51 protein-coding genes, 1 pseudogene and 1 riboswitch (1 of these 53 cut by a window edge) are annotated in these 57300 nt (G+C 56.8%); of the genes and pseudogenes, 26 read left to right on the plus strand and 26 right to left on the minus strand.

All coding sequences use genetic code 11. The features are described 5' to 3' along the window. Positions 1-156 precede the first annotated feature (156 nt). Positions 157-546, plus strand: a complete 390-nt coding sequence (locus ACW4DH_RS06900) for an AAA family ATPase (RefSeq protein WP_459635637.1) — start codon at positions 157-159, stop codon at positions 544-546. 71 nt (positions 547-617) lie between these two features. Here the strand turns inward: ACW4DH_RS06900 and ACW4DH_RS06905 are convergent, their stop codons facing one another. Both ACW4DH_RS06905 and ACW4DH_RS06910 read right to left on the minus strand, forming a co-directional pair. Further along, positions 618-872: a hypothetical protein gene (locus ACW4DH_RS06905; RefSeq protein WP_459635638.1), complete on the minus strand. Its 255-nt coding sequence runs from the start codon at positions 870-872 to the stop codon at positions 618-620. Positions 873-1135: 263 nt separating this feature from the next. After that, positions 1136-1369, minus strand: coding sequence for a hypothetical protein (locus ACW4DH_RS06910; RefSeq protein ID WP_459635639.1), 234 nt, complete (start codon positions 1367-1369; stop codon positions 1136-1138). A gap of 257 nt (positions 1370-1626) precedes the next feature. Between ACW4DH_RS06910 and ACW4DH_RS06915 the strand changes: the two genes are divergently transcribed. Further along, positions 1627-2031 (plus strand): tetratricopeptide repeat protein, encoded by a 405-nt coding sequence (locus ACW4DH_RS06915; RefSeq protein WP_459635640.1) that lies wholly within the window; start codon positions 1627-1629, stop codon positions 2029-2031. 227 nt (positions 2032-2258) lie between these two features. Here ACW4DH_RS06915 and ACW4DH_RS06920 read toward each other — a convergent pair whose 3' ends face one another. Continuing rightward, complete coding sequence (locus tag ACW4DH_RS06920) at positions 2259-2513, minus strand: hypothetical protein (protein WP_459635641.1); 255 nt, start codon at positions 2511-2513, stop codon at positions 2259-2261. A gap of 998 nt (positions 2514-3511) precedes the next feature. Between ACW4DH_RS06920 and ACW4DH_RS06925 the strand changes: the two genes are divergently transcribed. Beyond that, complete coding sequence (locus ACW4DH_RS06925) at positions 3512-3874, plus strand: hypothetical protein (RefSeq protein WP_459635642.1); 363 nt, start codon at positions 3512-3514, stop codon at positions 3872-3874. A gap of 783 nt (positions 3875-4657) precedes the next feature. Continuing rightward, positions 4658-4825 (plus strand): hypothetical protein, encoded by a 168-nt coding sequence (locus ACW4DH_RS06930; protein WP_459635643.1) that lies wholly within the window; start codon positions 4658-4660, stop codon positions 4823-4825. A 913-nt stretch (positions 4826-5738) separates the two neighbouring features. On the opposite strand, the gene ACW4DH_RS06935 is transcribed toward ACW4DH_RS06930, so the two are convergent. Beyond that, positions 5739-6473 carry a ParA family protein gene (locus ACW4DH_RS06935; protein WP_459635644.1) on the minus strand — a complete coding sequence of 245 codons (735 nt, stop codon included), beginning with the start codon at positions 6471-6473 and terminating at the stop codon, positions 5739-5741. 357 nt (positions 6474-6830) lie between these two features. Here ACW4DH_RS06935 and ACW4DH_RS06940 point away from each other — a divergent pair, with 357 nt between their 5' ends. Both ACW4DH_RS06940 and ACW4DH_RS06945 read left to right on the plus strand, forming a co-directional pair. Further along, on the plus strand, positions 6831-7178 hold the full coding sequence (locus ACW4DH_RS06940; RefSeq protein WP_459635645.1) for a hypothetical protein: 348 nt from the start codon (positions 6831-6833) through the stop codon (positions 7176-7178). 267 nt (positions 7179-7445) lie between these two features. Next, positions 7446-10034, plus strand: coding sequence for an ExeM/NucH family extracellular endonuclease (locus ACW4DH_RS06945; protein ID WP_459635646.1), 2589 nt, complete (start codon positions 7446-7448; stop codon positions 10032-10034). Positions 10035-10131: 97 nt separating this feature from the next. Here the strand turns inward: ACW4DH_RS06945 and ACW4DH_RS06950 are convergent, their stop codons facing one another. Further along, positions 10132-12390, minus strand: a complete 2259-nt coding sequence (locus ACW4DH_RS06950) for a bifunctional metallophosphatase/5'-nucleotidase (protein WP_459635647.1) — start codon at positions 12388-12390, stop codon at positions 10132-10134. Between the two features lie 410 nt (positions 12391-12800). On the opposite strand from ACW4DH_RS06950, the gene ACW4DH_RS06955 reads away from it, so the two are divergent. Then, positions 12801-14408: an inorganic phosphate transporter gene (locus ACW4DH_RS06955; protein WP_459635648.1), complete on the plus strand. Its 1608-nt coding sequence runs from the start codon at positions 12801-12803 to the stop codon at positions 14406-14408. Between the two features lie 109 nt (positions 14409-14517). On the opposite strand, the gene ACW4DH_RS06960 is transcribed toward ACW4DH_RS06955, so the two are convergent. The 6 genes from ACW4DH_RS06960 to ACW4DH_RS06985 form a co-directional block, all read right to left on the minus strand. After that, on the minus strand, positions 14518-16272 hold the full coding sequence (locus ACW4DH_RS06960; protein ID WP_459635649.1) for a bifunctional diguanylate cyclase/phosphodiesterase: 1755 nt from the start codon (positions 16270-16272) through the stop codon (positions 14518-14520). 46 nt (positions 16273-16318) lie between these two features. Next, complete coding sequence (locus ACW4DH_RS06965; protein WP_459635650.1) at positions 16319-17971, minus strand: methyl-accepting chemotaxis protein; 1653 nt, start codon at positions 17969-17971, stop codon at positions 16319-16321. Positions 17972-18095: 124 nt separating this feature from the next. After that, positions 18096-18884, minus strand: a complete 789-nt coding sequence (locus ACW4DH_RS06970) for an ABC transporter ATP-binding protein (RefSeq protein WP_459635651.1) — start codon at positions 18882-18884, stop codon at positions 18096-18098. Then, positions 18884-19852 carry a FecCD family ABC transporter permease gene (locus ACW4DH_RS06975; protein WP_459635652.1) on the minus strand — a complete coding sequence of 323 codons (969 nt, stop codon included), beginning with the start codon at positions 19850-19852 and terminating at the stop codon, positions 18884-18886. The genes ACW4DH_RS06970 and ACW4DH_RS06975 overlap by 1 nt, the downstream gene beginning before the upstream one ends. A gap of 27 nt (positions 19853-19879) precedes the next feature. After that, on the minus strand, positions 19880-20800 hold the full coding sequence (locus ACW4DH_RS06980; RefSeq protein WP_459635653.1) for a cobalamin-binding protein: 921 nt from the start codon (positions 20798-20800) through the stop codon (positions 19880-19882). After that, positions 20797-22647 carry a TonB-dependent receptor domain-containing protein gene (locus ACW4DH_RS06985; protein WP_459635654.1) on the minus strand — a complete coding sequence of 617 codons (1851 nt, stop codon included), beginning with the start codon at positions 22645-22647 and terminating at the stop codon, positions 20797-20799. Before ACW4DH_RS06985 ends, ACW4DH_RS06980 begins: the two co-directional genes overlap by 4 nt. Before the next feature lie 132 nt (positions 22648-22779). Beyond that, positions 22780-22996: riboswitch (cobalamin riboswitch) on the minus strand. A 329-nt stretch (positions 22997-23325) separates the two neighbouring features. On the opposite strand from ACW4DH_RS06985, the gene kdgD reads away from it, so the two are divergent. The 9 genes from kdgD to ACW4DH_RS07030 all read left to right on the plus strand — a co-directional run bounded on the left by kdgD (position 23326) and on the right by ACW4DH_RS07030 (position 34340). Further along, positions 23326-24243: a 5-dehydro-4-deoxyglucarate dehydratase gene (kdgD, locus tag ACW4DH_RS06990; protein ID WP_459635655.1), complete on the plus strand. Its 918-nt coding sequence runs from the start codon at positions 23326-23328 to the stop codon at positions 24241-24243. A 114-nt stretch (positions 24244-24357) separates the two neighbouring features. Then, positions 24358-25698, plus strand: coding sequence for an enolase C-terminal domain-like protein (locus tag ACW4DH_RS06995; RefSeq protein WP_459635656.1), 1341 nt, complete (start codon positions 24358-24360; stop codon positions 25696-25698). A 33-nt stretch (positions 25699-25731) separates the two neighbouring features. Next, entirely contained in the window at positions 25732-26676 is a 945-nt protein-coding gene (locus ACW4DH_RS07000) for a Bug family tripartite tricarboxylate transporter substrate binding protein (protein ID WP_459635657.1), read from the plus strand. Between the two features lie 86 nt (positions 26677-26762). After that, positions 26763-27269 carry a tripartite tricarboxylate transporter TctB family protein gene (locus ACW4DH_RS07005; RefSeq protein ID WP_459635658.1) on the plus strand — a complete coding sequence of 169 codons (507 nt, stop codon included), beginning with the start codon at positions 26763-26765 and terminating at the stop codon, positions 27267-27269. A 35-nt stretch (positions 27270-27304) separates the two neighbouring features. Next, on the plus strand, positions 27305-28807 hold the full coding sequence (locus tag ACW4DH_RS07010) for a tripartite tricarboxylate transporter permease (protein WP_459635659.1): 1503 nt from the start codon (positions 27305-27307) through the stop codon (positions 28805-28807). A 740-nt stretch (positions 28808-29547) separates the two neighbouring features. Beyond that, entirely contained in the window at positions 29548-30525 is a 978-nt protein-coding gene (locus tag ACW4DH_RS07015; protein ID WP_459635660.1) for a Bug family tripartite tricarboxylate transporter substrate binding protein, read from the plus strand. Positions 30526-30593: 68 nt separating this feature from the next. Further along, positions 30594-31064: a tripartite tricarboxylate transporter TctB family protein gene (locus tag ACW4DH_RS07020; RefSeq protein WP_459635661.1), complete on the plus strand. Its 471-nt coding sequence runs from the start codon at positions 30594-30596 to the stop codon at positions 31062-31064. After that, positions 31064-32581, plus strand: a complete 1518-nt coding sequence (locus ACW4DH_RS07025; RefSeq protein WP_459635662.1) for a tripartite tricarboxylate transporter permease — start codon at positions 31064-31066, stop codon at positions 32579-32581. Before ACW4DH_RS07020 ends, ACW4DH_RS07025 begins: the two co-directional genes overlap by 1 nt. Before the next feature lie 85 nt (positions 32582-32666). Next, positions 32667-34340, plus strand: coding sequence for a thiamine pyrophosphate-binding protein (locus ACW4DH_RS07030; RefSeq protein WP_459635663.1), 1674 nt, complete (start codon positions 32667-32669; stop codon positions 34338-34340). A gap of 180 nt (positions 34341-34520) precedes the next feature. On the opposite strand, the gene ACW4DH_RS07035 is transcribed toward ACW4DH_RS07030, so the two are convergent. Further along, positions 34521-34838 (minus strand): NIPSNAP family protein, encoded by a 318-nt coding sequence (locus tag ACW4DH_RS07035; RefSeq protein WP_459635664.1) that lies wholly within the window; start codon positions 34836-34838, stop codon positions 34521-34523. 196 nt (positions 34839-35034) lie between these two features. Then, complete coding sequence (locus ACW4DH_RS07040; protein WP_459635665.1) at positions 35035-35991, minus strand: 2-hydroxyacid dehydrogenase; 957 nt, start codon at positions 35989-35991, stop codon at positions 35035-35037. 801 nt (positions 35992-36792) lie between these two features. Between ACW4DH_RS07040 and ACW4DH_RS07045 the strand changes: the two genes are divergently transcribed. The 7 genes from ACW4DH_RS07045 (at position 36793) to ACW4DH_RS07075 (ending at position 43403) form a co-directional block, all read left to right on the plus strand. Then, positions 36793-37791, plus strand: a complete 999-nt coding sequence (locus ACW4DH_RS07045) for a TRAP transporter substrate-binding protein (protein ID WP_459635666.1) — start codon at positions 36793-36795, stop codon at positions 37789-37791. A 66-nt stretch (positions 37792-37857) separates the two neighbouring features. Continuing rightward, positions 37858-38400: a TRAP transporter small permease gene (locus ACW4DH_RS07050; protein ID WP_459635667.1), complete on the plus strand. Its 543-nt coding sequence runs from the start codon at positions 37858-37860 to the stop codon at positions 38398-38400. Positions 38401-38404: 4 nt separating this feature from the next. Next, entirely contained in the window at positions 38405-39685 is a 1281-nt protein-coding gene (locus ACW4DH_RS07055; RefSeq protein ID WP_459635668.1) for a TRAP transporter large permease, read from the plus strand. 6 nt (positions 39686-39691) lie between these two features. After that, complete coding sequence (locus ACW4DH_RS07060) at positions 39692-40828, plus strand: mandelate racemase/muconate lactonizing enzyme family protein (protein WP_459635669.1); 1137 nt, start codon at positions 39692-39694, stop codon at positions 40826-40828. A gap of 2 nt (positions 40829-40830) precedes the next feature. Continuing rightward, positions 40831-41697 (plus strand): amidohydrolase family protein, encoded by an 867-nt coding sequence (locus ACW4DH_RS07065; protein WP_459635670.1) that lies wholly within the window; start codon positions 40831-40833, stop codon positions 41695-41697. A 34-nt stretch (positions 41698-41731) separates the two neighbouring features. Then, the gene (locus ACW4DH_RS07070) at positions 41732-42529 is read left to right on the plus strand and encodes an NAD-dependent epimerase/dehydratase family protein (RefSeq protein ID WP_459635671.1); all 798 of its coding nucleotides are present in this window, start codon (positions 41732-41734) and stop codon (positions 42527-42529) included. 118 nt (positions 42530-42647) lie between these two features. After that, the gene (locus ACW4DH_RS07075) at positions 42648-43403 is read left to right on the plus strand and encodes a FadR/GntR family transcriptional regulator (RefSeq protein WP_459635672.1); all 756 of its coding nucleotides are present in this window, start codon (positions 42648-42650) and stop codon (positions 43401-43403) included. A gap of 1445 nt (positions 43404-44848) precedes the next feature. Here the strand turns inward: ACW4DH_RS07075 and ACW4DH_RS07080 are convergent. The 4 genes from ACW4DH_RS07080 to ACW4DH_RS07095 form a co-directional block, all read right to left on the minus strand. Beyond that, complete coding sequence (locus ACW4DH_RS07080; protein ID WP_459635673.1) at positions 44849-45100, minus strand: hypothetical protein; 252 nt, start codon at positions 45098-45100, stop codon at positions 44849-44851. Positions 45101-45845: 745 nt separating this feature from the next. Beyond that, entirely contained in the window at positions 45846-46853 is a 1008-nt protein-coding gene (locus ACW4DH_RS07085) for a tyrosine-type recombinase/integrase (RefSeq protein WP_459635674.1), read from the minus strand. Next, the gene (locus ACW4DH_RS07090; RefSeq protein WP_459635675.1) at positions 46850-47080 is read right to left on the minus strand and encodes a DUF4224 domain-containing protein; all 231 of its coding nucleotides are present in this window, start codon (positions 47078-47080) and stop codon (positions 46850-46852) included. The genes ACW4DH_RS07085 and ACW4DH_RS07090 overlap by 4 nt, the downstream gene beginning before the upstream one ends. A 99-nt stretch (positions 47081-47179) precedes the next feature. Next, a complete protein-coding gene (locus tag ACW4DH_RS07095) occupies positions 47180-47428 on the minus strand; it encodes a Lar family restriction alleviation protein (protein WP_459635676.1) in 249 nt (82 codons plus the stop codon). 154 nt (positions 47429-47582) lie between these two features. On the opposite strand from ACW4DH_RS07095, the gene ACW4DH_RS07100 reads away from it, so the two are divergent. Then, entirely contained in the window at positions 47583-48260 is a 678-nt protein-coding gene (locus ACW4DH_RS07100) for a hypothetical protein (protein WP_459635677.1), read from the plus strand. A 138-nt stretch (positions 48261-48398) separates the two neighbouring features. Here the strand turns inward: ACW4DH_RS07100 and ACW4DH_RS07105 are convergent, their stop codons facing one another. The 3 genes and pseudogenes from ACW4DH_RS07105 to ACW4DH_RS07115 form a co-directional block, all read right to left on the minus strand. After that, a complete protein-coding gene (locus ACW4DH_RS07105; RefSeq protein ID WP_459635678.1) occupies positions 48399-48572 on the minus strand; it encodes a hypothetical protein in 174 nt (57 codons plus the stop codon). A gap of 199 nt (positions 48573-48771) precedes the next feature. After that, a complete protein-coding gene (locus tag ACW4DH_RS07110; RefSeq protein ID WP_459635679.1) occupies positions 48772-49716 on the minus strand; it encodes a recombination-associated protein RdgC in 945 nt (314 codons plus the stop codon). Positions 49717-49726: 10 nt separating this feature from the next. Then, a pseudogene (locus ACW4DH_RS07115) lies at positions 49727-50473 on the minus strand (DNA adenine methylase); the annotation flags it as partial. Positions 50474-50710: 237 nt separating this feature from the next. On the opposite strand from ACW4DH_RS07115, the gene ACW4DH_RS07120 reads away from it, so the two are divergent. Further along, complete coding sequence (locus ACW4DH_RS07120) at positions 50711-52174, plus strand: hypothetical protein (protein WP_459635680.1); 1464 nt, start codon at positions 50711-50713, stop codon at positions 52172-52174. Positions 52175-52515: 341 nt separating this feature from the next. After that, a complete protein-coding gene (locus tag ACW4DH_RS07125; RefSeq protein WP_459635681.1) occupies positions 52516-52830 on the plus strand; it encodes a DMT family transporter in 315 nt (104 codons plus the stop codon). Between the two features lie 263 nt (positions 52831-53093). On the opposite strand, the gene ACW4DH_RS07130 is transcribed toward ACW4DH_RS07125, so the two are convergent. The 6 genes from ACW4DH_RS07130 to ACW4DH_RS07155 form a co-directional block, all read right to left on the minus strand. Beyond that, positions 53094-54092 carry a hypothetical protein gene (locus ACW4DH_RS07130; RefSeq protein WP_459635682.1) on the minus strand — a complete coding sequence of 333 codons (999 nt, stop codon included), beginning with the start codon at positions 54090-54092 and terminating at the stop codon, positions 53094-53096. Beyond that, positions 54089-55159 carry a YqaJ viral recombinase family nuclease gene (locus tag ACW4DH_RS07135; protein ID WP_459635683.1) on the minus strand — a complete coding sequence of 357 codons (1071 nt, stop codon included), beginning with the start codon at positions 55157-55159 and terminating at the stop codon, positions 54089-54091. Before ACW4DH_RS07135 ends, ACW4DH_RS07130 begins: the two co-directional genes overlap by 4 nt. Positions 55160-55230: 71 nt before the next feature. Then, positions 55231-55410, minus strand: coding sequence for a hypothetical protein (locus ACW4DH_RS07140; protein WP_459635684.1), 180 nt, complete (start codon positions 55408-55410; stop codon positions 55231-55233). Continuing rightward, a complete protein-coding gene (locus ACW4DH_RS07145) occupies positions 55407-55631 on the minus strand; it encodes a hypothetical protein (RefSeq protein ID WP_459635685.1) in 225 nt (74 codons plus the stop codon). Before ACW4DH_RS07145 ends, ACW4DH_RS07140 begins: the two co-directional genes overlap by 4 nt. Then, positions 55628-55810: a hypothetical protein gene (locus ACW4DH_RS07150; RefSeq protein ID WP_459635686.1), complete on the minus strand. Its 183-nt coding sequence runs from the start codon at positions 55808-55810 to the stop codon at positions 55628-55630. The genes ACW4DH_RS07145 and ACW4DH_RS07150 overlap by 4 nt, the downstream gene beginning before the upstream one ends. Before the next feature lie 1424 nt (positions 55811-57234). Next, positions 57235-57300, minus strand: partial view of a LexA family protein gene (locus ACW4DH_RS07155; RefSeq protein ID WP_459635687.1) — the 3' portion only. 594 nt of this gene lie beyond the right edge of the window; only the last 66 of its 660 coding nucleotides appear in the window; its start codon lies beyond the right edge, outside the window; it ends in the stop codon at positions 57235-57237.

Consider the following 57300-nt stretch of genomic DNA (forward strand, 5'->3'; position numbering starts at 1 on the left):
GGTGCGCATGACTGCACCGATGAGGTTAGTCAGAGCGCGGGAGCTATTGGCCCTTTCTTGCGGCCGCTATTGCTGGTTATTTTGGATGGTTCCATCGCCTATTGCTGTTCGGGGGTAGGGTAGGTGGTAAAGCTTCTCTTGTTTCCAGGTAACGATATGTTCAATCTTTATCTTGTGCGCGGACTCCCCGGCGCAGGCAAAACGACGTTTGCTCGAAGCTTCGTCGATTCGCGGCGGGTCTTTGCTGCAGACGACTATTTTTACGATCGAGAAGGCCATTACCATTTCGAAATGGATAAGTTATGGCCGGCTCATAAGAACTGCCAAATCGCTGTCGAACGAGAAATGCAATCCGGTGAGGACATTGCAGTGGCCAATACCTTTACACGCTACCGTGAAATGAAGCCTTATTATCGGCTCGCTGAGCGATATGCTTATCGTGTATTCTCGGTCATCGTTGAAAATCGGCATGGTAGTGCCTCGCTTCATAACGTGCCGGAGGAAGATCTAGAAAAAATGCGACATCGCTTTAATATCACCTTATAGCCGAGACTATAAACTAACGTTATCCATGGATAGCTGTGTGTGAGGCTGGGTAGCGCATAGCCGGAAGAAAATCAATGCTCGTTCAAGGACAAGTAGAATAGCCGGGCATTGCTGGCTAGGGCGGGAGTCAACCCCTCGTTACGGTAACGATCAACGATGTTTCCAATGTCGTCTCCTTCGCCTTCGAGCTGGTAAATCGCTTCACCAAGTGTCGCGAGTGGCGCATCCTCGGGAGGCGGTTGGACATGCTCTTCAGCTTCGATGACCGCGTTGATGTCATGATGTTCCTGGGCGCGTTGAATAAGATCCCGGGTAATTTCTACCATTGCCCTGTTCTCCGTCACAAGTATACAAAGAAGTATAGCGGTAATTTGGGTTGTTAAGCAGAGTTTATGTGCAGTTGATGTCATCGTTTGGACAGCGGTTACGGTCTGCCCGGAAATGTCTGCGTTCGACCACGCTACGTAAATACACATGCAAGCCCAGACCGTTATTTCGCTAATTTTGTCCTGTCTGAGCTGCGCTCGCCGACTTTTCAGACAAGATCTAGGAAGACGATCAGCTTCCCTGGCCGGTCCGCTATAATGTGTTACTTGGTTGAGACGCACCACTGCTGATAGGTCCCCTTGAAGTCCGGGGAGCCCGACGTCCTTGACCATTTAGGAACATCGAGTAGTTCTTGCATGCGCCATTTTTTCACTTCAGCGCAATATTTTTCCTGCTCGGGAGTAAGCGCCGCATCAACTTCTTCCGAAGTGTTGAAAAGAACCATTCCCACGCCGAGGGCTGCGATGGCCGTCGTGGTTGTGATAAATAATTTCATTTTTGTTCCTCTGCGTAACCTGCAGCATTGCTGCTACTGAGGTTAGCAAAAGTGCAACATTATGTCTTCTTTTGTTAGATAAATCATATCCGACAGGGTGAGTCATGCCGTAAGCCATACTTTTCGCTTAGCTGTGCAGTGGTAGTTTCGGCTCGGATAGGAGATGTTTGATCCAGTGCTGGTAATGTAAGAGGTTATCGTGTTCATGCCATGGTCATGAATGAGTTGCACTGCACAAGGCAGAGGGAGATAACATTATGAAAGCTCAATTATTGACTGTAGTGTTACTGTTGTTTCCCGTGCCGCTATGGGCAGGGGACTTTGAAAATGGGTTCATTGCCGCAACCTTTGGCGACTGGGCAACCGCGCATCGCCTTTGGCAGCCCTTGGCCGAGGAGGGCGATGCTAGAGCGCAATATCATTTAGGTATTTTATATGATGACGGCAAAGGGGTGCGCAGGGATCATCAGAAAGCGCTGGGATGGTATTATAAAGCTGCACAGCAATGCCATGCAGGCGCGCAACGAAACCTAGAGTTGCTAATGGCTGAAAGCCCAAGCGTATTCGAGAAACAGGCTTCAGATCATGGAGGGGATGGAATCGTTTATGATAATGCGAAGGCCACCCAGCAAAGGCTCAATGATTATGCTTGTGCCAAATAATAAAGAAACTGCTCGGGCCCTGTCTTTGCCCAGCATCCGTATGCTACATACTGAAAATCCTACTATTAAATTCTATCACAAATACGATTAAAATGAGCCGGCTTCTGACACGCCTCGTGAGGAGTGCAGACGTCCTCCAGAAAGAGCGTAGGGAAGTGAATAATATCTAAAAAAGCCCCTGATTGTCGGGGCTTGGTCAGCTACAAAAGGTATGGTCAGCTAGTTGTTCAATCCTTTGCACTGGCTTGGTTGCTGCGAAGCTCGGGATATTTGTCCAGTAGTTTGGAAACAGAGAATTGTAAATCGTTAACGCTATATTCCATCTGCGTTTGCGCCTGCTTAAGTCTGACTACCGCCTCCTGAAGTTTTTGATTAGCATCATTCATACGCTCTACAGGCGTGCGGGGGTCTTGTTGCTTGCCACGCAATGACGCCATCAGGTTTGCATAGGAATGCTTGGAAGGAAGAAATCCTTGTGCCATGTTGCACCTCGTCGTCCCAGATGATGTTGGATAAGCGTAGCATTTACGGAACGGCGCGATGTAACGAAAAGTATACAGTGTGTGGCATTACAATAACCGCAACTAATTTATCTTGTAACTCCTAGAATCTTGGTCATGAAGGTGTTTGTTTTACCATGTCCATTACTAGGTGTGAAAGACCGGAGGAGAGATTACGGCCTGTCTGAAAAATGTCTGCGCTTGACCACACTAAGTTAAAAATCTGCTCAAGGTACTCATTTACACCGCGTAAACTCGCGTGCGAGCCCAGTCCGTTCTTTCGCCGATTTTTGTCTTGTCTGGGCTTCGCTCGCCGATTTTTCAGACAAGACCTAAGCCCTCTTCAAGGAGGTTCTCGAGTTGCATGCGCGACCGACGCCACGGTGATGGCTCTTGTCTCGCCATGTCATAAAGGTATCTCAACAGAGCGTAAGCCGACCTTGTCGGCAAACATCATCCCCAACCTGTACCTCGACCTTGGCGACGATCTACGCCCCGATGGGGATCCGGACGTGGCCGCGGCGGATGGTGCATTGTATATATTGACCGTGCGCTTGATATTGACGAACAGAAAGTCATCGATCAGTTTACCGTCACGCGACACTGCCTGCCTGGGCACGGACCCCGGCAGAGGAAACCGCTCGGCGAAGGAGCGCTGCAGTAGCATGGCGCTTCGACGGTGTCACAGCCTGCCCCTGGGTCTGTTAGACGAGAGCATTTTTTACTGTATGGATGTACATAAATGGTTTCTCCTGTACGCTATATTGATATGGTGAACACGTAGATCACTACGTCTTGCCCATATTTCAAACGGGCCTCAATCAACCGTGCGTGTGCCACAAGGCTTCTGGCCCGTAGTGAACATTGCTGCCACTATTCTCGCCATGCCCAACTTTCCACAGCCTGCGCATTCGCTACCGAACAACGCCGGCGTAGACCCGGACGCAACAGACCATTACTCACCGTGCTGAGACTTTGACATGACCGAAGCTAGACACATCATTGAAAATATCGACGCTATCCTCGATGTCGCTAAGCAGATCAAGGCAGGGAAGGGACGCTACGACGGCAAGCAGCTCAGAGAGCAGGAAGCACGTAGCGAAGTGAAGGCCCTCCAGAAGGAAGCCCATGCCGTGACCACGGCGATGGTCAACGACGAGGACATGACTGAGTACCGTGACCTCGCGGAAATTCAGAGAGACCTGCTTAAGGCACACAACAAGGTCGATAAAGCCATCGAGAAAAGCCACGATGACGTGTCGGCGATGGATACGGCGTGCCAATCCTTACTGGCACTGGTAAACGTCGAGGCGAACGCGGAGACCTTGCGCAAGACAGAATGAAAGCGTCTGCCCATGGGACGGCGGGGTGTAATGTCATTGGCGATAAGGCGGGTGACGAGCCGGGCAGGTTTGCCTTTATGTGGCAACACAAGAAAAGTGCAGAACACATGAGAAGCCGCGTTGAAATGGCAAAAGGGCACCATTGTTGAGCGCCCTCTGGCATAACCTGATACAGGTTATTGAAGTTTACCCATCAACTCAATCAGGGGGCTGCCGTGCCGGTCGATGAGCGGGATTCTGTCCGCTAATCAAGTGGCTATCCACCACGACGTAAGAACTCCAGCCTTCTCCCTTGGAGTAAATTCCACCGCTATTCTTCAGCATGTCTCCGACGAGCGTAACTCCAAGAAAGACAAAACTGCGGGCTCGTAAGCTTCGCCAGGCTGGTTAACTCAAATATTGCTGTCCTGCTTACTCACTCAAGCGGGACAGCAGTATTGACAAAGTCGTAACGTCAGTGGCTTGAGATTGGCGCTAGAGGCTTATCATCGAGACAAGAAATAGGTCTCGCATGAGGAAGCAACAGTGTTTTGGCATACCTGCTCGCTCTTCCATTGTGTGTCTTTGCCCAACATGGATGGTGCCTGCTCATCGGTGCCCGACGAAGGTAGCGCTGTTTAAGAGAATCAAGGAGCCAGGCTACCGTCGTCAATGTTTACATTAATTAACATTAGGCTTGTAAAACCGTTTCATAGTGCTATTTTGGTTAGCTCTTCAAAGATGCCATCGGCAAGACAGCTAGCAAGAGGTTAGCCGCTGACTTACCTCTACGAAGGGCAAATCATGAGCTTCAAGAAGAACGAGACGTCGTGCGAAGAAAACTGGATTGACCTGAAGACTCACCCGACTCGCCATGACATCCGCAAGAGGGATATCGCTGTGGGCTTTATTCTGGGTTGCGTCATCGGCGGAATGGTTATCTCCGCGGGCTGGATGCTGTTCCTGCTGTAGCCTCATCTAGGCTGGCTGCATGGTATGGCGACTGCAGGGAACAGCGAAGCGCCGAATTCGTTGGAGCAACACTGGCACACCGAGGGCTGAGATTGTGAACAGCGGAGGATAAGACAAAAAAATAGCCCCGAACTTCTCAGATGGGGCAATTACGCAGGGAACAAGTGATGATCTTACTTGCCGCCATGCTGTATCACTAATATTTTTTAGTATTAAAATGTTGCGCTTTTGATGTTTAGAATTACCCACTCTAAACACTTCCATTTCTAGCGGGCGTCTTGCGTTTATGTTGCATCTCTTTGAGATAGACCAAATGCATGTTATTCCAGAGTTGTAAGAAAGCCCCTATTTCCTTGCGGCGCTCCATGTTGATACCTAGGCGGCTGCGAGCTACATCGGCTGTACGTTCCCTGCTTTTCATAGCATGAATTCCGTTTCGTTAAAACAATATTGCCATGTGTCTACACTAACGCACATATTGTTACCCGCAAGATTATTTAGCTACTCACCGGAGTGGGTATTTTCTAAGCGATTCTGGCTCTTTCTCGACACCCCCTAGAGCAATGTTTTTTACGCTGCCTAGGCAGTCGACAATTGACGCATTTGTCCAGCCGATAAACGGCTTGCCCATTTGTTCTGCGAAATGCTCATGCGTTACCGGGCCGCAGGCTGACGTGTGGAGACCATATTGAGATGTCCCTACTCAGCGGACCTGGCCGATGCGCTGGGTGACGGGGAGCGCTTGAAAGCATTTGGCTCGGGCAATTGCCTTGCCTGAGCAAGATCTAGGCGATTAGGTCTTGGTTTGTCTGCAGAGCGCGTGCAGGGCTAACAAGAGAGAGGACGCGTTTGCTGTTCAGCCGAGCCATCACTCCTGCTTGTTGCCGTTATCGGCTCAACACGACCCATGGCGCTATCTTATCCGTTGATCGATCTCTTGCCACAGCGCGGCATATGCACGTGCGGCAGCTGTGCGTCTAGCAAACTGCGACAGAGGCGCTTTTTCAAGGCCCATGCGCTCCACGACACCGGCATAGGGGATAATCGAGGAAAGCCGAGCCGGCCACTGCTTGGGTAAATCTGCCATCACGTCACGATGAAGATTCCTGCGTCGGTCAGCGAGAGTGAAGAATGGCCAGATCGGGCAGGTATGATCCTCCTCGTCAAGATGCTTGCGCAGTTGGTTGAGTGTTCGCAGCGAGAGCGTAGTGGGAACTATAGGCACCAGCAGAACATCTACACTGGAGAAAACCTGGTCTGAGAGCGTTGAGATGCTCGGGGGGCAATCCAGCAGCACCAGGTCATAGTCATCGCTGACGGGTTTGAGAATCTTGCGCAGGCGGCTGGACTTCTTGCCTTCCAACAGCTGATCCATTTCACGGGAGCCGAAGGATGACGGTAACAGGTCAAGCCCTTCGATATCGGTGGCACGGATTACCTTATCGAACGCCGCTTTCCCCTTAAGTAGCTTGTCGACACCGCCCCGCACCTTGGGTTTGGCCCGCAGATAAAAGGTCGTAGCCGCTTGCGGGTCGAGATCCCACAGCAATACGCGATAGCCGTTGATCGCCGCTTCCGCTGCTAGATTGACAGCAGAGGCAGTCTTCCCCACTCCGCCCTTGATGCTATAGAGGGCCAGCATTCGCATAGATAATTCTCCGTTGAGCTGTATGCCTGCCTAGAGCATATTGACCGGCTTTCATGACTGTCGGATGGCAAGGCGGCTTGGTTCTGCTATCGGCAGCTTTGGGAGCCAGCAAACCTCTCGAGTTATCGCTCGAGAATGATATGAATGTTCCATTCGGTGGGGATTAGCCATTTCGGCGTGTTTCAATTCAACTCCTAATTGCCAAACGCGGCTTCTGCCACGTAGTCGTCATCTTCATCGGGCATCATGAGTTCGGAGAGGCTTGATGGCTCTCATCGATAGGGCAGTCAGCTCACCGAGCTTGTTCGCTCTGCCTGAAGCGGTTGTTATAAGTAACATTGCCGGAGGCACATTAGCATGAAAACATTAACCAAGCGTGAATTGCTGAGTCTGCTGTCTGATCTGCCTGATGATGCTGAAATCACTATCAGCGTAGATGAGCGCGAGCTTCAAAGGGCAATGCAGGCAACCGGTGTGTATCACTTGGGCCTGTCCTGTAAACATAAAATGGAGGATGACAGCATCACTTTCATGGCGCTAGGCGGCTGGGAGCCGGAGGGCCTGCGCGGTGCAATATGCGAAGCCTGCCGGCTGGTTCAGGCCTCGACCCAGCTTTCCTGCAAGGGCTGCGGTAGCGTCCGAATCACCGTGTTTCCTCGGCGCATGAGCTATACCCGCGAGGCGAGGGGCGTCACTCGCTTTTAATCTGACAATGACGCATCCTCGTCAGGGTTAGAATCAGACTCATCAAGTGATGCGGTTGGTTGAAGCGGGATAGATTGCGGCCATCATCGTTGAGCTACGTCGTCATGTACGGGTCATTATATTTGCTCACGTTAACGGCTTACGTGTGCGTTTACCTGAAGTTACTAATCCTTCATTGGCCTGACATACGCATCGTGGATGCTGAGTTTCGGTCATGTCTACTGTCATGGGTACTGCACATCTAATTCGCCACGATGGAGAGCAAGGATGAATATACGAGATAATAAAGGGTCTGTTATTAACGAAGCTTCCAGTTTCCTTAATGGCTGGGGAGAACATCTGCACTTCAAGCCCAGTGCCCTCAGCGATGCCGTGGCCCGCGTACTGCATGGAGATCACGCTTGGAAGATCTCGGGGTTGCTGGGCGAAATCGCCGACCGTCTGGAAGAGTTCTTCGATCCCGCTCCTGGTGAGCCCGAACCCGAGCCGCCGATGGAGCCGGAAGGCGGTTTGATCATTTCGGAGTATGTAGAAGGCTCAAGCTACAATAAGGCGCTCGAATTAACCAACACCGGTAACGAGGCATTGGCGCTCGACGGCTATCAGCTGGCGTTATACAGCAACGGCAATACTTCCTCCTCGTCGACGCTCGACCTCAGCGAGTACGGCACACTGGCTGCCGGCGCCGTGCTGGTCATTGCCAACAGCCAGGCCAGTGAGGCGTTGTTGGCGCGCGCCGATGGCGTCTCAGGTATCACTAACTTCAACGGCAACGACGCGCTGGTGCTCACTGGCCCCGATGACGAGACGCTTGATGTGTTGGGAGAGGTGGGCAATGACGAGGAATACGCCGAGAATGTCACGCTGCGTCGTGAGGGCGGTGTGACCCAGGGCAGTGACAGTTACGATACCGACCAGTGGCAGGCGCTGGAACAGGATACGTTCGAGGGCTTGGGATATCCCGGTGAACAGACAGGCAGCGATGATGAGGGGAGCGACGGTAGCGGCGCTGGGGATGAGGATGGAGAAGATGAGCCTCCCGCCGAACTGACCGCCATTCACGCTATCCAAGGCAGCGGCGACAGCAGCCCGTTGGCGGGTGAGGCGGTCAAGGTCAACGCTATCGTGACGATGGTGGCGCCAGGTATGGACGGTTTCTTCCTGCAGCAGGCCGATGATGCGATCGATGACGATCCGCTGACTTCGGAGGGCATCTTCGTCTACACCGGCAGCGACAGCGAGGAGCAACTCGCCGCGCTTTCCGCTGGTGACCGGGTCGAGGTGAGCGGCGAAGTCAGCGAATACAACGGCAGAACCGAGCTCGACATCACCTCTGGGATCGAAGTGCTCGAAAGCGGCCTGACCCTACCAAGCAGTCAGCGCGTGTCGTTACCTTATGAGGACAACCAACTGGAGCCCTTCGAGGGCATGCGTGTCGTGGTTGATGCCGAGGACAATGAGGGATTGACCGTGACCGAGCTTTATCAACTCGGGCAATACGGCCAGGTCACGCTCTCCTCGGGCGGGCGCATCGAGCAGTACACTGAAAACAACGCGCCCAGCGAGGAGGGCTACGCCGCCCAGCAGGAAGAGATATCCGCGCGCACCATTATTCTCGACGACGCCAGCGCCGAGACAAACCCGTACCCGCTCATCTTCGGCCGCGACGGTGAGCCATTGTCCGCGGAAAATCCTCTGCGCGGCGGTGATAGTGTCGAGGAAGTGACCGGCGTTCTCGATTTCAGCTTTGATGAATACCGCGTGCAGTCTACCGCGGGAGTCGATTTCGAGGCGACCAATCCCCGCGAGGCCGAACCCGACAGCACGCAACTCAGCGAGAATGGCACACCATCGCTCGAGGTCGCCTCGTTCAATGTGCTCAATTACTTCACTACGCTTGATCAGGACGGCAACACCTTCCTTACCCCCGGCGGTGTTGAGCAGGGGCCACGTGGCGCCGAGTCCCAGGAAGAATTCATCCGCCAGCAGGACAAGATCGTCAGCGCCATCAACGGTACCGATGCCGAGGTGGTTGGTCTGATGGAACTGCAGAACAACGGCTACGACAGTGACAGCGCCATCGCCAACCTGGTCGACGCGCTCAATGCCGAAGCCGGCGATGACGTGACTTGGGCCTATGCCACGCCACGTGTCGATCCGCAGGACGAGGAGAGCGCCATTGCCGTCCCCGGCGATGATGCGATCACCGTGGGCATCATTTACAACAGCGAGGCGGTTGACCCGGTCGGTGCCGCGGCGACTACGACAGAGGACGCATTCGCCTATGCCAACCGCGCGCCGATCATGCAGACCTTTCGTGACCTGGATACCGGCGGCGTCTTCTCGGTGGTTGTCAATCACTTCAAGTCCAAGGGCAGCGTGATCGAGGGCGAGGAAGCCATTGGGGATGGGCAGGGCAACAATAACCCGACCCGCGTCGAAGCTGCCGAGCAGTTGAACGACTGGATCGCCAGCGACCCCACCGGCAGCGGCGACAGTGATGTGCTGGTAATCGGCGACCTCAACAGCTATGCCATGGAAGACCCCGTGACCACGCTGCAGGACGAGGGTTTCACATTGCTCGACGATGATTACTCGTATGTCTACGACGGGCAGTGGGGATCGCTCGATCATGCCCTGGCCAGCGAGTCATTGACCGAGCAGGTGACGGGGACCACCACCTGGCATATCAATGCCGACGAAGCCACGGCATTGGATTATAATATCTGGGGTGATGATGCCGAGGCTCAGGAAGAACTTTACGCCCCGACGCCGTATCGTAGCTCCGATCATGACCCGGTGATCGTCGGACTGAATACGACCAGTGATGCCAGCGAAGCGGCTATCGCCATGTAGTCTGGAAATCCCTGTATGTTGTAACGCAATGCCCGCCGGTTTCGGCGGGCATTGTCGTTTAGGACCATCCATGGATGGTCGTTTCGGGGCCACGCCATCAGGCTGCTGCCAGCAGACCGCTCTCCACTGTCGAAGTCTCGATCCCGGTGAGTACCGTATCCTCGCGGTAGGCCAGGTTCTGGATACGCTCGTCCTCGGCGATGGGCGTCTCTGCCATGTCGAAGGGGGCTTCTATGTAGAACTCGCCGAGATACTCGGCGAAGGCGTCCTGCTCGGTGCCGGCCTGGGCGAAGGTAAAGTCGCCTTCCTCGAGCCCGGCATCGACGAGGTCCGTCCGGTCGACGCGCGCGGTATTATCGGCAACTACATCGCCGAGGGGATAGCCGTCGCCACCGTCGGCCAGAAAGCCCAGCGTCACTACGCGCACTTCACCGTCCGCATTGCCGACCCGCTCGCCATCTTGTACCAGCACGTCGCTGATGTCGCCGTTCTCACCGAGGATTGCGGCACTTTGAATGCGCTCGCCGGCAGGTTGCTCCCAGTCGAAGCTGTAGCTGATCCCCGCGACCTGAGCGAACTGGCCCGGCGTCTGGCCTTCCTCCGAGGCTGCGACGGCATGTTCGAGTACATCGATGAGTTCCGAGCGGGTCAGTGTCAGAAGCGCCAGATCATTATTGAAGCGCAGGGCGGAACCCGCGTCGAGCTGCGAGACTTCGCCATCGGCGGGAGGCTCCAGGCTCGTATCGCTACCTACGGTCACCACCTGGCCGATGGGCTCACGAATCCCGCCGCCGTTCTTGAACGAGACCAGCACGCTATCGTCGACTTGCTGGGCATACCACAGGTTGGCATCGGCGGTCAGGTCGCCCAGGTTGGTTTCCTCGGTGCGGACCTGCTCGCGCCGGCCCTCCAGATAGACATCGGTTAACCCCAGCACGTTATTGTCCTGAGACTGGACGATATCGTCCACGGCAGTGACCAAAGCCCCGGCGATAGCCCCCTTGGTGCCGTCGGCAAACGCCGCCTCGCGATCGCCCCACAGCGCTTCGACCTGCTCATCCGTCGAGGCATAAATGCCCGAGCTTTCCGGATCGATCGAGTCGGCGATCAAACGACCCTGCGAATCGAAATCGACCGTCAACTGACCGACGTAGCGCCAGCCGCCATCGGTGTTGACGATGGCCACGTCGTCACCGGCGGCATCCTGAGTGAGGATGGGGTAGCCGGCGTAGGGTGCCTGCTGACCGGGCTGAAGCAGGCCGCGCTCGATGTCCTCCTCGTCGGCAAGAAAAGTGTCCGAACCGCCGGCGATGATGATGTCGGCGCCGTCGAGCCGCGTAGCGAGCTCTTCTTCCAACTGAATCTGTTGCAGGTGCGAGGAGACGATGATCTTGTTGATACCCTCGCTTTCCATCGCGTCGATCTGCGGCTGGATGAGAGCCGCCAGGGCCTGCATGTCGTTTTCGCCGTTGCCTTCGACCGTGACGTCGCCGGGGCTGGAGATGCTCTCCAGTACCTGGGTGGTAACGCCGATCACTCCGATGCTTTCGCCGCCTTCCTCGATGACCGTCGACGGCGCGATCTTGGGTACGTTGACTTCACCGTCATCACTGTAATCTTCCACCAGTGCCCGCGGGATGGCCTCGAAGGACTCAGGGGGCAGTTGCGTCTGCTCGGTGGCCAGAGGCGCGAGAGCGCTGTCACCGGAGAAATTCAGGTTGCTGGAAATATAGGGGAACTGCGTCCCCGTCCAGGCAATATCGGCAAGGCTTCCGCCCTCGACGTCAGGAGCAATCAGGCTTTCGAGGAAGCTGGTGCCTTGGTCGAACTCATGGTTGCCGAAGGTGACGGCCTGAGCATCGAGCAGATTGGCCAAGGTGATGTCGACGCGCCCGGTACCGGCTTCCAGGCCGGACAGACTGCCGGCCTCGAGACCATAGAGCTGCTCGTTGGCACGCTGCAAGGCGGGTTGCAGTTCATCGCTGCCAGCGGCCGATTGATAAGGGCCGGAAAGCAGCAGATCACCGGAAGAAATGAAGAGGGAGTTTTCCGACTGCTCTTCGAGATAGTCGGCGATTGCAACGAAATTGGGCGCATTGAGCAGGTCGGTGCCGCCCCCCTCCATATCGGAGGCATGCAGCAACTGTAAGGTGTAATTATCGGGTTCTGCCGGCGTGTCGGGCTCATCGTCCGGGGTGAAGGCTTCTTCCAGACGCTCCAAGGCCTTCACGATGCCTTTGAAATACTCCTGGCCGGCTTCCAGTAGTGCGGGGAAGAAATCGGCATCTGCAAACAGATCCGAATAATGCGCGAAGTGGTCTTTTTCCGAGGCAAAAGGCACACGATCTATGGGCATAAACGGTGATATACCGAAGAAATGATGATCCGGCACTTTTGTCATCGCTTTGGATAAGCCGTACATAGGGGACTCCTTGCATGATGTGTAGCGAGTGCGAGGGTGGGGAGTAACTATTTATTGTTTGACTATCGCTTAGTCTGAAAAATGCCTGCGCTCGCCGATTTTTCAGACAGAGCTTAGAGTAGCGTTTCTATCATGACGGTTCTGAGGCAGTGCGGTAATTGCGAAGCAAGGTTTGTTAAATAAATGGACGACCTGTAATAACGTGTTGTGTCATTGTTTATCGATGCCCAGGCCAAGAGTGGAGGCTGATAGGTAAAACACGATTGTCGTAGGCTGGCTTCATAAAAAGGAAACATAGCGTCTCCAATAATGAGCTGCGTAATGCTGGCGACTCTGGAGAAATTATGAGCGATTCCAACGGTGCATCCCCTTCAGCTGATGAATCATCTCGTGTTAGAAGCATCCGGCTGGATATATTCTTCGGTTTGTTGATGTTGGCAAGTCTGGTGGGATTTATGATATGGGGGCTAGATTACACCCATGATAACAAAATAATTATTTTTATCCTGGCGACGTTGTTTGGCCTGTTCATGGCCTTCAATATCGGTGGCAATGATGTTGCCAATTCCTTCGGAACCAGTATCGGCGCCGGCACGTTAAGTATTAAACAGGCATTGCTTGTCGCAGCTATTTTCGAGGTAAGCGGCGCCATGATTGCCGGGGGAGAAGTGATCGAGACCGTCCGTGAGGGCATTGTCGATCTAGGCTCGATCAGTGTCGAGCCCATGCGTTTCGCTTATATCATGATGTCGGCGTTGCTGGCCGCTGCGTTATGGCTATTGTTTGCTACCCGACGGGGTTATCCCGTATCCACGACGCATTCGATCATCGGCGGGATAGTGGGCAGCTCGATCACGCTGGGGATGTTGATGGTGGGCATGGATCAGGCATTGACGCTGGTGCACTGGTCTCAGGTAGGCACCATCGCACTGTCCTGGATCCTTTCGCCGGTCTTGGGCGGCACGGGTTCCTATATATTGTATTCCATCATCAAGAAAAACGTGCTGACTTATAACGATGAGGCAATTGACCACCTGAAGCAGATAAAGGCCAGCAAGAAAAGATTAAAGAATGAACATAAAATAATGTTCCAGAATCTCAGCGAGCAGGAAAAGGTCAACTACACGTCGGCGCTAGTCAGAGATGCCGAAACGCGATCGGAAGATGATTACGACTCCGAAGAGCTCGAGACCGAATTCTATCGACGGCTGCGTGACATCGAGCGGCAGCGTGAGTCGGTCAAGGCTAGCCAGGCGCTCGAAAGATTCGTGCCCGCCATTGCGGCGTTGGGCTCCCTCATAATATCCGCCATGTTGATTTTCAAGGGGCTTACCAATCTTAACCTTGGGCTGACCCTGGTTAATAACATTCTCATCATGATGATGGTTGCAGCCCTGGTCTGGATGGGGGTATTCATTCTCACCAAGATACTGAAAGGAACCTCTCTCGACCGCTCAACATTTTTGCTGTTCAGTTGGATGCAGGTGTTCACGGCAGCCGGCTTCGCTTTCAGTCACGGTGCCAATGATATTGCCAACGCCATTGCTCCCTTTGCCGCCATTCTGGACGTTCTGCGTACCGGGGTCGCCGCCGAGCAGGCGCCCGTACCGGCTGCCGCCATGTTGGCTTTTGGCGTGGCGCTCGTGGCGGGGCTCTGGTTCATCGGCAAGGAAGTTATTGCCACGGTGGGGCATAACCTAACCAGAATGCACCCCGCCTCGGGGTTTTCCGCTGAGCTTTCGGCGGCAGGCGTGGTTCTGCTGGCGACGGTGTCGGGCATCCCCGTCTCGAGTACGCACATATTGATCGGTGCCGTACTGGGCATCGGTCTGGTCAATCGCAACGCCAACTGGGCAATGATGAAACCCATCGGCCTGGCCTGGGTGGTTACCTTGCCAGCCGCCGCTACCTTAAGTGCTGCGATTTTCCTGCTGCTGGATGCTGTGATGTAACCTGCGAGAACGCTTCGTTCAGGCTGAGTTGCGGGCTTACACACCCTGTATTCCCTGGCCAATCATTCCGGTACAAGCTTGGCGGAGCGGGAAAGGTCGTTAGCGTAACTTATGAAGGGCTGGTGGCCGTGGGACGAAAAGCCGGATGGCGCCGGTCGATAAACAGGCTATTGCCGGGACGTTGCTTGGCTTGATGTTTGAGCTCACTGAGACTGTTGGCGATGTCCAGCGCATTGTGGTGCGATTCCGCCGTCACCGGCTGTAAAGCAATGGACAAACTGACGATGGGAAAGGAGGATTCCTCTCCTCGACGGTTCTTCATCCTCAGCCCCCCTTGGCGGCGATGTTCGGGTGAATAAAACTCCGGTGCGAGGCGCTCGAAGTCTTCGAGAATGGCCGTGCAGGTGGCACGTGCACGGTCGATCTGCAGAATCATCATGAAATCGTCGCCGCCGACATGGCCTACAAAATCGCTCGCCTCGTTGGCATGCTTCAGCAACAGCTGCGATAGGGCAGTGATGACCTGGTCCCCGTGAACGTACCCATAGGCGTCGTTATAAGCTTTAAAATTATCCAGATCGCAGTAGATCGCGGCGAAGGGCTGGCCCTGTCCGAGCCGTCGAGTCAGCATTTCATTGATCGATACGTTGCCCGGCAGGCCGGTCAAGGGATTGGCATGGCGGGCGCAGCGGACTTGGATCGCTGTTATCTCGCGCAGCAAGTCGACGATTGTACCCATGCCAACGTAAAGCTGATGCTCGTCGACAATCACGAAATCCTGTTGCTCGAAGCGCGATGCTCCGGTGATCTGCTGGCTAAGGATTTCCAGGGGCGTACTCTCGCTCGTCACGATCATGCGCGTATCGAGAATGTCGTCGATGGTGCGCCGAGCATAGAGTGAGTGGCTGAAGGGGTTGGTGAACAAGTGAAGAAAGTCGAGCTGGCGAATGACGCCTACCGGTCGGCCCTCATCGATCACCGTTATGCAGCGTAGATCCGGCTGTTTCCGGAAGCGCTCGACGACTTCGAGAACCGGTGTGCTGCGCTCGATAGGCTCGACATGTCGGCACAGCATGGCTGCGGTGTCTCCCGAAATACTCTCGGATCGATCGTTGGCCGGCAGCAAATGTTCGATGGCCCTGGGGGGACTCTCGCTGGGACGACTGAAATAGTAGCCTTGCAGGTATGGCCAGTTCAGGCCCCAGAGGCAGTGGTATTCTCCCGGAGTCTCGATACCTTCGGCGATCACTCGGCAATCCAGGCTACGCGAGACCTCTAGCAGGGACTGCAGGAATTGGCGTTTCAGCGGATCGTGATCGATGTCGTTAACGAAGTGGCGGTCGATCTTGACGAAATCGGGGCGCAGTTCGGCCCAGTGACGAAGGCTCGAATAGCCGGCGCCCAGATCATCCAGGGCGACCCTGAAACCCATGCTGCGATAGTGAGCAACCGCCTGGCGCATCAGATCATAGTCATGTATCGGGGTATGCTCGGTCAGCTCGATGACCACGCGCGCCGGCGCCATACCTACGCTGTCGAGAAAGCTCATGGTCAGCCCCTCCCGGAAATCACTCTCGGTCAGTGAGGTCGGCATGACATTGAGAAACAGTTGTCCCGTTAGCCCTAGGTGCATGAAGCGCTGGATCGACAGGCGCCGGCACAGCAGATCGAGTTCTACCAGGTGCCCGGTACGTGCGGCCGTATCGAACAGGGTGAGAGGCGAGTGTAGCGGTGAACCGGAGGGCCCACGTATCAAAGCCTCATAACCGAAGATGGTTTGACTGCCGGCATCCACTATGGGTTGAAAGAGCGGCGTCAGTTTTTCTTCGCGCAGGATGGATTCCAGTAACATGGCGTCTTGCATGCGGGGCGGCTCCTGGCGGGGACGGTAGTGGCAAGGTAAGCGCCCATCAGGAAGCAACTGCGCCTGACGGATATGAAGTCAGCATGTGTGGCTGCCATACAGGGGCTTCGTCTTCATGCTCGGCTCTTGTTTCGTGACTCGCCAGGCTCGGGGCCGGCACATCCGCGGTGGAGAAGCGAGCAGCAAAAGCACGCATCCGTGCAGCTTCGTCTTCGAGGTCCCTGGCCGAACCTGTCGCTTGCTCGACCAGCCGAGTGTTGTGCTGGGTCGCCGCTTCCATCTGGTTCATGGCCTGATTGAGCTGATCGATACCTTGGTGCTGTTCCGTGGAGGCCTGGGCGATCTGCTGGATCAGGCTATTGACCTGTTGTATGGCATCGACGATTGAGCGCATGTCGTCGTTGGCACGGGTCGATAGGGCATTGCCTTGGTCCACGCTGGCCCGGGAGGCGTCGATAAGTTTGCGGATTTCCTGGGCAGCGTCGCTGCTGCGTGTGGCGAGTGAGCGGACTTCGTTGGCGACCACCGCGAACCCTTTGCCATGCTCGCCGGCGCGCGCTGCCTCCACCGAGGCATTGAGCGCCAGAATGTTGGTTTGAAAAGCAATCGTGTCGATCAGGCCGGTGATTTCCCCGATCTGCGCCGAGCGGGTATGGATCTCGCTCATGGTGCCGACGAATGCCGCTACGACACCTTCGCCTTCCCTGGCTCTGCAGGTGGCATCCTCCGCCAGCTGACTGGCCTGATGGGTGTGATCGGCACTGTGCGCTACGTTAGCGGTCAGTTCGTCCAGGCCGGCGGCTGTCTGTTCGAGCGAGGCGGCCTGCTGCTGCGTTCGCGAGGCCAATTCCTGGTTGCCTTCGCGCATCCGGTGGGCACTCTCGAGGACGAGGCCGCTGCTGTCACGCATATGCGTGACAGTGCCGGCCAGCGATGCCTGCATTCGGCCCAGCTCGCTGTAAAGCTGGCCAATTTCATTGTTGCCATGTGTCTCGATAGGCTGCGACAGATCCCCTTCGGCAATACGGCGAAAATGCTCGATGATGCGCTTGAGCGGGCGCAGAACATTGGCATTGACGCCCCAGATCACGAGGGCAACGGTCAATAGCGCCGCGATCAATGCCACCCCCATGGCGCGATTCAGCCAAGTGGTCATGGTCTCGAAGCGGCGGGATAAGCCTATGCCGCTGGCGGCAGAAGCGGCGAAGAAGGTGTCGGCACTCTCCATAAAGGCTTGGCTCATGTCGCTGACCCGGGCCTGTCCCGAGTCGTAGGCAGCGATATCCTTGTCCTTCAGCAGCATCAACTGCAGGCTCAGGCCAGTGTTGAGCAGCGATTGGAAGCGCGTCTGCAGTGTCTCGATAGCTTCGGCCTGTTCCGGCTGGGCTGGAACCTCGATGAAGCGCTGGAAATCGCTGGCAGCCCTGGTCATCAATGTCTCTGCTTGCTCAATCACGGGCTCGGGGCGATCGAAGGAGGGCCGGCGAACGAGTTGGGCGGCTCGGTCCATCTCCACCCGGGCGCGCAGCATCCCGATATAGGCATCGTTGAGCGCCTGAGTCTGCTCGACGTTGATCTGGTTCAGGGTGCCGAAGGCACTGCGGCTGTGATGGTTGGAATACAGCCCCAGCGCGCCGGCTCCCAGAATGATGAGGGTAAAAGCGAACAGCACCAGCGACCAGCTGAGTCTGATGGTCATGCGATTGAGTAGCCGCATATCGGTACCTGTCTTTGGATGTTTGGCTGGACACTCCGTGAGGCATCGAAAGTAATGAATATTTGTTACGTTTTAGTAACATTGCATCCATTTGGTTGTGCGTTTCTTATCTCTTGGGAACAAAGACGGGAGCGCCGTCGATCTCGGCCGTAGCGAGCGGCTGGCCATATAGCTGTTCCAGTGCATCCGGCACCAGCATCTGCCGGGCGGGTCCCCAGCAGGCGTCGCCATCGGGGTAGAGCAGCAGCAGGTGATCGCACCAGCGTGCCGCCAGGTTGAGATCGTGTAAACACATCAGCACCGCGTGACCGGCGACGGCCTGTTCCGTGAGCAGTGTCATCACCGCCGCCTGGTGATGCAGGTCCAGGTGATTGGTGGGCTCATCCGCCAGCCAGACGTGGGGAGACTGGGTGAGAACCGTGGCGATAGCGACCCGCTGGCGTTCGCCGCCGGAGAGCGTACTGACCAGGCGCTGTTCGAGGTGAGCGACGTCCAGACGGGCCAGTGCCTGCGTGGCGATATGCAGATCTTCCGCGCTCTCCATGCGCCAGGGCGACAGGAAGGGATGCCGGCCCACCAGAGCGGTTTCCAGCACCGTGGCGGGGAAGCCGTCCTGGCGCTCCTGGAATACCAGCCCCAATTGCTGGGCCACTTCGCGCCGGCGCAATGTCGGCAAGGGGCGCTCCCCGAGCAGAACCTGACCCGAGCGCGGCGGGCGCAGGCCCGCCAGGGTGTGCAGCAGGGTGGTCTTGCCGGCACCGTTCGGCCCCAATATTCCCCATATCTGGCCGGGTTCCAGGCGCAAGTTCAGGGGCCTGCCGGCGGCCCGTCCCGGCACGTCGATGATCAGCTCTCGGGTCTCGAGAGCATTTGCCCTGTCATCGAGAGTGCGCATCAGCGACTCCGGTAGAGCAGATAAAGGAAGGTCGGCACGCCGAGCAGCGCGGTGATGACGCCGACCGGCAACTGCTCCGGGGCAATCACGGTGCGCGCCAGCGTGTCCGCGAGAGTCAGCAGGATGCCTCCGGTCAGCGCGCAAGCCGGCAGGATCAGACGCTGATCGTTGCCCAGCACCAGCCGCAGCATATGCGGGACCACCAGACCGACGAAACCGATGCTACCTGCGGTGGTAACGGCGACGGCGGTCAGCAGGCTGGCGGCGAGATACACGCTCCACTCCAGCGGGCGTACCGCGACCCCCAGGGCGGCGGCCTGCAGCGGCCCCCGGGCGAGGACGTTGAGACTACGGCCCAGCGGGATCATCGTCAGACAGACCAAGATCAGGATCAGCAGGGCGATCCAAGGGTTGCGGGCGTAGGAAAGGTCGCCCATCAGCCAGTAGAGCATGCCCGGCAGCCGGCTGGCCGGGCTGACCGCCAGCATTAGCGTGACCACGGCGCCCCAGCCGGAGGCCACGACGACGCCAGTCAACAACAGGCGCGAAGGCGTCCAACTGCCGGTGCCGTGGGCCAGGCCGAAGACCAGCAAGGTCGAGAACAGCGCCCCGGCGAACGCCGAGCCCGAGACGATCAACGTGCCCAGGCCGGCGAGCATCGCGGCCAGGGCGCCAACGGCGGCACCGCCCGAGAGTCCCAGTACATAGGGGTCCGCCAGCGGATTGCGCAGCAGTACCTGCATCAGCGCGCCGGCCACCGCCAGTAGGCCGCCGGTGGCAAAGGCGGCCAGGGCGCGGGGCACGCGCAGCTCCACCACCAGCGTGCGGGACAGGACGTCGCCCTGTCCCAGCAACGCGGCCCACACGTCGCCGAGGGACAGCGAGGTGCTGCCGAGCGTCAGTGACAGCAGCAAGGCGAGGGCGGCGAGCAGGGCCAGGCTGGCAAGAGGCAGGAGCCGCGCATGCATCAATGCGGTTCCCGCCGTGGTGGGATTTTATCGGCGCCGGGCACGGGCCTGCTCCAATTGTTCACACAAGAGGCGGCTGCCTTCCAGCAGGCGCGGCGTGGGCCGCTGGATCAGCGATGGCGGTACGAAAAACAGGTTGTTACGACGTACCGCCTGGAGATTGGGAAATCGCTCCCACTGCGTCAGCCAATGACGGTTTTCTTCGCCCATGCCGCCAGCCACGATCACTTCGGGGTCCGCCATCAGCACGGCCTCAGTGCCGAGGCGCGGCACTAGCCGGTCGAGGTCGCCAAACACGTTCACCCCGCCGCAGAGGTCGATCACCTTGCCGATGAGATGCTCGTCATTGACACTCATCAGCGGTTCGTCCCACACCTGATAGAACACCGGAACCGGCGCGGCATTGCTGTAGCGCGCGGCCAGCCGGTCCATGCCGGTACGAAAGGCGTCCGCCGCCGGCTGCCCCTCGGCTTCGCTGCCGGCGAGCTGGGCCAGTCGTTCGATGGCCGTGGAGATGCCCTCGAAATCCCGCGGTTCGATGAGAAACACCTCAATCCCCAGCGCGGCCAGCGTATCGAGCTGTTGACGGGGGTTGCCGGTGACCCAGCCGATGGCGAGATCCGGCTTGAGTGACACCAGCGCTTCCAGATCGAGCCGGGTATGGCTGCCTACGGAAGTGACATTTCTGGCCTCGGGCGGGTAGTCGCTGGAGACCACGGCCACCACCTTGTCTCCGGCCCCGGCGGCATACACCAGCTCGGTAGCGCCGGGTGACAGCGTGGCGATACGGCTGGCCGGGGCGTCCAGGCAGATGCGGTGGTCGCTGTCGTCGGTGGCGCAGACCTTGGCTTGGACCGGGGCTACGAAAGGGGCTACGAAAGCCCCTAGCCACAGGCTCAGCACCGCCAGGCCGAACCTGGCGGTGCTGCCTGGAAAGCGCAATGTCATTGGCCGAAGTTCACGCTGACGAAGGCGGCACGGCCGGCATTGATATAGTTCGCCGCCGTCTCGTACTCTTTGTCGAGCACGTTGTCGACGGTCAGCCTGGCGGTCCACAGCGGCGCAAACTGCCAGCCGGCGCGCAGGTTGAGCAGCCCGAAGCCGGGGAGCCGTACCTCGTTGGCCTCGTCCTCGTAACGGTGGTTCTGCGCCACCCAGGAGCCGCCCAGGCTCCATTCGCCCAGTTGGCGATCCACATCCAGGCGCAAGCTCTGCGTGGCGCGGCGCTGCAGGCGCTGGTCCGTCTCGCGGTTTTTCGGGTCGGTGTAGGTCAGCGCCGCCTGGAGGGTCCAGTCCTTGAGTTCGGCGCCGGTGGCCAGTTCGATCCCGCGTATGCGAGCGCGGTCGACATTCTGCGGCGTGATCAGCTGCGGATTGCCGGCGGCAGATGCCCAGTCGATCAGGTCGTCGATATCGGACTGATAGGCTGCCAGGTCCCAGTAGTATTGCGCGTACTGGCCTCGCAAACCGATCTCGAACGTCTCGGAGGTTTCGGCCTCCACGTCAGGGTTGCCGACATAGCCCCAGTCATCTTCAGGGTAGTAGAGGTCGTTGAAGGTGGGCGCCTTGAACGCCGTGGCGTAGCTGGCGCGCAGCGTATGATCGTTATCCAGGGCGTAGCCCAGCGCGAGGTTGCCGGTCACTTCTTCACCGAAGGCTTCGTTGTCGTCATAACGCAGCCCTGCCTGGAGCGATACGGGGTGGAAATCGAACAGCCCTTGGGTAAAAACGGCCACATTGTCGCGGCTGTCCTCGGCGTAATCCGATGTGCCACTGACCCGGTCTTCGCTGTACTCGGTACCGGCGATCAGTTCATGGGGCCCCAGGGCCAGGGTATTTTCCCAACGAGCCGTCTGCGTCTGGGTATTGAAAATCGTGGTGCTGGCCGGGCCATACAGGCTCGCGTCCGCAAAATTGTCGAGTTCGTCGCGGGATTCGCTCAGTGTCAGGCGGCTGCGCCAGTGGGCCGTCAACGGCAATTCGCCGTAGAGGCCCGCAACCTGCTGGACGAAGTGCATGTCGCCGCCGTCGTATTCGGTACTGCCTCGAGCACGCAATCCCAGCGCGCCCATCTCGGCGCCATTGTCGAAGGTATGCGACAGACGCGCGAAGCCGGTGGTGTTGTCGTAGCTCTTGTCTTCGCCATCCTCTCTGATGGCGGTGCCGTCAGTATCGAAGCGGCTGGCGGCGAAGCTGTAGCGGGTGCCGTCCTGACTGCCGGAGAGTCCGGCACTGTAGCGCTGGGTATCGAAGGAACCGCTGCCGATGGAAAAGCGGGGCTGCGGGCCGTCCGCCTCGCCTTGGGGAGTGAACAGTTGTACCACTCCGCCCATCGCGTCGGCGCCATATAGACTGCCGCGAGGGCCTCTGACGATTTCTGCGCGCTCGAACATGCGCGGGTCCAGGTACTGCCACGCGGCGCCACCGGCAGTGGCCGAGCGTAGTCGAATGCCGTCGATCATCAGTAGGGTGGCGTCGTTGCTGGTGCCGCGAATATAGACACTGCTGGTCATGCCATAGGAGCCGTTCGAGGAAACATCGACACCCGGCTGGCCGCGCATGATCTCGATAAGGCTGGTGGGGTCCTGACGACGCAGTTCTTCCTCGTCGATAACCGTGACCGAGGAAAGGGTCTGGCTGGCGGTACGTGGGGCGAGGGTGGCGGTAACGGTCAGCGGATTGAGGGCTACCAGTGAATCGTCATTATCGGCAGTGTCCTGCGCATGGCTGGCCAGCGGTATATAGCATAGACACAAAGCGGCCAGGCTCTGTGATCCGGTTTTTTTCGTTCTCATGATGTTCCCTTGCCTGCCGCGCGCTCCCGCACGGCGAGGATGCTTGGACAGCCTGGGGGAGGGCGCACGCCATGCTGCAAGGGAAAGGAATATGCCATATCCGGCCCTGCCCCATGGTCGCTCGCCGCAACGCCAGGCATAAACTCGCAGGCCGGTCTCCGGGCTGACGAGCGGAGCGAACGAAGTACGTTCTTTCCCGGACAACCGCCTTCCCATGCGCTGATTGTGGGCACAGTGGCGTAATGGCTGTCCTTGACTCGATCACCGTTGCGGGAGCAGCGTCGGGCTGGCACCGACTTCCCGTTTAACCTGAGCTAAGCACTCAGGCACCTGAGAGAAGGGGGTAAACTAGCAATGGCCTCATCAGGCGTCAACTTTGGGTTGAAGCACCGCTGGCACGGTAGAGGACATGGGAGAGAGGGCCTTGTCTGGGGCATGTGCCGATTCCCGACAAGGTTTGGATAGTTGTTTCCAGTGTCTTGGGTTGAGATACATCCATCGAGAGGAGACCCCATGCCGTGAAATAAGAATCAATTAGATAGACCTAAGTCTATGATCATAAGGTCTCATTGTTTGCTTTAGAGGCACTCTCTAACTTGTATGATGTATTACAATATTGAAGCTGAATAATCAGGTGCTTCAGTTTTACTAAGCATTACATAGCGGGAGGATCTACTTGTGAAACTCACGAGAGACGATGTCATTAAAGCAGTTGGAGATGGGCTGCTTTCGTTTCCTGTCACTGATTTCGACCAAGCAGGCAACTTCGATCCACAGAGCTATCGCAATCGCCTCGAGTGGTTCGTCAGTCACGATATTTCTGCGGTGTTCGTGGCCGGCGGGACCGGTGAGTTCTTCAACCTGACCTTGGACGAATATCGAGAGATCGTTTCCGCGGCGGTCGAGACGGTCGGTGGCAAGGTGCCGGTCATCGCCAGTGCCGGTCTGAGCGTAAAAAGCGGTCAGGCCTTTGCCAAAGCGGCTGAGGAGGCCGGTGCCGATGGTATCTTGTTAATGCCGCCGTACCTGACCGAGTGTCCGCAGGATGGGCTGGTGGAATATGCCCGTCAGATCTGCGAGTCCACGGCTATCAATGTCATCTATTACAACCGTGGCAATGGAGTGCTTGAGGCCGATGCGGTCCAAAAGCTCGCCGATGCCTGCCCGAACCTGATCGGGCTGAAGGATGGCAAGGGCGACATTCAGTTGCTCAACAAGATCGTCAAGACCGTGGGTGGCCGACTGGTATATATCGGTGGTGTCCCGACTGCCGAGATCTTTGCCGAAGCCTATTTATCCATCGGCGTAAATACCTACTCATCGGCGGTATTCAATTTTGTGCCCGAGATGGCGGTCAAGTTCTATCGTGCGCTACGTCAGGGCGATTCAGCTACCGTCAAGAAGATTACCAATGAGTTTTTTATTCCATTCATCAATCTGCGTGATAACAAGAAGGGCTACGCAGTGAGTCTGATCAAGGCCGGCACCGAGCTGGTCGGAAGGCCTGCGGGAGCCGTTCGCACGCCGCTGACTATGCCCGATGATCAGGAGAAAGCAACGCTCAAGGCTCTGATCGAGAGCGCGGATACGCTCTGATATAGAGCTTCGACTTCCGAGCGAGGGCGGCTTTGCCTCCGTTCTCGACCCTCTGGTGTGCCGTGCTGCGGCAGAGCGGTACGCACCCCTGGATATCCTGATGGAGACTCGCCTATGTCCAGCCATGGCACCCCCACCATAATTAGCATGCAGGTCATTCCGGTCGCCGGCCGCGACAGTATGCTTCTCAATATCGGCGGGGCGCACTCACCGTATTTTACGCGCAATCTGATCCTGCTCGAGGACAGTGCGGGTAATGTCGGTATTGGGGAAGCGCCGGGCGGTGAAACGATCCAGACATCCTTGGAACAGGCACGGCCGCTGATCATGGGACAGCCCATCGGCAAGCTGCGCTCGATGGTGGCATCGCTACATTCCGCCGGCCGCCGCGCCGATTTCGAGGATTTCGGTAAAGGCTCCTGGACCTTTGAACTGCGGGTCAATGCGGTAGCGGCGCTCGAGGCGGCGCTGCTGGACCTGTTGGGCAAGTTCCTCGACGTGCCCGTAGCGGAGCTGCTCGGTGATGGTAAACGGCGCGATAGCGTCGAAGTGCTGGGATATCTCTTCTTCATCGGCGATGGACACAAGACCCCATTGGATTACCGTCGCGGAACCGACGGTGTCAGACATGATTGGTATCGCCTGCGCGACGAGGCGGCGATGACACCCAAACGCATCCTTGAACTAGCCCAAGCCGCCCAAGACCGTTACGGTTTCAAGGACTTCAAGCTTAAGGGCGGTGCGCTGCCCGGCGAGAAGGAGATCGAAGCGGTTACCGCAGTGCACGACGCCTTCCCAGAAGCGAGAGTGACCATCGATCCCAACGGCGCCTGGTCGCTCAACGAAGCGATCCGCCTATGCAAGGGGCTGCACGGCGTGATCGCTTACGCGGAGGATCCGTGCGGGGCCGAGCAGGGCTTCTCCGGACGAGAGATTCTGGCGGAGTTCCGGCACTCCACCGGAATGCCGGTCGCCACTAACATGGTCGCTACCAACTGGCGTGAGATGGCCCATGCGCTGATGCTGCGCTCGGTCGATATCCCGCTAGCTGACCCACATTTCTGGACCCTCTCCGGGGCGATCCGGGTCTCTCAGTTATGCCAGGACCACGGCATGACGTGGGGGTCCCATTCCAACAACCACTTTGATATCTCGCTGGCCATGTTCGCTCATGTGGGCGCTGCGGCCGCTGGACGTACCACTGCGCTGGACACCCACTGGATCTGGCAGGAGGCAGATGCGCGCCTAACCCGCAACCCGCCGCAGATCGTCGACGGCAAGGTCGCCGTTACCGATGCACCGGGGCTGGGCATTGAAGTTGACATGACTCAGATCGGAAAGGCCAACAAGCTCTATCGCAGTTTGCCAGCGGGTGGACGCAACGATGCCATGGCGATGCAGTACCTGATCGACGGCTGGATCTTCGACCCCAAGCGCCCGGCACTGGTGCGCTGAATACACGAAGAAAGAAAATCCAAGGAGCATACAATGAAAAAACTGCTGAGCACGCTCACGCTAGCCTCTGCCATGATCATCGGAGGTCCCGCTCTTGCCGAGGACTACCCGACCAAGAGCATTGATATGATCGTGCCGTTCTCTGCCGGTGGCGGTAACGACACTTTCGTCCGGGCGCTTCAGCCGCTGTTGGAAAAACAGTTGGGCAAAGATCTAGTGATTCGCAACATTCCCGGCGGCGGTGGCGCAGTAGGTATGTCCCGCGCCGTGGCGTCAGCAGCGGACGGTTACACCCTGCTGGCGGCCAGTAATGCCCTGTTGACGCTGGAAGCGATGGGTAACGTACCGTTCACCCATAAAGATTTCGACTTCATTGCCAAAGTGGCCGAAGAGCCTTATGTCATCGCTGTAAACAGCGACAGCAAGTACACGGACCTCAAAAGCTTGGTAGATGCTGCTAACTCAGACACCCCTTTCAAGGTGGGAACGTCCGGTGTCGGCTCATCGGCCTATATTACTGCCACCGCGATCGCTAACCGCACCGGCACCGATTTTAACCTAATACCTTATCCCGGCGGTTCCGAAGCGATCTCTGCCGCCATGGGTAATCACGTCGATGCCGTTGTCCTCGGTGGTGCTGAGCTGCGCTCCGCGCTGCAGTCCGGTCGGTTGGAAGCTCTGGCGATGAGTTACGCTGAGCGTAGCGATTCGTTGCCAAACGTACCGACGTTCCAAGAACTGGGTTACGACCTGACCTTGACCGTTTGGCGCGGAATCGCAGCGCCGAAAGGAATCCCGGCAGATGTTGAGGAGAAATGGGTCGAGGCGATCAAGCAGATCGTTGATGAGGGCTCCTATGAAGAGACTGCCCAGAATCTCGGTACGCAGGTGGCACCTCTCTATGGCGACGAACTCGACGAGTTCATCGATCATTCCGCTGAGGTAATGCGAGAAGCCGCCGGCGATCTGGCGAAGTAGGGTGAGCGGCAAGACACCGCGGGCCATTGGACCGAGAGTCTTGCTGCGCATCATCATCTCTCATTGAGCCGCTGGAGTGTTGATGTATGGAACGTGATATCGGTAAGCCGATTTTCGATCTTCTGCTGTTAATCGCTTCGGCAGCTGCTTTTGCGTTCGCGACGACGCTGCCGGACATCAAGATCGTCGGGGATCTCTCGCCAGCCTTCTTCCCTAAGTTGATTTCAGCGCTGATCTTTTTATTCATCATTCCTTGTCTCATCAATGATGTACGCGAATGCCGAGATGCCGGTCGTTCGACATCAGACGAGCCGCGAGCTGTCAATAAACGTGGAGTCATGCAGTGGCTATGGATCGTGGGGCTGACTGTACTCTATATCCTGCTGTTCGAACTGCTGGGCTACATTCCCAGCACGGCCTTGTTCACGTTTTGTTGCGTCATTGGATTGCTAATTGTCAGCGGAACCTGGAGAGAACTGACCACCGTCCAGCGGGTTAAATCGTCAGTAGGCGCCGTGATTTTCGCAACCGCCTTGGCTGTCGCGGTCTATTACGTCTTCACCGATCTCTTCGAGATCCCGCTGCCGAACTGATCGAGTATCGGTGGTGAATGAGTTAGGAGAAGTAGATGATTTCCGGATATCTCGATGGGTTGGGCATGGTGCTGCAGTTCGGTACGCTGCTGGCGATCGCCGGTGGTACTCTCCTGGGCATCATCATGGGCGCGCTGCCCGGGCTGACCTCGGCCATGGCTATCGCGTTGCTACTACCGGTGACCTTCGGCATGCCGCCGGTCATGGGGATCGGTATGCTGCTGGGCGCATTATGCGGTGCCGGTGCCAGCGGATCGATTCCGGCCATTCTGCTCAATATTCCGGGCACGCCATCTTCGGTCGCCACAACATTCGATGGTTTTCCCATGGCCCAGAAAGGTGAGGCAGGACGTGCCTTGGGGTTGGCCATCGTGGCCTCGTTCTTCGGCGGTGTTGCCAGCATGGTAATTCTGAGCTTGCTCGCACCGCCTATCGCGGAGTTTGCCTTACGTTTCGGCGCCGCCGAATATTTCTCCTTGAGCGTCTTCGGCTTGGTGATCATCGCTTCCGTCGCAGGGAGATCTCTTCTCAAAGGATTAATCGCGGGGCTAATTGGCTTTTTCGCCTCGACCATTGGCACAGACCCCATTACCGGCGTCGGTCGTTTCACTTTCGATCAACTGTCGCTGCTTACCGGTATCAACCTGCTGCCGGCGCTGATCGGTTTGTTTGCGGTGTCCCAGGTTCTTAAGGATGCCTTCGAATACGATCCTCACGAACGGCTAAAAGATAGTGGATACCGTATTGATATCGCTCGTCCCCGCTTCAGGGAGACGCTGCGTAATTGGCGGGCGTTGGTCGCTGGCATACTGTCGGGCTCCATTGTAGGACCCGTGCCGGGGGCGGGCGGCAGCATTGCCTCCTTGGTGGCTTACGATCAGACCCGGCGTTTTTCTAAATCCCCCGAAAAGTTCGGCACCGGTCATGCTCCCGGCATCGTCTCGGTTGAGAGTGCCAACAATGCCCTGCTGGGTGGGGCTCTGATACCAACGCTAGCCCTGGGGATTCCTGGAGAAGCGGCCACGGCAGTACTGCTGGGTGGATTGATGATTCAAGGCATTACGCCGGGACCGATGCTTTTCGACAATCAGAGCGGCACGATCTACGGTATCTTTCTGGCCTATCTGGTCGCCAACATCTTCATGCTGTTGATCATGTGTCTCGGCATAAAATTGTTCATCCGCGTGCTGATGGTTCCGCGCAAGCAGCTGTTATCGGCGATCCTGGTGTTCTGTTTCATCGGCGTTTATGGGATTGATGGGGACGTGTTCAATCTTTATTTAATGCTGGGCTTCGGGGTGTTGGGATATTTCCTTAATCGCTATAATTTCGGTACTGCACCGGTTATCTTAGGATTGATTCTCGGACCTATCGCTGAATCCAATCTGCGACGTGGCCTACAGACTTTTCAGGGGGATTGGACCCCGTTTTTCACGCGACCGATCAGTCTGACTTTCTTGGTTATCGCCGTCGGTTTGCTGATCCTGACTCTCTGGCAGAACCAACGCACCAATCGGCCTAAAGACGCAGAATGGTAGTGAAATAACGGTAACTCAAAGGGCGAGCTATTCGAAACGAGAACGAAGCGATGTAAGAATCGGGGCGCGAAGACAATTTCGATATCTACTAGCAGGGCGAGGGCGGGCTCTCCGGTCACGATAGGGTCTTTGCGAAGAGCGTGGTCGGATGGGCGAACCCCCATCCAGTGACAGACGGCGTTGTCAGCGACCTCGGCCGCCGACTTCCTGGCCGAAGAGACGCCACAAGAAGAGGTGTTCGGATATTCCTCTTGAGAGAATGATAGTGGATATTAGCCTTTCGTTTTATCCACTATTGTCGATATTGCGCTGGTGATGCCTAGGCTCTAAGTTCTTTATGTATGATGTATTACAAGTGGAGTGTTCAATTGAAATCTCCATATGGCCCTTCTCGTAATGTAGGAATGACTTTCTAAGAATAATGTCATGGGAAGAAGCCCTGTGTACTTCTCTCAAAGGAATATTATGAATATCGATTGAGAGTATCGCTGAGATACTCGCTTACGAAAGAGTGCCGACAGCCCGAAAATCGGACTGGTGTTGACAAGCATTATTAAATTAATTCGTCTTTAAAGCGGTAATAGATGCGGTGCCTTGTGGAGAGAGGTGGCTAGTTGGTCGTCCAAGAGTTTTTGAGGCCGGTAACCCAAAAGTTACGAGACTCTGCGTAAAAAATAGTTAGAAAAGCCCGTGTGCCAAGTCATTTTTATCTTGGTGGTAAGCAACAAGGAGTAAACAAGATGTACAAGAAATCCATGTTGACGCTGGCCGGTGCGATCACGTTATCTACGATATCCGGAGCCGTACTGGCCGATTATCCTGAACGCGATATTCGCGTAATTGTGCCTTGGGGGGCCGGTGGTGGTACCGATGGCATCGTGCGCAAACTGACGAGCATCGCGGAAGACAGCCTCGATGTCTCCATGTATGTGGAAAATATCGAAGGGGGTGTTAGCGCTACCGGTATCGGTCAGCTCATGAGCTCTCGTCCAGATGGTTATACCATTGGAGCGCTGACCTACGACAGCTTGGTGACTGTGCCCTGGCAGGGGATGTTGCCGAGCTACAAGACGGAAAGATTGAAGCTGATTGCGCGTGTGACGAGCGAGCCCGACGCTATTGTGGTTGATGCCGATTCCGACTACGAGTCGATTCAGGATCTGATCGAGGCTGCCAAGGAAAATCCCGGCGAGATTCGCGTTGCCATTCAGAACCTGGGCGGGCGAATCCATCTGGCTATCCTGCAGCTACAGGAGTTGACCGATACAGAGTTCAGAATTGTGTCTTATCCAGGGGGCGCAGCTCCGCAGAAAGAGGCAATACTGTCCGATGAGGTCGATGTTGCGTTGACCAGTCTGGGTGATTTTTCCAATCTCCTGGAAGACGGTACTGTGCGAGGCTTGGTCGAATTCTCGGATACGCCGAATCCCACCTACCCTGATGTGCCCACCACAGCGGAGGAGGGGATTGACCTGCAGATCGGTAGCTTCATTGTGTTTGCAGCACCGGCAGATACGCCGGAAGAGGCCATCAGAACACTGGAAAGCGCTTATAAGACAGCGTATGACAGCGATGAATTCAAGGAATGGGTCGCTAATGTCGGTGTGACACCAAACTGGCTGGGCACCGATGAAGTGACTCCTTGGGCCGAGGAAACGGCCGAGTCGCTGTTCGCCGAGATGGACGCGCTGGTCGAAGCAGGCGTCATATCGAAGTAATCGGCAGTATAGAACATGGCATTGATCGCCGATGCCATGACTACTTCATTTAAAGGGTTCTGAGTCAAATGAACAACGTCGAATGGTTCAGAAAGTCGGCGGTGCTGTTCCCAGTCTTCCTGCTAATCTTGACCACGATTTATCTGGCAGAAGCATTGAGCATTCGCTCTCAGTTTGGCGGTGATACTTTTGTGGGGCCACGCTTCATGCCCATTCTCATGGCGATCGTCATGTATGTGTCGCTCGTCGTTGTGCTGGTGGGCGAGTTACGTAGAGACGAGTTGGCGTCATCCAATGGTTCTTTTTTCAGACCATTGCTGGTCATTGTGGCGACAGGCATCTATATAGCCGTATTCCGTCCTTTGGGCTATGTGCCTGCCACGCTGGGTTTTGTGGTGGCCTTGTTTCTTATCTTTGGCTTCGAGAGACGGCGTCCCGCTATCTTCATATTATATGTCATCGTAGTGACGGCCATCTTTTATGGGTTGTTTGCCGGTATCTTCGGGGTGCGCCTGCCCCCCATGCTAGGAGGATTCTGATGGAGACGTTTATCAGTTTCCTTGGCGGTTTTGGCGCATTGCTGGATTGGGAAGTGCTTGGTTTCATGATTGTCGGCTTCTTGATCGGCACTTTTTTCGGTGCGATGCCCGGTCTCACGTCGGTGCTGGCCATTGCACTGTTATTGCCCATTACCTATACGATCGATGTGGTGCCGGCGCTGGTCATGTGCGCCTCCATCTTCATGGCGGGGATGTATTCGGGGAGCATAACGGCCACGACGATCAATATCCCCGGGGCGCCTTCCTCAATGATGACCGCCGTAGAAGGCAACGCCCTGATGCTCAAGGGGCATGGCGCCAATGCCTTGGGTCATGCAGCGCTGGGGTCGATGATCGGCGGCTCTATTGGCGCGGTCATGCTCATGGCGTTCATGCCGCTCGGTGCCGAACTGGCACTGCTGATCCGCACGCCAGGGAAGTTCTCGCTTGTCCTCTTCGCGCTGGTGGTAATCATTCTTGTCGACAAGGGTGCCGTCGCCAAGGGCATTGTCGCCACTACACTGGGTATCATGCTGGCCACCGTGGGTATCGATGTGCTCCAGCCGATACCACGCTTCGATTTCGGGACCGAGCTGCTGATCGAGGGCATTGGCTTGATGCCCGTGGTAATTGGTGCGTTTGCAGTGAGCGAGCTTTTGATTCAGGCCCAGAACTGGAACCTGTCCCTTGAGGATAGCCTTGAGCGGGCAAAAGCCCTCAAGATCCGTCGGCGCGATTTCATTCCGTCTTGGTCTGAGGTCCGTGAGATCGGGTTCTTTACCTATATCAAGAGCGCAATCATGGGCTATGGGATTGGTATCCTGCCCGGCGCGGGCGGGTCAATGGCCGCCTTTGTCGCTTATGCCGATGCCAAGCGCAGCTCGCGAAAGCCCCAGGAATATGGTCATGGCAGTCGTGAAGGCATTGCCGCCGCCGAATCGGCGAATAATTCCATGTGCGGCGGTGCCTTCGTGCCGATGTTAATGTTCGGGATTCCGGGCGATCCGACAACTGCTATCGTACTGGGTGTACTCATCATCAATGGCTTGCAGCCTGGGCCACGCCTGCTTGAACAACAGGCCGATCTTATCGCGCCCATGTTCGCCTCCTTGTTCGTGAGCGCCTTGATCCTCATCCCGCTGACGCTGTTCCTGTTCGGACCGTATTTCATCCGTATCGTCTCGATTCCCCGGGGCCTTCTCTACAGTTCCATCGCCGTGGTGGCACTCGTGGGAAGCTATGTGGCGACCTATTCGATTTTCCAGATGTTCCTGGCACTGCTCTTCGGCGTACTGGCATTTTTCCTGCGCAAGCATAATTATTCGGTTGTCGCCATGTTGTTGGGCTTCATTCTGGGGCCGGACTTGGAGCAGTATTTACGACGATCCCTGTCATTCAATGACGGCAATCCCATTGTCTTCCTGACGAGTCTGGATAGCCTGGCGTTCCTGATGTTAACCGTGGTGTTCGCCTATCTGATCCTTCGCAAGAAGCCAAAGTCCGACTCCACCCCCTAATCCACAAGCAACACGAATGGTTTCATTGACTCGTCCATGCCATCGACATCACTGATGGCGCGGCATCTGCCATCAGGAGCCCGACATGACCGCAAAATCTCGCCCCTCCCCGCGCACCGGAGGGAAAGTGTTGGTGGACCAGCTTCTCATTCACGGTGCCGATAGTGGGTATTGTGTGCCCGGGGAGAGTTACCTGGAAATACTGGACGCCCTATACGATCAGCGCGAGCATTTCACGCTCTACAATGCGCGTCATGAGGCCGGAGCGGCGAACATGGCCGAGGCCTATGGCAAGCTGACGGGCCGCCCTGGGATATGCCTGGTCACGCGTGGCCCGGGGGCCTGCCATGCCGCCATCGGCGTGCATATTGCCCAACAGGATTCGACGCCGATGATCCTCCTGGTCGGTCAGGTTGGTCGCGGTGCCATGGACCGGGAAGCGTTCCAGGAGATCGATTATCGTGTCATGTTCGCGGGTGTGGCCAAGTGGGTCGCACAGATCGACGATGCCCGCCGGATTCCGGAATATATGGCCCGCGCCTTTCGGGTTGCTACCTCTGGTCGTCCTGGCCCGGTAGTCCTGGCTCTGCCGGAGGATATGCTGACCGACATCATCGAAGTCGATGATGCGCCGCCCTATATGCCTTCACGGCCCGGTATTCCCCTCGACGAGATTGAGCGGATCGGTGCCCTGGTATCGCGTGCCGAACGCCCGATGATGTTGGTGGGCGGGTCGGGCTGGACGGATGATGCCTGCACACAGATTCGGACATTTGCCGAAACCAACGGGATTCCCGCAACCTGCTCATTTAGACGCCAGGATATCATTGACAATGCCTCCGATTGTTATGTAGGCGATTTTGGTACCGCCGTGGTGCCATCATTGATCAAGCGGCTGGCCGAAGCTGACCTGCTCCTGGTAGTAGGGGCAAGGCTCGGTGAGATGACCACCCGGACCTATACCACTCTAACGGTGCCCGGCTCCACTCAGACACTGATCCACGTGCATGTCGACCCCGATGAGATAGGCCGTGTCTTCAGCCCGGCGTTGGGGGTTGTCTCGGCCCCCGACAAGTTCGCCACAGCGGTGGCGCGGTGCGATTGGGGGCAGCGCAGCCGCTGGAGTGAGTGGCGCAAGACGTTACGCGATGAGTATCTTGCCGATATCCGGCCTCCGGCACATGATTATCCGCTCGACATGGGAGCGGCGATGCATGAGTTGCGTGACAGCCTGCCGAAGGACTGCATCGTGACCGTGGATGCCGGAAATCATACCGGGTGGCCACAGCGCTTTCTGGCTTATCAACGTCCCGGTAGGATTATCGGTTCGACATGTGGTGCTATGGGGTATTCGGTACCCGCTGCCGTAGCGGCTTCGTTGCGCGAGCCCGACAAGTGCGTACTGGCGTTTGTCGGCGATGGCGGCTTCATGATGAGCGGCGTCGAGATCGCCACTGCCGTGCAGCATGGCGGGCGGCCTATCGTGTTGCTGTTCAACAACGGTACCTACGGTACGATTCGCATGCATCAGGAGCGTGAACATCCGGGACGCGTCTCGGGAACCGACCTCGTGAATCCGAATTTCGGCCAACTGGCCGCCGGGCTTGGGGCGCATTTCGAGCGAGTCAGCGACACGGATTGCGTCAAGCCCGCTTTGGAGCGGGCCATGGCCTCGGGCCGTCCCGCGATCATAGAACTCATGACCGATCCCGAGCGGATTTCGACACGTACCACCGTCTCGGCATTGCGTTCTACATGAGCGACATTGAGTTCAGTGGGTAGGGGACTTTCCAGTTGGCAGTAGAACTCTCCTTAAGTGCAGCAGACCTCCACCGTAGTGAGGTCTGCCTTTCTGGCGGTTGGCTCACGGGATCGCTACTCAGTCAAGCTGAGGGCTTGGCCAAATGTTTTGTGAGATACCGTCAGCGTTCAGCGAGGATCAATCCTTGAAGAAGGGCGCGGGTACGACGATCTTGTTTTCTTGGCTCACGAGATATCCCGCCTCGGCACTTTTCCTGAGATAGGCGACCCAGTCGGGGTCGTTCTGCATGGCCGCGCGTCGCTGGCTGCGGTCAGCCGCATCTTTGAATACCCAGATATGTACATATGAATTCACGTTTCCGGTCTCGACCGGTCCGTAAAGAAGTGGCTCACCCAAGTGGCGTCTTTGGACTGACCAACCGTGTTCTTCGTAAAGCGCCATCTGTTTCTTTAAGGTGCCGGGGAAACAGGTATACGTGCGGTGGTCATAAAGCATGTTGAGAATCCTTGATAAGGGTTAATCGACGGTGAGGCGGCGAGATGGCTGATGGTCCGAATGATTGACGTCCTGCTCTAGTCTTGCCAATGATTTGATCGAATAGTCATGGTCCGGTGAGTCTGTCATGTTGTCATTATGGTTTTGATAGCTCTGGATTCAGCCTGTCGGATTGTATAGCGGCATGGCACAGGACTTAACGGACGAGATAAGCGGGGTCAATGGCATGCCCCTGATCGAAGGCCGTAATGTTGGCTGCCCAATGTGACACCATGCGTACCAGATTGTCTCGTGTTAATCCGCTGACATGAGGCAATGTCACGACACTATCAAGAGCGAGTAAGGGGTTGTTAATCGCGATGGGTTCTTCTTCAAAAACATCCAGTCCTGCGCCCGCCAAATGAGCGTTTTCCAAGGCGACGATGAGTGCCTTCTCATCGACCAGAGCGCCGCGCGACGTATTGATCAGAACCGCCCCCGGTTTCATTAGGGCCAGGCGATCCGGACCGATTAGATGATGGGTATCTGCCGTCAGAGGTAGGTGCAAGCTGATGACGTCGCATTCCGCCAGCAAGGTATCTATTTCGGCGAAGCGCAGAGACGAGCCGGCGACTGGGCCGGAGGGCTTGGTATATAAGATGTCGCATCCGAATCCTTGCAGTCGTGTGGCTACTTGCTGGCCGATAGCGCCGAGTCCGACCAGCCCGACGGTTGCAGATGACAGGTCGAAGGCATGCTTCCATAGATCAGTCATTTCCCACTGGCCCGTGCGCAGTGCCGCATGTACCTGAGGGAGGCGGCGCAGGGTTGCCAACATCAAGGCGATCGTCATATCCGCCACCGTCGGTGCATTTACGCCTGGGCTGCGAGCAACGACGATGTTTCGGGCACGGGCTTCGGCTAATGGAATTCCGTCGATTCCCGTGCCCCATTGATGGATAAGGCGGACGGCCTTGGCCTGTTCCAGAGCGCTGGCAGGGAAGCGCAGGCCACGAGTGACGATGTAGGGTGCGTCCGCGATAATGTCTGCGAAGTCACAAGGGTCGCCGGACCTGGGGAACCGTAGATCGAGGCCGGGACAGATTTTGCGCACGAATGTCTGCATGTCAGAAGACATGGGCTCCAGCACGGCTACCGGGCCGGTGAGTTTCATGAACATCCCTCGTTTTGTTTTCGCTTCATCTCGATCTTTCGCTCGTCGGCTTTCTGCCTCGGACAGGCGTGATGTCACGAGGCGCGGCTAGTCCGATAGCGCCAGTTAATGGAACGGTGTCATCGCTAGAAGCAAGCCTTGATACGGTTAAAAGCAACCCTCTCTGCTATAATGTATTACATCATACAAATGAATAAATCAAACGTTATTAGCAAAGATGCTGATTGGCGAATATTATTCGCACCGATGTACGCAAGGTCTCTTTAGTGAGGCAGTTCATCCTTGCCTGCGGCAGGCCAACATGCAGTGCAAGAGGGCAGGTAGTCAGCAGATAGTAGATGTATCGTGCCGGACGGTCTGCGGTCCGATGCGTTCAAGAAAGCGATCCGTTGGACCTGAAGAAAATTTATAATGGTAACACGAATAATCCAGCGCTAGGGACGCCGGCACGGTTAACTCCGTGTCGGTTTTAACTCTGATGGACTGGCTAGGTAACTTCATATTGCTAAATAAAAGAAATCAATAAGTTAGTAAGGTTTATGCAAAGATGGCCCTTGCTCTATATACCATTGTCGAAGTTCGAGGTCGATTCAGATGCTTCCTATTGTGCTATACATATGATGTATGACAAATATGGAGGCGTTATTCGTTCGGTTTGAGTCGTGCATGGGCGCCTTAATGTCTTGATAACTCTGCATAACTGTAAAGATTGCACGGTCAGTAATGCCAGAGAGCATAGCAACTCGGTAAGCAGACCGACATTAGAATTATAAAGACAATTTTCTCAAAGGGAGGCATGTCATGAAAAAAACAACACGCCTGAATCTCGTAAAAATCATGAAAATCGCTTCAGCGGGGGCGCTGGTGGCACTTGCCCTGCCTGTTCAGGCTGACCAATGGCGCGGCTGGAACATTCACCCGCCGGGTTACCCCAACTCCATTGCTCTGGGGAGTTTCGCCAAGGAAGTGGCCGAAAAGACGGAAGGGCGTGTCGAGCCCAAGATATATCACAACGCAGTACTCGGTGATCAGCCGGATGCCATCCAGCAGACCCGCAATGGGGCGTTGGACTTCGCCAATTTCAACATGGGCCCGATGGGACCGATCGTGCCGGAAACCAACGTGCTATCGCTGCCGTTCATCTTCAAGAGCGTCGATGCCATGCACCAGGTCATGGACGGCGAGATCGGCCAACGTTTCGCCGATGCGCTGGCCGAGAAGGACCTGATCGCTCTGTCCTGGTTCGATTCGGGGGCACGCAGCCTCTACAACACGCAGCGTCCCGTAGAAACTCCCGCGGATGTCGAGGGGCTGAAAGTCCGCGTCATGAACAACGACCTCTACGTCGATATGATCGATGCGATGGGCGGCAATGCCACGCCGATGTCTTATGGAGAAGTCTACCAGTCGCTCAAGACCGGCGTACTCGATGGGGCAGAGAACAATTACCCCTCCTATGAATCAAGCAACCACTTCGAAATCGCTCCTTACTATTCCCTGACCGAGCACTTGATCCTGCCGGAGTGCCTGTGTATCGCCAAGTCCAGTTGGGACGACCTCTCTGAGCAGGACCAGGAGATTGTCCGGCAGGCGGCTGTCGCTGCAGCCGAGGAACAGCGTCAGCTGTGGGCCGAGCGCTCCAAGGAAAGCCGTGAAAAGGTGCTTTCCGAGGATGTGAAGATCAACGAAGTCGCTGACAAGTCCGCCTTCCAGGAGAAAATGCAGCCCATCTATGCGGAGTTCGTCGAAGCACACCCGCAGCTAGAGACGCTGGTCAACGATATCCAGGCAGCACAATAACCCTTGCGCGAAACGAACATCCTTGTACCAGCAACGGTACAAGGGTGTTTCGAAAAGGATCACACCGTGAGTTCCTATTCCGACCAACTAAGTGACCAGAGTGAAGCGCAGGGGCCGGCTCGGACGAGGCTGGACAGTGTGCTGGATGGGCTTGCTCAGCTTTGCATCGTCGTTTCGGGAGTGTTGCTGGTTTTCCTTATCCTGTCCTTCGGCTGGCTCGTCTTCGGACGTTATGTACTGAACGATACACCGACATGGGTGGAGCAATCCTCGCTGGTCATCGTCGTGTACATCACCTGCCTCGGCGCTGCTGCCGGAGTGCGCAACAACAGCCATCTCAGCATCAATTTCATCCGTGAAGGCCTGCCTGGGCTGCCCCGCGAAATCATGCGCTACATCGCGGATCTTTTCGTCATCGTCTTCGGGGGATTCATGGCCTGGCAGGGGTGGATCATGGTGATTGACAACATCGATCGAGCCATTCCCATGATCGGTCTTTCCGAAAGTTGGCGCGCTGCCCCACTGATGATCTGCGGAGTCCTCATGATTCTGTTCTCCAGCGTCAATGTCATCGAACGTGCGATCAGAACGACTTTAGGAAGGAGATAACGCGATGGGGCTGACCATACTCTTTGGCCTGTTCTTCCTGGGGCTCATCGTGGGGGCGCCGGTCGCTTTCGCTGTCGGCTTGGCCGCCGTCGGGGCTTTCCTATACGAGGGCCTGCCGCTGTTCGTTGCCTTTCAACGTATCCTCTCGGGCATCTCGGTGTTCTCGCTGCTGGCGATACCGTTCTTCATCTTTGCCGGCGAGCTGATGCTGCATGGCGGCATCTCGGATCGCCTGGTCAAGCTGGCGTCTGCGGCCGTGGGCCGCATCCGTGGTGGGCTGGGGATGGTCAACGTCAGCTCATCGATGCTGTTCGGCGGTATATCGGGATCCGCCGTGGCCGATGTGTCGGCGCTGGGCTCGATCCTCATTCCCGTGATGAAAGAAAAAGGTTATGACGCTGACTACGCAGTCAATGTCACTGTCACTTCTTCCATTGCCGGGGTGGTCATTCCACCGAGCCACAACATGATTCTGTATGCCGTAGCCGCCGGTGGCGGCATCTCGGTCACCAAGCTTTTCATGGCCGGGATCGTGCCGGGTGTACTGATGTGTCTGGCGCTGGCCGTCGCCGTCTATCTGGTAGCGGTCAAACGTGGTTATGCCGGGGAGACGTTTCCCGGATGGCATGCGCTGATCGTTAGCTTCGCGGCCGCCTTGCCGGGCCTGATGACGGCGGTAATCATCGTCGGTGGGGTGCTTTCGGGCATTCTGACCGTGACCGAGTCGGGCGCCTTCGGCGCTATCTATGCCATCGTCGTCACGGCGCTGGTCTATCGTCAGCTGCGCTGGGAGCCTTTCAAGAAGGCGGTCTACCAGTCCGTGCGGACCACGGCGCTGGTGATGATTCTGGTGGGTTGCGCCTCGGCCTTCTCCTATCTGCTGGCGCTGTACAGCGTGCCGGAGCTATTGACTGAATCATTGCTTCACCTGTCCGACAACCCCTTGGTGATCTTGCTGCTACTGAACGTCCTGCTGCTCGGGCTGGGGATGATCATGGACATGGCGGCACTGATCCTGATCTGCACACCGATCTTCCTACCGGTGGCCATGCAGTTCGGGATGGACCCGATCCAGTTCGGCATCATCATGATGATGAACCTGGGCATTGGCCTGTGCACGCCGCCCGTCGGGGCCTGTCTGTTCGTTGGCAGCGTAATCGGCAAGATCAAAATCGAACAGACGGTGCGCACAATCTGGCCATTCTACCTGGCCCTGTTCGTCGTGCTGATGTTGGTCACTTACGTGCCCGCTATCTCGATGACGCTTCCCAACCTGATTGACTAGGGCGCCATGAAAATCGACACCGTAAAGACCCATATTCTCGATCATGCTCTGGATTCCGCCTTCGAGAGTGCCTCGATGCGCTTCGAGCGGCGCCAGCACTGCCTGGTCGAGATCGTCTGCGACGACGGCACGGTGGGCTGGGGCGAATGCCTGGGCCCGGCCAAGCCGAATGCCGCCGTCGTCGAGACCTACGCCGCCGGGTTGCTCGGGCGCAACCCACTAGAAACCGAGAAACTCTGGCTGGAACTCTATAACCGTCTTCGCGACCAGGGGCAGCGTGGCCTGACGATCACTGCCCTGAGCGGTATCGATATCGCGCTGTGGGACATCAAGGGGAAACACTACGGGGCCTCCGTCTCCGAACTGTTGGGTGGGCGTTTTCGCCATAGTGTGCGTGCCTACGCCACTGGCTCCTTCCGACGCGAAGGCGTCGATCGCGTTCAGGATGTCGCCGAGGAGGTCGCCGGCTATGCCCGCGAAGGCTTCCATGGCGTCAAGATCAAGATCGGCTTCGACGTCGAGGAAGATCTGCGTGTGATCGCCGCCGTGCGCGAGGCGATCGGCCCCGAACGGCGATTGATGATAGATGCCAATCATGGCTATGACCTGCTCGAGGCACTCAAGGTCGGCAAGCGGGCGCAGCCCTACGGTATCGATTGGTTCGAGGAGCCGGTATTGCCCGAGCAGATCGGTACCTATCACGCCGTGCGTGCCGGCCAGCCCATCCCGGTAGCCAGCGGCGAGAACTGGCATGGCCGCTACGCCATGCTCGAGCCGTTGTCGACGCGGGCGGTGGACATCGCCCAGCCCGATGTCTGCGGTATCGGCGGGTTTACCGAGATGCGCCGTGTCATTGATATGGCGGCGATGTTCGGTATTCGTCTGGTGCCGCATGTGTGGGGTACGGCGGTCTGCATCGCAGCCAGCCTGCAGGTCATGGCGGCCTTGCCGCCGAACCCGCCGCGCCGCGAACCCATCGAGCCGATCCTGGAATTCGACCGCACCCATAACCCGTTTCGCCAGGCCGTAGTCAAGACGCCGCTGGAGCATGACGGTGGTGTCGTAGCCATTCCCGATGGACCGGGCCTGGGTATCGAAATCGATCGCGATGCGTTACGACAACACGCACTGAAGGAGACATGAGCGTGACAGATATCCCCGCCAACACTCGTCCCCTCGATGGGCCGGCTCCTGTGCTGAAGGTACCGCCGGGGGCGACCGATTGCCATATTCATATCTATCTGCCGGGCTTCGAAGCGCAGCCCGGCGGACCAGCGATTGCCGAACTCGCTACAGTGGAGGACTACCGTCGGTTACAGCGGCGCCTGGGCCTGGAGCGTGTCGTCGTTACCCAACCCAATGCCTACCAGCGTGACAACAGCGCCTTGCTCGTGGCGCTCGATCAACTGGGTACGCAAGCCGCACGCGGCGTTGCTGCGGTGACCCCCGATACCCCGGCCAGCGACCTACAGGCCTGGCACGCCAAGGGCGTGCGCGGGGCGCGGATCATGAACCTGCCGGGCGGCGCGGTCACCAACGATGAAATGCTGGCCGTCGAGCAGCAGATCCGCCCACTGGGCTGGCACCTGATGGTGCAGTTCAACGGCTGCAAGCTGAATGACTATCTCGACGACCTGCGGCGTATCGAAGGCGAATACATCATCGACCACATCGGCAAGTTCATGCCGCCGGTACCGGCGGACGATGCCCGGGTCGACGAGATTCTGAGGTTGCTCGATCGCGGCAATGCCTGGTTCAAGATCTGCGCCGGCTATGAAGCCAGCCAGACCGGCGGCCCTGGCTACGCGGATATCGGGGCGATCGCCAAGCGGGTCATCGCGCATGCCCCCGAGCGCATCATCTGGGGCTCCAACTGGCCGCACGTCGGTGTGTCGCGCGAGCAATACCCCGACGATGCTGAACAGCTCGATGTGCTACTGCAATGGGCCGGGCCCGACGTGCATAGAAAGATTCTCGTCGATAATCCGGTGCGTCTGTACGGGTTCGACTGATTTTGGTTTATGACCATGAACGAAGGAGGAACACATGATCAATCAGCTTCTGGTAACCGGTGCCGCTGGCGGGATGGGGCGTCTCATCCGGCCGCAACTCGCAACGCTAGCAAAGCAGGTGCGCCTTTCGGATATCAGCGATCTGGGCGAGGCGGCCAGCCATGAAGAGCTGGTGACGTGCGACTTGGCGGACGCCCAGGCCGTCAGTTCGCTGGTGGAAGGCTGCGATGCCATCATTCATCTAGGTGGCGTCTCGCTGGAGAAGCCCTGGAACAGCATTCTTCAGGCCAACATCATCGGCACCTACAACCTGTACGAGGCGGCCCGGCATCATGGCAAGCCGCGCATCATCTTCGCCAGTTCCAACCATACGACGGGCTATTACGAGCGCACGCAGAAGCTCGATACCCAGGTCCCGCATCGTCCCGACTCGATCTATGGCGTCTCGAAGTGCTTCGGCGAGGATCTGGCCTGCCTCTACTACCATAAGTTCGGCATCGAGACTCTGAGTGTGCGCATCGGCTGGTGTCACCCCAAGCCGACCGATACCCGCAAGCTAGCGATCTGGTTGAGCGGCGAGGACTTCGTCGGCCTGGCGCTGCGCACCTTCTCTGCGCCGAAGCTGGGTTATACCGTCGTCTACGGCGCCTCGAACAACGCCGAGCAGTGGTGGGACAACAGCAAGGCATCGTTTTTGGGCTGGGTCCCCAAGGACAGCTCCGAGCCCTGGCGCGAAGAGGTTGAAGAGGCTGCACCGGGCATCGATCCCCAAGACCCAGCGGTAATTTATCAGGGAGGGCCGTTTGCGACTTTCGGTCATCCTGACGATTGAAACAGCGGTTTATAAAAGCCTTCATCTGATAGGATGGCTTGGTTAAAGAGGCGACACTTATTCTTGCCACCATGAGCAGGCAAGGACTATGCAATTGGCCAACTGGTTAGGAACAGTTATGAATGGTAAGCCCGATACGTTGGCAAACATGGCACATTTGAACGTACAGAAAATTTCCCGTGAGGGCAGCCTTTCATTGCACGTCGCCGACCAGTTGGAAAGCCTGATTACCGGCGGTAGCATTTCGGTCGGCCAGAAGTTGCCAACCGAGAATGGCTTGTGTGACGCCTTCGGCGTGAGTCGCACGGTCATCCGCGAAGCGATCACCCACCTCAAGTCCCTCGGCCTGGTAGAGACCCGGCGCGGCGTGGGTACGACGGTCATTCGCACGACGATTATAGAAGCTATGCCGGCAAAGCGCATTTCCCCTACCACGGTCGAGGATATTCTGCATGTTCTCGAGCTACGTCTGAATCTGGAGCCAGCGGCGGCGGAGTTGGCGGCCCAGCGTCACGATGATGAAGACCGAAGTGTACTGCAGGAGAAGCATGCCTCGTTCATCCGGGCCCGTGCCGAGAAATCACAGGCGCGCGTTGAGGATTACGAATTTCACTATGCTATAGCCGCAGCGACCAAAAATCCTTTTTTCAAGGCATTCTACGAGCAGTTGAGCCAGGGTGTCATTCCCCGCGCCAAGCTGATGAGCGTGGAAATCAATACCACGGCGACGGATAAATACCTCGACAGAGTGCAGCAGGAACATACTTATATTCTTGAGGCTATATTGGCGCGGGATGCCGCTACCGCCAAGGAAATGATGTTTCAACACTTGAACCGGGCGAGGAACATGTACGCGAAATACCAGGAATCATGAAGTAAGCCGCCAACGGCGACAGCCGAATAAGGACATCAGGCGCAGCAGGGATTGCCACGCCTGATTCTTCATTTCGATACAGCTCTATAGCCTGTTCGGGGCGGGCGGTGTCGATAGCGGCTCAAGCCCTTGGTTTGGGGATTACGGGGACATGTTTATCTAGAACACTGTTTTAGAAATAATTTGATAAGAAACTTTCATGCTTTATTCATTGAAGGAGTACTAATCTCATACTGTCCCGCCACCCTTAGGTAGGAGGCCGTATGTTCAACATGTCCCGACAAGTAGAGTGTCCCGGTTGCCACCAATTGGCATACTGGACAGGCGAACCAGCCCCTACCGATAAGCTTTTCTGCGAGCACTGCTATGCTTTCATCATAACCTACAACGATTACATTCACGGATTGATCCGCCGCGAGGTGGTACGTGTCATGGTCAAGTTCACTGATCCGGAGTCTGACTTTCAGCTCGGGTTACTCAAACGCGTACTGCAGCAAAAGAGCGACACTCGGCGCGAGTGCCACTGCCGTGTGAAAAGCGCTTATCGCAATGGAGGCCGAAGCTTTATGCCGTTATCGATACAGACGGCTTGGCCGCATCAGGAAGGGCACCGCTCATTGGGAAGCCTCTTACGTGGCGCTGAGCGTTGAGCTCGCACGGTATGGGGTGTGGAGACGCCGCTACGTTACATCGGGTGGTGGTTAGCGCAAGGGGTCTCCTGTTGTTTCGTTGCCCACGGCATGTGGCGGACAGGTCAAGACTTCCACAATTGGTTGATTGCTTTATTGCTAGAAAAAATTGCCTGAATTGTAACATGGCGGGCTAAGTATTTTGTCTAATAATCACGCTTCCAAGGATTACGCTCAGTATCCGAAGCGTTTTGGATTTCCTGCTGCATATCCCACGATGCCCATGGATCATCTTTTTCGGCTTCCGACTCCCCTAGGTACAGGAGGCAATACAGTCCAGCCATTGCCAAGATTAATAGGCCCCATGACACGACACGTTTCATTTTCTATTTTCCTGCGTTTCCAATTGTATGCATCAGCTTACACGCCGAACTTGTCGCTATGCGTCCAGAGCGGCCCATGCTTTCGTCTACCTAAAAAGGTCGCACTGGGTAGAACGTTGAGATGGGGTCAATTGATGGCTCGGAATCCCTGGGATAGCGGCAATTACTCGAGAAGGCGATGGCGCGAGTCTGACGCTGATCGAAGCACAGGAATTAGTCGGGCGAAGCTCGGCAGCGCCCTGGCGCTGGATCTTCCCGAGCGGCTCTGGGATCCGATGGCCCTGGGCGTGGGTGGGTACATTGATGGTGCTTCATTGAGGAGGCCACCTAAAACGTCAAAGGCAAGGACTTCTGGATCGGATCAGGAGTCACCGAATCCCCGTAGGCGGAAGGGCCACGCCGTGAGGCGCCGCCCATTCTGTCAATACAGGATTCAGCCCTGTCTCGACCCGGACTTAATGGCTCCCATGCGAGCACGCTCATGTTTTTCCTGAAGTGCCATGTAATCATTGATATCGAGGTTGCCACCATCACCCGCCAGAAAAACGCGGTTGCTTTCGATATAGCGCGTTGACTCGTCTCTGCTGAGCCCGACAATAACTTCATTGTCCTGGCTGTCGGTAGTGAGCATTCGTAGCTCGCCCATGTAATCGCGCTCTTCCTGGGTGAGATCAAGCTTATGCATGTAGGTCTCCTTTAACTCCTTTGCATGGCTACCGCTACAGCGTAGCCCAACTGTTTCGCGGCACATCGTGAAACGCCTGCCCCTACACGAGGCTGCACACCGAGAGACGTCCGAAAACCTTACGGCAGCACGAGTCGATTGGGGGATGATCGAGGAAGAATATCGCACTGATCATGTCCCGCTGCGTCAGCTTTCAGACTGCCATGGTCCGAGTAAGGCCACGATACGCAAGCGCGCCAAGCGATACCGGATCATCTTACCCTGACCGGCAATGACCGGTCCGTCTATAAGCCATGGCGCATGGACAGAGAGAATCGTTTTATACAGTGCCGTAAAAGGAGATGCGGAGAAGGACAAGCGTTAAAGTGATCCGAAAAATTCAACGGAATGGGATAGCGCAGAGGGCGTAGGAAGATCAATGCTTTGGCCTAAAAACAGGTGTTCAGGCGTTGGCTTGGGGAAAGGTTCTATAACGGTGAGCTTTATGGATGTTATAGAAAAGGGGTTTTTGTAGGCAGAAACGAAGAAGGGGAATCAGCCAAGTGACTGATTCCCCTTCGTATTGTGGCGGAGGGACAGGGATTCGAACCCTGGAAGGGCATTAACCCTTGCCGGTTTTCAAGACCGGAAGAGAGAAGGGGGGAATCTATAAGGAAAACAACAAGATATGTGGCGGCTCTATAACGTTATTGCGTTATAGGGATGGACTTTGGGCAGGTAAGGGCAAGGTTTGCGGCCGCTGCGGTTATAGGAAATCACCACCTTCCAGCTCCAGCGCAGTAACCGAGAGCACCTGCTTCTGGCGAATGTAAATCTGCGTAGTGCGTGCATCGGAGTGCTGCAGGTTGGTAGTAACATCGATGCCTTGGCGTTCGGCGTCAGTCGCATGCTTGGCGCGTAAATCGTGCTCGGTGAAGCGCTCCTTCAGACCACCTTCATTCATGGCCTTGCGCATGCCCCATTGCCAGCGCGTGTGAAACGAGTCCTTATTGTAGGCGTTTCCGTTGCGGTCGCAGAACAGAGTCGGCCCCTGACGCTTATTCTGAGCCTTCACCCAGGCGACGATCCGGCGCAGCTGTTCTGTCCAGGGGATGACAAACTGCTTACGCGTCTTGCTAGCGCGCATCACGATGCCATCGGGCAGAAGCTGGTCGAGCCGTAAGCTGAGGATATCCCTCTGCCGCAGCCCGGTGATGTACTTGAACATGGCGTAGTGCCGTACCCAAGGCGTGGTGTACTTGAGGAAAGTTGCGAACTCGCCATCCGTCACGTAACGATCCCGCGGCGCTACCTTGAGCTTCTCGACCGGGGCGGCCGGGTTGTGGTCGTACACTCCCCAGCGCTGGGCGAATTTGAAGATATGCTTGAGCAGGGATAGCTCATGATTGGCCTGAGTGCGGGATTGCTTGCCGCGTGCATCTAGATAGGCATAGACGTCGTGCACGGTAATGTCCTCAGGCTCGCATTCGCCGAATACCAGGCGCAGCCGCTTGAGCTCATCAAGGTTCGACTTCCTTGTCGCCTCACTCTCCTTGTGCGGAATAACTTCCGCTTCATAGCGATCGAAGAGCCTTCCCATTCCAGCCTTGGGGAATAATCGGGTCTCCCAACGTTCGAACTCTTCCCGGGCCTCTTGCTCTGTCGTGCCCAGCTTTACCCAGGTTTTACCGATAAGCTTGGCCTGACGGGGGTTGCACTTGTAGCGCCAGGCGCCATCCTTCCAGTAAATGCGTGGGATGCCGAGCTTGCTCATGTTCCTGCTAGTGCTCCGAAATTAGGTTTCTTCCTCTCGCTGATCTGGGCTGGAGCGCCACAGAACACCTCCTCGACGTGACGCCTCCCGACCAATGTGTCGCCGGCAGCATTCACCTTCCAGCGGATGCCGAGCGTGTCGAGTGTTTCGCGCTGCTCCTTGCCACGCTTGCGCCCGGTGAGTTGCTCCAGTTCTTCGGGGCTCAAAAAGAGAGGCTCCGTTGCCATGATGTCCTCCTGCTGGATGATCTGACAGGCCCCGGCAGGGCCGGGCACAAAAAAGCCGCCTCGAGGGCGGCGCTGTTCTGGTATGAAAACTGGGTAAAGCTATTCGGGCCTGAAGCCCCTGATCGAGGTGAACGTCACCACGTTTTCGGGTAGTTCCTCGGGTTCAGTATCGACGGATGCTTCGGCTCGCCGATTCCATACAGCGATGACTTCATGGCGTGGCACATGAGGACCGTAAAGGGCCGTCCCGATACCGCAAACGACACATTCGACGTTATGGGCGCCGCCGCTGTTGATATACTTCACGCTGGTGCTGCCACACATCGGGCAGTGCTTAAGCTCACTCATGTGCCATCGCCTCTATCTGTCGGGTCCACTGGCGCGCTTCTTCAAAGGGCGCTACGTTTTGTCTGAAAAGTTGGCCCGCATGTAACGCTCAACACAGGCCAGTCGTACATGCCTGACAGGGCACTATGCACCGGTATAGAGGCGATAATAAGCAATGTTTAATTGGATTTCACAACATTCAACGGTGATTATCGTCATCACCACGGGTAGCATCGTGCTTGTTCGTCTGATTTTTCTCTTGCTGATGTATGCAGGGCTTCGCAGTCAATGGCGCCCTCAGATAGTTATTGGTTACGGCAAGGCAGAAGATCATCTCTCACGGTTTGTTATAAGCAACATGAGCAGCGAAACAATCTACGTCGATGCCATTACTGCTGAGTTGCAGACCTCGGAAGGTCCCCTGTTTATTGATGTAACTGGGTTCAGTCCAAATAGCGAGGATGACGAAGATGCAAAAGAGTACAAGAGCCGCAGCGAGTCAGCGGAACAGGATAAAAGGAGTATCCGGCAAGGCCCGCTCGATTCGGACAGCTCCTTATATCTCGATTCCTTCAATACTCTAGCTAAGCGTATGGCTCGTGAGAAAGCTATTGAGATGAGTGGCCATCGCCCTAAAGGAGAACTAAGATTTCTCTCCCTCACCATACATCTGGTTGCGATTCATGGTCCGAAAGGAAATCCGGTCGGCGCAGAGCGTAGTTTCAAACTTGTAGACAGCGAACATGGATATGCTGTGACTCCGATGTCAGTGGAAACGAGACAGCTTACTTCAATCATACATCGCAAGCGGCTGCGCAAGTTCATGGTGGGATCTGGCTCATCACACGCATAATCGTTCGCCAGCCTTTTGATTATAGGATTGCCCGTTTGGTACAGAGGCGCGATCAGCTACCACGCCGAGCGGGCGCGGTCGCATGTGATGCAGTTCGCTCATGATGCCTCCTGTTTCGTTGCCTTCTCTATACTTTGTCTAGTAGTCACGCTTCCAAGGGTTGCGTTCATTATCCGAGGCTTTCTGTATTTCATCCTGCATGTTCCAGCGCTTCAGATCGTCAGCACTTTCAGGCTCGGAGGAAGGTAGAAAAAACAAATACAGGCCTGCGGCGGCGGCGAGTAAAAGGCCTAGCACAATTAACCGTTTCATTTCTGCACCTCGCGGCCATGCAGAAACCTTGAACCATCCTGTTCCATAGCATTTCCCTGCGCTTTGTAAATATATTGTAATTTTGGTTTTTATTTACAGTTTGCCTGCTATGGATAGGTAATCCATTGTCCTTTGGGCGTAATCGCTACGGAGGGAGGGCAAAAGGAGGCTGATGGGAATCTTCTCGCCTTGCTGTTGGTTATGCTGCCTGCGGCTTATTCTGTTGCGGCAACTCCGGATCCGCTTCGCCACCCAGCCCCTCGATCAATAGATCAACAGCGCTGCCCAGGGCCCCGGCCATCAGCACGAAATCCGTCTCCACGCGTAGTACCGGATCGTCGCCATCATCGGCCTGGCTGGCCTCGTCGAGGAGCGCATCGCTGAACCGCAGCGACTTGAGGGTGAGATCGTCGTGTAGTACCAGCGACACTTGCTCATCAATATGCATGGCCATGCGGGCCGCCTGGCGCCCGGCACCGAGGCAGGCCTGCACCTCGCCACCATGCAGATCCACTTGCTTGGCGGTAATCGCGCCCTCGTCGCCGGCCGGCGCCGTGAACATCGCCTGAGTACCCACCTCCAACCATGCCGGGCGAGTGCCGGGATCCCGTAGCCACTCCGTCATGGCTCGGCTCGGCAGCGTCTTGGTCGCCAGTGGCGTGACCTTGAGGCTGCCCAGTGTCTGGCGCAGCAGATCCAGCACATCCTCGGCTCGCTTGCGGCTCGTGGCGTTGACGGCGATCAGTCCGTGTGTCGTGTCCCACCACACGTCCAGGCGCTGGGTGCGGGTGAAGGCGCGGGGCAGGAATTCTTCGTAGACCTGCTCCTTGAGGGCCTGCTTTTCGGCTCGATACAGCGGCCTCCCCAGCGTGGATTCCTTTTCGGCAGCGCGATCCTCGACTTCATCCTTTACCACTGTTCCGGGCAGCAGGCGCTCCTGGCGCAGCGCGGTCAGCAACCGCTGGCCGTTCAACTCATGCACCAGCTGCTCGCTGCCTCGCCCTGCAGGCGGCGCCCAACCTATGCGCCGGGATTCGGTGGGGCCAACAGGGCGGAAAGCCATCTCAGGCAGGGCGCTTTCCAGCAGGGGCAGAGCGACGGCATCAGAGTGAAGCCGGTACAGGTGTAGGGTTTTGAACCACATGGGCTGTTCCTTATTGAGCGATAGCAAACATGTCGGACTGTCGTTGTGAGGCGACGACGCGAGGGGATAGCCATAAGGACTCCGTGCGGGTGACCGATCCACGCTGCCCCGAAGCCGCTACCTGACGCATCGATATGCCCCAGCCTTCCAACGCCTCGCGGTAGAGTTCGCTGTCATAGCCAGCGATCACCACGAAGCCCTCAAGTTGCGTAACGGCGGCGAGCAGTTCCCGGTGCTGGTCGTCGGTCATTTCGTGCCGGTAGTAGCGTCCACCGCCCGCAGTGCGGGTGCTCTTGAGATAGGGTGGGTCTACGAAGTGCAGGCAGCGCTGCCGGTCGTGCTTGCGCATGACCTCGATTGCCGGCCGATTCTCGATAATCACGCCACGGAGACGCTCGACGAATGCCGGGATGGTATCGGCATGGCGTAACCAGGCACCTGCTGGATGATCGGCACGTACGTCGGGATTCGAGAAGTTGCGGAAACCGCTACGGCCTTTCGTCGCCGCGGCGCTGCCAAAGCCAGCCGCCGCCCGAAACAGGGTGCGCCGGGCGCGCTCGACCTTGTCGTTGGTGTGCTCGTACGCCAGCTCGAATTCCTCACGGGCAAACGGGGTCAGGCGGCAAAGCTTGGCCAGACGCTGAGCATTCCAAGGATCCCGCAGCACCTGGAAGACATTCACGACGTCATCGTCAAGATCGTTGTAGACCTCGTACTCACTGCGCGGCTTCTGCAGCAGCACGCCCGCGGCGCCACCGAAAGGTTCAACTTAGGTGTCGTACTCGCGGGCATCGGGGAAATGTGACATCACCCACGGTGCGATGCGGAACTTGCCGCCGTGGTAGCGCATGACGGGGTAATTCATTAGACAGAGCTTCCTTAGGGGCCGCCTTACAGCGGGGGAATGAAGAAGAATGTAGCTAATTGTTGCTAGTCTCAGTCGTGATCAATATCTTTGGTGTTGAGCAGGCAATTAAAATTACGGGAGACACACATGAGCGAATACCTTTGCCCCGTCTGTGGCAGCACAGTAAACACGCCGGTCCTTGGCGCTGAAAACATTGACGGCATCTGCCAGTGCTGTGGACATAATTACAAGGGGCAATCACTCGATAGCTTCGATAAAATATCGTCCCTTTATGATTCTCCAATTGATAGGCATGTAGGGTCGCTCCCTGAGTTATCATCAATTCAAGAAATTGAAAAAATGGCCGAATCACCCTTAGTGCAGCACTTACGTGAATTTGAAGAATCACCAGTAATGAAGAGCTTGCGGGAATTCGAAGAGTCGTCAGTAATGAAGAGCCTGCGGGAATTCGAAGAGTCGTCAGTAATGAAGAGCCTGCGGGAATTCGAAGAGTCTCCAGTAATGAAGCATCTGCGGGAACTCGAAGAGTCGCCGCTCATGCAGCAGTTGCGCATGATGAACGAAACACCCATTGCTCAGCACATTAGAGAGATTGAAGAATCGTCACTGGTAAAATACTTGCGTGAAGTAAATGAATTTCCATCTAGCACAGTGTCCGATCTCGCCAGGTTTGATGAGCTAGCCTTTGGGCATAATAATATAAGCCGTTCAATTGCAGATAGTATTAATGGATTTCAGTCTGCCAGCCAAAGTTTGGCTGACATTATTACACCATTGAACGCTGCTGCAGGTTTCTCGCTACAAAGCAATTGGAGAGAAACCTTAACAAACCAGGTAGGGCGCCTTCATCTAGACTGGCTAGATACAAGCCCCACTAGATCGTTGGTTGGGTTTGCGCATTTGTCTCGGTTGCATGAGGCACTAGACTTTGAATCGCCGTTCTCAAGCTTAGTTAGCGACCTTGTCAACGAAGAGCTGGGCCGGCCTGAGAACGACGAAGGATATGTCGATGAGCCCAGTGATGAGCCGTTATTCGGTTTTAATGAAAGCCTAACAGCTTTCCAAGAGGATAGTTACAGCGAAGTCGTTATAACTGCGGGGTTTCAGTTAAAGCTACCAGATATTAAGTCAATAAATGGAATAAGTGATGGTGATAAAAGTGCTCAGTTTTATCCCGAGGCTGGCCCGATTGTTACTCATCTAGAATTAAGTTTACGCCATGCGGTGTGTCTCGTAGCAGGTAAAATCGGTGTTCCTTTCCATCAATTAGCTCCGGGCGACGTGCTATCGAAATGTAAGGAAAGAAGAGATATCTGTCGCCAAGCGAATGAGCCGGTTTTAGATCTTATTCACTATGCTGACTTTATGGACCTCCTGAAGCTAATCCAGCTAAAGAAAATGTGGAAAGGTGAATTTGAGAATGTATTTTTCAGCAGAGAAGATATAGTGAGCTCAATGCATAGAGTAAGCCTAACCAGAAACGCTATATTCCATTCGAGACCACTGCGGAAGGATCAATACTTAACTCTCGTTGTTGAGGCGCACCGTATACGTGAGAGCCTCAGGGCTGCCAAGCTTATTAATAATTAAATTACCATCCGGAAATCGAATGTACTCTCCGTCTAGGCCAGAATGTAAAAGTTCAAGTAATTGCTGTAGCGCTTATCATTAATAATGATTGAGCCGCTTCGCCCTGCGCCGGCCCTTACGCCTCGCCACCGCCCGCTGGTGCTGCTTCACTCCCCGGCGCGAGGCGGCATGAGGGAGGGGCAGGGAGCGACCATTCCTGGGCTGTCGCCGCGAGCATGGCGGCGATGACAGCGAAGCTTGCCCTGAATAAAGATGCTCCTATACTCCCGGCCTGGGAGGACGACCTTCCCTCATACAGAGCATAAACTTCGGGACGACCCGAGAGACTAAAAGGGTCTTCTATGTCTTGGATAATTCTCGGTTTGGCTGGGCTGCTAGAAGTCGTCTGGGCGCTTGCAATGAAGCAATCCCAGGGGTTCACACGCCTGCTGCCTACAGCAGTAATGTTGGTTGCGATGGTTGTATCATTCGGCTTGCTGGCGATTGCGATGCGAAGCATGCCGCTTGGGACGGCCTACATGATCTGGACTGGCATTGGTGCCGTGGGCGCCTTTGCCGTCGGCGTCTGGTTCTTGGGTGAAGCCATATCACCACTGCGCATTATTGCTGCCCTGCTGATTGTCGCTGGCATCATTACGATGAAAGCTGCTACCTGACCAAGACAGAGGCGGGGTCCTTGAAGCCTCCCTCAGCAGGCCCCGCCGGGCTGGCAGGGCCTATGAATGAGAGCCGCGTGACGTGCGGCGACGGCCAGCGCCTCCTGCCTCCCGCATTCGCGGTACGCCCATCCGCCGCTGCAACGGCGGGTAGCGCGTGGAGGACGGCAGAATCGTTGGCTGCTATCCGGTTATTCGTACTGCGTAAACCACCCACCGCGCCCCACCGGGGCTAGCTGCTCAGGGTAACGGCGGGATGTCGGCTATTCGGGCTGAGTCTTCTCTGCAGCGCCTTTGAGCTGTTTCAGGCGGACGCTGTAAGCATCGACGGCAGGGGCGCGGTCACCTTCGTCCAGCAGCCCGATCAGCTCTTGGGCGTGGCGCATATCGTCGGGCGTTGTCGCCTTCTTGATCTGCTCGCAGACCATGGCGCAGGTGACCTCTCCGGTAGGCTCTGGCTGGGCTTCGGGCTGTTCGGCCTGCTGCTGCTCGACTGTAGCCTCGTAGACTTGGCGGGTTTGGCGCTTGGCACGCTGCTCGGCGAGCTTGCTGCCCACCTTACCGGCAGTACCCGCACGCTGCTGCGGTGATTGCTGGGCCTGATTGGTAGGCTGGGCATTGGCCTCGGGCGTGATGTCGCGCTCTTCCTCGGCCATCCGGATGCCTTTCAGCTCGGGCGTGAATGTGTCACGCAGGGCGAAGGCGCGAGCACGCATCTGCAGCATGCGTTTCTTGTACTGCTGCCAGGGGCCTTGCTTGCCGAGTAGGCTGGCATCCTTGGCGTCCTGAGCGCTGAAGGTGTAGTGGGCCACGTTGCCGTTGGGCCGGCGACGTACCGTGCAGTGCGCTGTCATCTCCATGCCTTCGCCCTCGATCCACTCGGCGAAGTCGGCTTCCGACCAGGCCGGGGCCGCACGACAAATGGCGAGCATCATGTCGCCCCAGATGGTCGGGCGCCCGTTGATCACGGCGATGTTCTGGATGGCCTGCAGGGGGCTGGTGATGCCCAGCTCGACACCGGTCTGCCAGGCGATCATCACGTTGCCCGGCTTGCCCTTGTAGTCCTTGGGAGCCAAGTCGCTGTCGGCGATCATGGTGGACATGCGCCACACGTCATCGAAGCTGCGTGGTGTCATCGCCTTCATGAATTGATTGCGCACTTCGTTGCTGGCCAGCTCCACGCTATTGGCTTGTGCCGGGGCGTTGAACTCGGGCTCTTGGATATCTTGCTGCTGGACGGCTGTAGCGGTCTGGGTAGTCATGCGGCTTCTCCTTGGTCGTTGGATTCCAGTTGCTCGCGCTCGGCCTTGTTGAGCTTGGCCACGCGGCAATCGATGTAAGAGGAGGGCTGTACCTCGTAGCCCTTACGCTCCACCTTCTTGCGGCGGTAGCAGGTGCCATCGGCGAACGCACCCACGGCGGCGTTGCCCATTGCCTTGAGGATCCGGGCCCGGGCCGTCTTGGCGGTGGTCTCCAGCTCCTTGATCTCGGCCTTGGCGTCTTCCTCGACACGCTTCCAGTGCTCAAGCTCATCGAGAGGGATCACGCTGCCATCGGTGCCGGGGTAGAGGCGCTGCAGAAGTTCGATCGCCTTGGGATGCTCGACGTCGATATCGGGCAGTTCTCCGCGCTCGATGCCCGCCCAGAGTTCACCCTCGAGCTCGATGATGTCGGCGATCAGCGCATCGTCGCGCAGGATCGGGTACCAGCGGGTTTCCCAGCCGGCGATGGTCACCACCAGAAATCCCCACTCGTAATTCATCACGGCCAGTTGGTGCTGTACCTGGACGAAGTAGTCTTCCGGCACCTCGCCAGAGGTGCACAACCCCGCGGTGGCGTGGACGTTGTCGGGCTTGCCCCAGCCCTGGGCAAACTCGACGTTTTTCAGCTCGATCACGCCGGGACCCTTCACTGCCTGGCCGAAGATCATCTCCAGCCAAGCGGCCTGGCCATCGGTGACACCAACCACACGCCGGTCGATGTTGGCCATCATCCAGGTGTGGTCACGGTGGCACACCATGGCGTTATAGTTCTGGACATTGAGCCCGGTCGCCTCGGCGAAGCGGGCGGCGGTCACCGGCTCCATCACATGACCCATCGCCATCTTCAGGTTGCGGCGATAGTTGGCCTCGTCGTCGTCCTGGGCCAGCCCCAGCTTGCGCTCGGCTATCTCATAAGGCGTGCGGTGTTCGCTGATGCCGATCGCGGCCGCGGCTTCACTGGCCCCGATGCCCAGGCCGCGCAGTTGCAGCCAGACGTCTTGGTCCATGCTGAGCGTGCTGATGCGGCCACTGCCGCGCAGCTCGGCCTTCGCTTCATCGAGAAACATGGGGTATGCTCCATTTGCTTTATTCGTGAAAGACCCGAGCCCTCATCTGTTCCAGCAGGTAAGGGCTTTTTTCATGCCGCTTCTTTGGCTTCCTCTATCTGCTGTTCGGCCCATGAGCGGGCGAATCGAACACCTTCATCGGTGGCCAGAAATGCAGCCATCGCTTCGCCGGCTGCGTACTCCGCAAACCGCTCGGCGGCTTCGCCGTGGCCGTGAATCACGTCTTCGAGAATCTGTTCGACCTGGTTCATGACACCTCCCGTACTCGTTCGATGGCTCGCTCAAGCACCCGCACTGCCGTACCCGAACTGCGTAGCGGGGCGTTGCAGACTTGCTCGGCAGCGTGAAGCAGCTCTTCGTAGCGGCCTTTCATCCGACGAATCGTGTGTTGCTGCTCGTCGATGCGACGACGCGCCTGGGCGAGGGCGTTGAGCTGAATGACGTGGGCTTCGGTAACCTTTGGCTTGGTCATGACGCCCTCCAGAGTTCGAGTGGGGACGCTTCGCCGTGGTGGTCGTGAAGATCCCGCCGCGCTTCGTAGCGCATGCGGCGCACGTTGTTGTCCTGCGCGAAAAAGAGCGGAGCAGCGCAGTGGACGCCCAGCCGGAAGCGGGCAATGTCGGCGCTGCGGTGAAGTTCGTTTCGTTTCATGGCTGGGCTCCGGAATGAAAAAAGCCCCTCGGGGAGGGGCAGGGAACACGATCGATACAGACTGCTTGCCGGTATCGGGAAAGGCTGGCCGGTGCTGATCTCCGGCATATTCCAGTTCGCGATACGTCCGCTGGAACAAGCGCCCGGGGTAACTTCGCTCGCGCATCAGCCTGCGCATTCAGCCCTTCCCGATGCCCCCGTATTCTCAGCCCAGGGGCGGGGCATTGGTGGCACTCGCGCAGTTCCCGCGCCTTCACATCCGCTTGCGATTGCAGACGATCCAGTCTCATCGTCGGTTGGGCTGCGGACTTCCCTGCTGGCACAGCTAATCGCATCGCTGCGCCGTCATCGGGCATATACAACACCATCCGTACAGTCCGACTTCTTGCCCTGGCTGGTTTGGGCACAGATGGTGAGGATGGCGATGGATGGTTACTCCGTGCGCCCGAGAGCCACGGCACGCATCGCCTCAGCTGAATATCTCTATCGGTACTGACCCCGATCGGTCTTCATTCGGGTGGCTTCGCTACTGCCAGTCGCCAAACTGCACCAGGGTCTAGCCTCGCGGCATGTTCCTGATGCCCCGCTTGGGGCTCCCGAAAGCACTCAGCTTGTGAGTGGATGCATTTACCCGTGCACCCGGGGATCTCGAATTCTTAAAGAGCGGTGGCCTTAAAGGCCTGGCGTGTTGCTGCCGTGATGCAAATATCACGCATCGTGTTTTTTAAGTCAACACGAAAAGTGATATTTCTTCTTTTGGGTGTGATATCGCTTTGATAGGGAAGGGAAAGAATTTTCAGGCAGGCACAAAAAACCCGCCGGATGGCGGGTTGTGTTTGCTATAGGCGGGCTATTTACAGATATCGAAGCTTGGAATCACCCAGTCAGCAACCGTAAAGATAAGGCGGGAGTTTACCCAGGTAGCTTCGCCGCACTTTTTGCTAGAAGGAATGCCGAAACCAATTATGAAGACAGCAACTGCGATCATGACCCAAACGGGAGTGCTCTTTTTCTGACCCATCAGTCACACCCAGCAATGCCGCAATTACTCATGCCCCGACCGGTAATGCCGTCACCAGAATACGAGTTATCGCTACCGGAATTGCGAGTCGTCGAACTCCAAGCCTCTCCATCGGCTGAGACACCGCTATGGCGGGTGAAGCTCCCATAATCGCGACTGGTCTGGCTCCAAGTCGAGCCGGTGTCAAAGTTGTTGCCACGCATACGAGTGGTGCTGCCATTCTGCTGGATGTTGTAGCTATTGCCTGACTGGGCATCGTAGCAGCGCTGGTAATTACCTGTTCCGGTGCAGCCAGCGTAGGCAGTGCCGGCAGTCACCAAGCTCAAAGCGGTGGTAAGAGCGAGTCGTTTTAACATTTTACTGTTCCCTTGCGTTGTGATCATTCCCGCCCTGCGCAGCGGGGTTACATCTCCATCCCGGCAAAGATCACCGTGCCAATGATCCGACAGTTGCCGTTGATGGGAACGTA

The sequence above is a fragment of the Halomonas sp. WWR20 genome, assembly GCF_054602495.1.

Bases quoted from the DNA above. Each gene is read 5' to 3' on its own strand.
- ACW4DH_RS06900 (WP_459635637.1), top strand. From the start codon at position 157: ATGTTCAATCTTTATCTTGTGCGCGGACTCCCCGGCGCAGGCAAAACG.
- ACW4DH_RS06905 (WP_459635638.1), bottom strand. From the start codon at position 872: ATGGTAGAAATTACCCGGGATCTTATTCAACGCGCCCAGGAACATCAT.
- ACW4DH_RS06910 (WP_459635639.1), bottom strand. From the start codon at position 1,369: ATGAAATTATTTATCACAACCACGACGGCCATCGCAGCCCTCGGCGTG.
- ACW4DH_RS06915 (WP_459635640.1), top strand. From the start codon at position 1,627: ATGAAAGCTCAATTATTGACTGTAGTGTTACTGTTGTTTCCCGTGCCG.
- ACW4DH_RS06920 (WP_459635641.1), bottom strand. From the start codon at position 2,513: ATGGCACAAGGATTTCTTCCTTCCAAGCATTCCTATGCAAACCTGATG.
- ACW4DH_RS06925 (WP_459635642.1), top strand. From the start codon at position 3,512: ATGACCGAAGCTAGACACATCATTGAAAATATCGACGCTATCCTCGAT.
- ACW4DH_RS06930 (WP_459635643.1), top strand. From the start codon at position 4,658: ATGAGCTTCAAGAAGAACGAGACGTCGTGCGAAGAAAACTGGATTGAC.
- ACW4DH_RS06935 (WP_459635644.1), bottom strand. From the start codon at position 6,473: ATGCGAATGCTGGCCCTCTATAGCATCAAGGGCGGAGTGGGGAAGACT.
- ACW4DH_RS06940 (WP_459635645.1), top strand. From the start codon at position 6,831: ATGAAAACATTAACCAAGCGTGAATTGCTGAGTCTGCTGTCTGATCTG.
- ACW4DH_RS06945 (WP_459635646.1), top strand. From the start codon at position 7,446: ATGAATATACGAGATAATAAAGGGTCTGTTATTAACGAAGCTTCCAGT.
- ACW4DH_RS06950 (WP_459635647.1), bottom strand. From the start codon at position 12,390: ATGCCCATAGATCGTGTGCCTTTTGCCTCGGAAAAAGACCACTTCGCG.
- ACW4DH_RS06955 (WP_459635648.1), top strand. From the start codon at position 12,801: ATGAGCGATTCCAACGGTGCATCCCCTTCAGCTGATGAATCATCTCGT.
- ACW4DH_RS06960 (WP_459635649.1), bottom strand. From the start codon at position 16,272: ATGCAAGACGCCATGTTACTGGAATCCATCCTGCGCGAAGAAAAACTG.
- ACW4DH_RS06965 (WP_459635650.1), bottom strand. From the start codon at position 17,971: ATGACCATCAGACTCAGCTGGTCGCTGGTGCTGTTCGCTTTTACCCTC.
- ACW4DH_RS06970 (WP_459635651.1), bottom strand. From the start codon at position 18,884: ATGCGCACTCTCGATGACAGGGCAAATGCTCTCGAGACCCGAGAGCTG.
- ACW4DH_RS06975 (WP_459635652.1), bottom strand. From the start codon at position 19,852: ATGCATGCGCGGCTCCTGCCTCTTGCCAGCCTGGCCCTGCTCGCCGCC.
- ACW4DH_RS06980 (WP_459635653.1), bottom strand. From the start codon at position 20,800: ATGACATTGCGCTTTCCAGGCAGCACCGCCAGGTTCGGCCTGGCGGTG.
- ACW4DH_RS06985 (WP_459635654.1), bottom strand. From the start codon at position 22,647: ATGAGAACGAAAAAAACCGGATCACAGAGCCTGGCCGCTTTGTGTCTA.
- ACW4DH_RS06995 (WP_459635656.1), top strand. From the start codon at position 24,358: ATGTCCAGCCATGGCACCCCCACCATAATTAGCATGCAGGTCATTCCG.
- ACW4DH_RS07000 (WP_459635657.1), top strand. From the start codon at position 25,732: ATGAAAAAACTGCTGAGCACGCTCACGCTAGCCTCTGCCATGATCATC.
- ACW4DH_RS07005 (WP_459635658.1), top strand. From the start codon at position 26,763: ATGGAACGTGATATCGGTAAGCCGATTTTCGATCTTCTGCTGTTAATC.
- ACW4DH_RS07010 (WP_459635659.1), top strand. From the start codon at position 27,305: ATGATTTCCGGATATCTCGATGGGTTGGGCATGGTGCTGCAGTTCGGT.
- ACW4DH_RS07015 (WP_459635660.1), top strand. From the start codon at position 29,548: ATGTACAAGAAATCCATGTTGACGCTGGCCGGTGCGATCACGTTATCT.
- ACW4DH_RS07020 (WP_459635661.1), top strand. From the start codon at position 30,594: ATGAACAACGTCGAATGGTTCAGAAAGTCGGCGGTGCTGTTCCCAGTC.
- ACW4DH_RS07025 (WP_459635662.1), top strand. From the start codon at position 31,064: ATGGAGACGTTTATCAGTTTCCTTGGCGGTTTTGGCGCATTGCTGGAT.
- ACW4DH_RS07030 (WP_459635663.1), top strand. From the start codon at position 32,667: ATGACCGCAAAATCTCGCCCCTCCCCGCGCACCGGAGGGAAAGTGTTG.
- ACW4DH_RS07035 (WP_459635664.1), bottom strand. From the start codon at position 34,838: ATGCTTTATGACCACCGCACGTATACCTGTTTCCCCGGCACCTTAAAG.
- ACW4DH_RS07040 (WP_459635665.1), bottom strand. From the start codon at position 35,991: ATGAAACTCACCGGCCCGGTAGCCGTGCTGGAGCCCATGTCTTCTGAC.
- ACW4DH_RS07045 (WP_459635666.1), top strand. From the start codon at position 36,793: ATGAAAAAAACAACACGCCTGAATCTCGTAAAAATCATGAAAATCGCT.
- ACW4DH_RS07055 (WP_459635668.1), top strand. From the start codon at position 38,405: ATGGGGCTGACCATACTCTTTGGCCTGTTCTTCCTGGGGCTCATCGTG.
- ACW4DH_RS07060 (WP_459635669.1), top strand. From the start codon at position 39,692: ATGAAAATCGACACCGTAAAGACCCATATTCTCGATCATGCTCTGGAT.
- ACW4DH_RS07070 (WP_459635671.1), top strand. From the start codon at position 41,732: ATGATCAATCAGCTTCTGGTAACCGGTGCCGCTGGCGGGATGGGGCGT.
- ACW4DH_RS07075 (WP_459635672.1), top strand. From the start codon at position 42,648: ATGAATGGTAAGCCCGATACGTTGGCAAACATGGCACATTTGAACGTA.
- ACW4DH_RS07080 (WP_459635673.1), bottom strand. From the start codon at position 45,100: ATGCATAAGCTTGATCTCACCCAGGAAGAGCGCGATTACATGGGCGAG.
- ACW4DH_RS07085 (WP_459635674.1), bottom strand. From the start codon at position 46,853: ATGAGCAAGCTCGGCATCCCACGCATTTACTGGAAGGATGGCGCCTGG.
- ACW4DH_RS07090 (WP_459635675.1), bottom strand. From the start codon at position 47,080: ATGGCAACGGAGCCTCTCTTTTTGAGCCCCGAAGAACTGGAGCAACTC.
- ACW4DH_RS07095 (WP_459635676.1), bottom strand. From the start codon at position 47,428: ATGAGTGAGCTTAAGCACTGCCCGATGTGTGGCAGCACCAGCGTGAAG.
- ACW4DH_RS07100 (WP_459635677.1), top strand. From the start codon at position 47,583: ATGTTTAATTGGATTTCACAACATTCAACGGTGATTATCGTCATCACC.
- ACW4DH_RS07105 (WP_459635678.1), bottom strand. From the start codon at position 48,572: ATGAAACGGTTAATTGTGCTAGGCCTTTTACTCGCCGCCGCCGCAGGC.
- ACW4DH_RS07110 (WP_459635679.1), bottom strand. From the start codon at position 49,716: ATGTGGTTCAAAACCCTACACCTGTACCGGCTTCACTCTGATGCCGTC.
- ACW4DH_RS07120 (WP_459635680.1), top strand. From the start codon at position 50,711: ATGAGCGAATACCTTTGCCCCGTCTGTGGCAGCACAGTAAACACGCCG.
- ACW4DH_RS07125 (WP_459635681.1), top strand. From the start codon at position 52,516: ATGTCTTGGATAATTCTCGGTTTGGCTGGGCTGCTAGAAGTCGTCTGG.
- ACW4DH_RS07130 (WP_459635682.1), bottom strand. From the start codon at position 54,092: ATGACTACCCAGACCGCTACAGCCGTCCAGCAGCAAGATATCCAAGAG.
- ACW4DH_RS07135 (WP_459635683.1), bottom strand. From the start codon at position 55,159: ATGTTTCTCGATGAAGCGAAGGCCGAGCTGCGCGGCAGTGGCCGCATC.
- ACW4DH_RS07140 (WP_459635684.1), bottom strand. From the start codon at position 55,410: ATGAACCAGGTCGAACAGATTCTCGAAGACGTGATTCACGGCCACGGC.
- ACW4DH_RS07145 (WP_459635685.1), bottom strand. From the start codon at position 55,631: ATGACCAAGCCAAAGGTTACCGAAGCCCACGTCATTCAGCTCAACGCC.
- ACW4DH_RS07150 (WP_459635686.1), bottom strand. From the start codon at position 55,810: ATGAAACGAAACGAACTTCACCGCAGCGCCGACATTGCCCGCTTCCGG.